Origin of the sequence: Latilactobacillus fragifolii, from assembly GCF_905332535.1 — a bacterium.
Taxonomy (GTDB): domain Bacteria; phylum Bacillota; class Bacilli; order Lactobacillales; family Lactobacillaceae; genus Latilactobacillus; species Latilactobacillus fragifolii.
In genome coordinates, this window is the sequence record NZ_CAJOCF010000001.1 from 346,028 (window position 1) to 403,698 (window position 57,671).

General features: G+C 42.8%; 55 protein-coding genes and 1 other RNA gene (2 of these 56 running past the window's edge). 35 read left to right on the top strand and 21 right to left on the bottom strand.

The window, feature by feature from the left end:
• Together J7Q78_RS01685 and J7Q78_RS01690 are read left to right on the top strand one after the other, a co-directional pair.
• Positions 1-268: the 3' portion of a shikimate kinase gene (locus J7Q78_RS01685; protein WP_208422765.1), read on the top strand. 254 nt of this gene lie to the left of the window's left edge; only the last 268 of its 522 coding nucleotides appear in the window; its start codon lies beyond the left edge, outside the window; its stop codon occupies positions 266-268.
• 94 nt (positions 269-362) lie between these two features.
• Positions 363-962, top strand: coding sequence for a superoxide dismutase (locus tag J7Q78_RS01690; RefSeq protein WP_208422764.1), 600 nt, complete (start codon positions 363-365; stop codon positions 960-962).
• A gap of 88 nt (positions 963-1,050) precedes the next feature.
• On the opposite strand, the gene J7Q78_RS01695 is transcribed toward J7Q78_RS01690, so the two are convergent.
• A complete protein-coding gene (locus J7Q78_RS01695; RefSeq protein WP_208422763.1) occupies positions 1,051-2,487 on the bottom strand; it encodes a C69 family dipeptidase in 1,437 nt (478 codons plus the stop codon).
• 109 nt (positions 2,488-2,596) lie between these two features.
• Between J7Q78_RS01695 and J7Q78_RS01700 the strand changes: the two genes are divergently transcribed.
• Complete coding sequence (locus J7Q78_RS01700) at positions 2,597-2,809, top strand: 2-hydroxymuconate tautomerase (RefSeq protein ID WP_319016963.1); 213 nt, start codon at positions 2,597-2,599, stop codon at positions 2,807-2,809.
• A gap of 85 nt (positions 2,810-2,894) precedes the next feature.
• Here J7Q78_RS01700 and J7Q78_RS01705 read toward each other — a convergent pair whose 3' ends face one another.
• A complete protein-coding gene (locus J7Q78_RS01705) occupies positions 2,895-3,701 on the bottom strand; it encodes a Cof-type HAD-IIB family hydrolase (protein ID WP_208422762.1) in 807 nt (268 codons plus the stop codon).
• 150 nt (positions 3,702-3,851) lie between these two features.
• Between J7Q78_RS01705 and J7Q78_RS01710 the strand changes: the two genes are divergently transcribed.
• The 3 genes from J7Q78_RS01710 to J7Q78_RS01720 all read left to right on the top strand — a co-directional run bounded on the left by J7Q78_RS01710 (position 3,852) and on the right by J7Q78_RS01720 (position 6,042).
• Entirely contained in the window at positions 3,852-4,187 is a 336-nt protein-coding gene (locus J7Q78_RS01710; protein ID WP_154241963.1) for a metal-sulfur cluster assembly factor, read from the top strand.
• Positions 4,188-4,264: 77 nt separating this feature from the next.
• Complete coding sequence (locus J7Q78_RS01715) at positions 4,265-5,047, top strand: SAM-dependent methyltransferase (protein ID WP_208422761.1); 783 nt, start codon at positions 4,265-4,267, stop codon at positions 5,045-5,047.
• Positions 5,048-5,070: 23 nt separating this feature from the next.
• Positions 5,071-6,042, top strand: a complete 972-nt coding sequence (locus tag J7Q78_RS01720; RefSeq protein WP_208422760.1) for an ABC transporter permease — start codon at positions 5,071-5,073, stop codon at positions 6,040-6,042.
• 92 nt (positions 6,043-6,134) lie between these two features.
• Here J7Q78_RS01720 and fni read toward each other — a convergent pair whose 3' ends face one another.
• The 4 genes from fni to mvk are packed head-to-tail and all read right to left on the bottom strand — an operon-like array spanning position 6,135 to position 10,245.
• Positions 6,135-7,184 carry a type 2 isopentenyl-diphosphate Delta-isomerase gene (fni, locus tag J7Q78_RS01725; protein WP_208422759.1) on the bottom strand — a complete coding sequence of 350 codons (1,050 nt, stop codon included), beginning with the start codon at positions 7,182-7,184 and terminating at the stop codon, positions 6,135-6,137.
• Between the two features lie 10 nt (positions 7,185-7,194).
• Positions 7,195-8,265: a phosphomevalonate kinase gene (locus J7Q78_RS01730; RefSeq protein WP_154242271.1), complete on the bottom strand. Its 1,071-nt coding sequence runs from the start codon at positions 8,263-8,265 to the stop codon at positions 7,195-7,197.
• Positions 8,266-8,301: 36 nt separating this feature from the next.
• Entirely contained in the window at positions 8,302-9,276 is a 975-nt protein-coding gene (mvaD, locus tag J7Q78_RS01735; protein ID WP_208422758.1) for a diphosphomevalonate decarboxylase, read from the bottom strand.
• Positions 9,277-9,306: 30 nt separating this feature from the next.
• Positions 9,307-10,245, bottom strand: coding sequence for a mevalonate kinase (gene mvk, locus J7Q78_RS01740; RefSeq protein WP_208422757.1), 939 nt, complete (start codon positions 10,243-10,245; stop codon positions 9,307-9,309).
• Positions 10,246-10,443: 198 nt separating this feature from the next.
• On the opposite strand from mvk, the gene J7Q78_RS01745 reads away from it, so the two are divergent.
• The 7 genes from J7Q78_RS01745 (at position 10,444) to nth (ending at position 24,008) form a co-directional block, all read left to right on the top strand.
• Positions 10,444-13,974, top strand: coding sequence for a PD-(D/E)XK nuclease family protein (locus J7Q78_RS01745; protein ID WP_208422756.1), 3,531 nt, complete (start codon positions 10,444-10,446; stop codon positions 13,972-13,974).
• Position 13,975: 1 nt separating this feature from the next.
• Positions 13,976-17,692 carry a helicase-exonuclease AddAB subunit AddA gene (gene addA, locus J7Q78_RS01750; protein WP_208422755.1) on the top strand — a complete coding sequence of 1,239 codons (3,717 nt, stop codon included), beginning with the start codon at positions 13,976-13,978 and terminating at the stop codon, positions 17,690-17,692.
• Positions 17,693-17,756: 64 nt separating this feature from the next.
• A complete protein-coding gene (locus J7Q78_RS01755; protein WP_208422754.1) occupies positions 17,757-20,594 on the top strand; it encodes a helicase C-terminal domain-containing protein in 2,838 nt (945 codons plus the stop codon).
• Between the two features lie 78 nt (positions 20,595-20,672).
• Positions 20,673-21,149, top strand: a complete 477-nt coding sequence (locus tag J7Q78_RS01760; protein ID WP_208422753.1) for a cell wall elongation regulator TseB-like domain-containing protein — start codon at positions 20,673-20,675, stop codon at positions 21,147-21,149.
• 106 nt (positions 21,150-21,255) lie between these two features.
• The gene (gene asnS, locus J7Q78_RS01765) at positions 21,256-22,554 is read left to right on the top strand and encodes an asparagine--tRNA ligase (protein WP_154241972.1); all 1,299 of its coding nucleotides are present in this window, start codon (positions 21,256-21,258) and stop codon (positions 22,552-22,554) included.
• 159 nt (positions 22,555-22,713) lie between these two features.
• Positions 22,714-23,337: a DnaD domain protein gene (locus J7Q78_RS01770; protein WP_154241973.1), complete on the top strand. Its 624-nt coding sequence runs from the start codon at positions 22,714-22,716 to the stop codon at positions 23,335-23,337.
• Positions 23,338-23,357: 20 nt separating this feature from the next.
• Entirely contained in the window at positions 23,358-24,008 is a 651-nt protein-coding gene (nth, locus tag J7Q78_RS01775) for an endonuclease III (protein WP_154241974.1), read from the top strand.
• A gap of 63 nt (positions 24,009-24,071) precedes the next feature.
• On the opposite strand, the gene J7Q78_RS01780 is transcribed toward nth, so the two are convergent.
• Positions 24,072-26,345, bottom strand: a complete 2,274-nt coding sequence (locus J7Q78_RS01780) for a PBP1A family penicillin-binding protein (RefSeq protein ID WP_208422752.1) — start codon at positions 26,343-26,345, stop codon at positions 24,072-24,074.
• A 6-nt stretch (positions 26,346-26,351) separates the two neighbouring features.
• Positions 26,352-26,984: a Holliday junction resolvase RecU gene (gene recU / locus J7Q78_RS01785; protein ID WP_208422751.1), complete on the bottom strand. Its 633-nt coding sequence runs from the start codon at positions 26,982-26,984 to the stop codon at positions 26,352-26,354.
• Between the two features lie 73 nt (positions 26,985-27,057).
• Between recU and J7Q78_RS01790 the strand changes: the two genes are divergently transcribed.
• From J7Q78_RS01790 to J7Q78_RS01820, 7 genes are all read left to right on the top strand, one after another.
• Entirely contained in the window at positions 27,058-27,618 is a 561-nt protein-coding gene (locus J7Q78_RS01790) for a DUF1273 domain-containing protein (RefSeq protein WP_154241977.1), read from the top strand.
• A 61-nt stretch (positions 27,619-27,679) separates the two neighbouring features.
• Positions 27,680-28,051 (top strand): cell division regulator GpsB, encoded by a 372-nt coding sequence (gpsB, locus tag J7Q78_RS01795; RefSeq protein WP_208422750.1) that lies wholly within the window; start codon positions 27,680-27,682, stop codon positions 28,049-28,051.
• 60 nt (positions 28,052-28,111) lie between these two features.
• An RNA gene (rnpB, locus tag J7Q78_RS01800) (RNase P RNA component class B) lies at positions 28,112-28,472 on the top strand.
• 79 nt (positions 28,473-28,551) lie between these two features.
• Entirely contained in the window at positions 28,552-29,694 is a 1,143-nt protein-coding gene (locus tag J7Q78_RS01805) for a THUMP domain-containing class I SAM-dependent RNA methyltransferase (RefSeq protein WP_208422749.1), read from the top strand.
• A 102-nt stretch (positions 29,695-29,796) separates the two neighbouring features.
• The gene (locus J7Q78_RS01810) at positions 29,797-30,750 is read left to right on the top strand and encodes a phosphoglycerate dehydrogenase (RefSeq protein ID WP_208422748.1); all 954 of its coding nucleotides are present in this window, start codon (positions 29,797-29,799) and stop codon (positions 30,748-30,750) included.
• Positions 30,751-31,082: 332 nt separating this feature from the next.
• Positions 31,083-31,667 carry a tyrosine-type recombinase/integrase gene (locus tag J7Q78_RS01815; protein WP_208422747.1) on the top strand — a complete coding sequence of 195 codons (585 nt, stop codon included), beginning with the start codon at positions 31,083-31,085 and terminating at the stop codon, positions 31,665-31,667.
• A gap of 132 nt (positions 31,668-31,799) precedes the next feature.
• Positions 31,800-32,840 (top strand): zinc-binding dehydrogenase, encoded by a 1,041-nt coding sequence (locus J7Q78_RS01820; protein ID WP_208422746.1) that lies wholly within the window; start codon positions 31,800-31,802, stop codon positions 32,838-32,840.
• A gap of 56 nt (positions 32,841-32,896) precedes the next feature.
• On the opposite strand, the gene J7Q78_RS01825 is transcribed toward J7Q78_RS01820, so the two are convergent.
• Together J7Q78_RS01825 and J7Q78_RS01830 are read right to left on the bottom strand one after the other, a co-directional pair.
• The gene (locus J7Q78_RS01825) at positions 32,897-33,652 is read right to left on the bottom strand and encodes a DUF3307 domain-containing protein (protein WP_208427747.1); all 756 of its coding nucleotides are present in this window, start codon (positions 33,650-33,652) and stop codon (positions 32,897-32,899) included.
• Complete coding sequence (locus J7Q78_RS01830; RefSeq protein WP_208422290.1) at positions 33,649-34,452, bottom strand: hypothetical protein; 804 nt, start codon at positions 34,450-34,452, stop codon at positions 33,649-33,651. The genes J7Q78_RS01825 and J7Q78_RS01830 overlap by 4 nt, the downstream gene beginning before the upstream one ends.
• A gap of 159 nt (positions 34,453-34,611) precedes the next feature.
• Between J7Q78_RS01830 and J7Q78_RS01835 the strand changes: the two genes are divergently transcribed.
• The 4 genes from J7Q78_RS01835 (at position 34,612) to J7Q78_RS01850 (ending at position 37,439) form a co-directional block, all read left to right on the top strand.
• On the top strand, positions 34,612-34,983 hold the full coding sequence (locus tag J7Q78_RS01835) for a GntR family transcriptional regulator (protein WP_154241985.1): 372 nt from the start codon (positions 34,612-34,614) through the stop codon (positions 34,981-34,983).
• Positions 34,976-35,848, top strand: coding sequence for an ATP-binding cassette domain-containing protein (locus J7Q78_RS01840; protein ID WP_208422291.1), 873 nt, complete (start codon positions 34,976-34,978; stop codon positions 35,846-35,848). The genes J7Q78_RS01835 and J7Q78_RS01840 overlap by 8 nt, the downstream gene beginning before the upstream one ends.
• Entirely contained in the window at positions 35,841-36,587 is a 747-nt protein-coding gene (locus J7Q78_RS01845) for a hypothetical protein (RefSeq protein ID WP_208422292.1), read from the top strand. Before J7Q78_RS01840 ends, J7Q78_RS01845 begins: the two co-directional genes overlap by 8 nt.
• A gap of 198 nt (positions 36,588-36,785) precedes the next feature.
• Positions 36,786-37,439, top strand: coding sequence for a B3/B4 domain-containing protein (locus J7Q78_RS01850; protein ID WP_208422293.1), 654 nt, complete (start codon positions 36,786-36,788; stop codon positions 37,437-37,439).
• Between the two features lie 49 nt (positions 37,440-37,488).
• Here the strand turns inward: J7Q78_RS01850 and J7Q78_RS01855 are convergent, their stop codons facing one another.
• The 5 genes from J7Q78_RS01855 to J7Q78_RS01870 form a co-directional block, all read right to left on the bottom strand.
• Positions 37,489-38,502, bottom strand: coding sequence for a lipoate--protein ligase (locus tag J7Q78_RS01855; protein ID WP_208422294.1), 1,014 nt, complete (start codon positions 38,500-38,502; stop codon positions 37,489-37,491).
• Positions 38,503-38,644: 142 nt separating this feature from the next.
• On the bottom strand, positions 38,645-38,938 hold the full coding sequence (locus J7Q78_RS09995) for a DUF2975 domain-containing protein (RefSeq protein ID WP_235688028.1): 294 nt from the start codon (positions 38,936-38,938) through the stop codon (positions 38,645-38,647).
• A complete protein-coding gene (locus J7Q78_RS10000; protein ID WP_235688029.1) occupies positions 38,904-39,122 on the bottom strand; it encodes a hypothetical protein in 219 nt (72 codons plus the stop codon). Before J7Q78_RS10000 ends, J7Q78_RS09995 begins: the two co-directional genes overlap by 35 nt.
• Positions 39,123-39,312: 190 nt before the next feature.
• Positions 39,313-40,089, bottom strand: coding sequence for an ABC transporter permease (locus J7Q78_RS01865; protein WP_208422295.1), 777 nt, complete (start codon positions 40,087-40,089; stop codon positions 39,313-39,315).
• A gap of 12 nt (positions 40,090-40,101) precedes the next feature.
• Positions 40,102-41,043 (bottom strand): ATP-binding cassette domain-containing protein, encoded by a 942-nt coding sequence (locus tag J7Q78_RS01870; protein ID WP_208422296.1) that lies wholly within the window; start codon positions 41,041-41,043, stop codon positions 40,102-40,104.
• A 139-nt stretch (positions 41,044-41,182) separates the two neighbouring features.
• On the opposite strand from J7Q78_RS01870, the gene J7Q78_RS01875 reads away from it, so the two are divergent.
• Positions 41,183-41,689 carry a MarR family winged helix-turn-helix transcriptional regulator gene (locus tag J7Q78_RS01875; protein WP_154241992.1) on the top strand — a complete coding sequence of 169 codons (507 nt, stop codon included), beginning with the start codon at positions 41,183-41,185 and terminating at the stop codon, positions 41,687-41,689.
• 57 nt (positions 41,690-41,746) lie between these two features.
• On the opposite strand, the gene nrdF is transcribed toward J7Q78_RS01875, so the two are convergent.
• The 5 genes from nrdF to J7Q78_RS01900 form a co-directional block, all read right to left on the bottom strand.
• Positions 41,747-42,703, bottom strand: coding sequence for a class 1b ribonucleoside-diphosphate reductase subunit beta (nrdF, locus tag J7Q78_RS01880; protein WP_154241993.1), 957 nt, complete (start codon positions 42,701-42,703; stop codon positions 41,747-41,749).
• Positions 42,704-42,840: 137 nt separating this feature from the next.
• A complete protein-coding gene (nrdE, locus tag J7Q78_RS01885) occupies positions 42,841-45,012 on the bottom strand; it encodes a class 1b ribonucleoside-diphosphate reductase subunit alpha (RefSeq protein WP_208422297.1) in 2,172 nt (723 codons plus the stop codon).
• Between the two features lie 113 nt (positions 45,013-45,125).
• On the bottom strand, positions 45,126-45,356 hold the full coding sequence (gene nrdH, locus J7Q78_RS01890; protein ID WP_154241995.1) for a glutaredoxin-like protein NrdH: 231 nt from the start codon (positions 45,354-45,356) through the stop codon (positions 45,126-45,128).
• A 324-nt stretch (positions 45,357-45,680) separates the two neighbouring features.
• A complete protein-coding gene (gene cls / locus J7Q78_RS01895; RefSeq protein WP_208422298.1) occupies positions 45,681-47,138 on the bottom strand; it encodes a cardiolipin synthase in 1,458 nt (485 codons plus the stop codon).
• 71 nt (positions 47,139-47,209) lie between these two features.
• Positions 47,210-47,605 carry a ribonuclease HI family protein gene (locus tag J7Q78_RS01900; protein ID WP_208422299.1) on the bottom strand — a complete coding sequence of 132 codons (396 nt, stop codon included), beginning with the start codon at positions 47,603-47,605 and terminating at the stop codon, positions 47,210-47,212.
• Between the two features lie 78 nt (positions 47,606-47,683).
• Between J7Q78_RS01900 and J7Q78_RS01905 the strand changes: the two genes are divergently transcribed.
• The gene (locus tag J7Q78_RS01905; protein ID WP_208422300.1) at positions 47,684-48,094 is read left to right on the top strand and encodes an EbsA family protein; all 411 of its coding nucleotides are present in this window, start codon (positions 47,684-47,686) and stop codon (positions 48,092-48,094) included.
• Between the two features lie 102 nt (positions 48,095-48,196).
• Here the strand turns inward: J7Q78_RS01905 and J7Q78_RS01910 are convergent, their stop codons facing one another.
• Positions 48,197-48,403, bottom strand: coding sequence for a cold-shock protein (locus J7Q78_RS01910; protein WP_208422301.1), 207 nt, complete (start codon positions 48,401-48,403; stop codon positions 48,197-48,199).
• 162 nt (positions 48,404-48,565) lie between these two features.
• Between J7Q78_RS01910 and J7Q78_RS01915 the strand changes: the two genes are divergently transcribed.
• The 9 genes from J7Q78_RS01915 to carB form a co-directional block, all read left to right on the top strand.
• Positions 48,566-50,239, top strand: a complete 1,674-nt coding sequence (locus tag J7Q78_RS01915; protein WP_208422302.1) for a formate--tetrahydrofolate ligase — start codon at positions 48,566-48,568, stop codon at positions 50,237-50,239.
• A 99-nt stretch (positions 50,240-50,338) separates the two neighbouring features.
• Positions 50,339-50,794 carry a signal peptidase II gene (gene lspA, locus J7Q78_RS01920; protein ID WP_208422303.1) on the top strand — a complete coding sequence of 152 codons (456 nt, stop codon included), beginning with the start codon at positions 50,339-50,341 and terminating at the stop codon, positions 50,792-50,794.
• A complete protein-coding gene (locus J7Q78_RS01925; RefSeq protein WP_208422304.1) occupies positions 50,787-51,692 on the top strand; it encodes an RluA family pseudouridine synthase in 906 nt (301 codons plus the stop codon). Before lspA ends, J7Q78_RS01925 begins: the two co-directional genes overlap by 8 nt.
• A gap of 169 nt (positions 51,693-51,861) precedes the next feature.
• On the top strand, positions 51,862-52,404 hold the full coding sequence (gene pyrR / locus J7Q78_RS01930) for a bifunctional pyr operon transcriptional regulator/uracil phosphoribosyltransferase PyrR (RefSeq protein ID WP_154242003.1): 543 nt from the start codon (positions 51,862-51,864) through the stop codon (positions 52,402-52,404).
• Positions 52,405-52,565: 161 nt separating this feature from the next.
• A complete protein-coding gene (locus J7Q78_RS01935) occupies positions 52,566-53,873 on the top strand; it encodes a uracil-xanthine permease family protein (protein ID WP_208422305.1) in 1,308 nt (435 codons plus the stop codon).
• Positions 53,860-54,777: an aspartate carbamoyltransferase catalytic subunit gene (locus J7Q78_RS01940; protein WP_208422306.1), complete on the top strand. Its 918-nt coding sequence runs from the start codon at positions 53,860-53,862 to the stop codon at positions 54,775-54,777. The genes J7Q78_RS01935 and J7Q78_RS01940 overlap by 14 nt, the downstream gene beginning before the upstream one ends.
• 15 nt (positions 54,778-54,792) lie before the next feature.
• Positions 54,793-56,079: a dihydroorotase gene (locus J7Q78_RS01945; protein WP_208422307.1), complete on the top strand. Its 1,287-nt coding sequence runs from the start codon at positions 54,793-54,795 to the stop codon at positions 56,077-56,079.
• Positions 56,080-56,087: 8 nt separating this feature from the next.
• Positions 56,088-57,164 (top strand): carbamoyl phosphate synthase small subunit, encoded by a 1,077-nt coding sequence (locus J7Q78_RS01950; RefSeq protein ID WP_208422308.1) that lies wholly within the window; start codon positions 56,088-56,090, stop codon positions 57,162-57,164.
• A 17-nt stretch (positions 57,165-57,181) separates the two neighbouring features.
• Positions 57,182-57,671: the beginning of a carbamoyl-phosphate synthase large subunit gene (carB, locus tag J7Q78_RS01955; RefSeq protein ID WP_208422309.1), read on the top strand. The gene runs 2,693 nt beyond the window's last position; the window shows 490 of its 3,183 coding nt (coding positions 1-490); its start codon is at positions 57,182-57,184; its stop codon lies off the right edge, out of view.

Consider the following 57,671-nt stretch of genomic DNA (forward strand, 5'->3'; position numbering starts at 1 on the left):
GCGTTATTTACTGGAACAGAGTCATATCCCCATTTTTTTCCTAAATGGGAGTTATGAAGCCCATTGGCGCCGTGTTTCTCGTAACGATCGGCGTCCACTTGTGAATCAATTGGGCCACGATGGGTTGCGTGAACTGTATCATCAACGGCGCCCTAAGTATTATCGGCTTGCGGACTACACCATTTTTTTCCAACATAAGACACCGAACATGATGTTGGCAGAAATTGATACGCAGCTACCCAAAATTCAAAAAAAACTGGCTAATTAACATTAGTCAGTTTTTTTAATGGTTGTCCAATCATATTATTCGCTTTTTAACGCCGGCGGCTTGTATGATGAGTTTATAACAAGGAGGGTGAACAATGACATTTAAATTACCAGAACTACCTTATGAATATGTAGCGCTAGAGCCCTATATCGATTCTGAAACAATGCATCTACATCATGACAAACACCATAAGACTTACGTGACCAAACTTAACGCGGCACTGGCTAAGCACCCTGATTTAGCAGGTAAATCATTACATGACTTATTAACGCACATCGATGATTTACCGAAGAAGCTGCAAACGCCTATCCGCAATAATGCCGGGGGCCATGCAAACCATAGTTTCTTCTGGCGAATTCTAACGCCCAATGCCCCTGAAGCACCGACTGGGGAGTTGCTTGAACGGATTGAAGCCCGTTTTGGGAAGTTTAAAACGTTCCAAGAAGAATTCAGCAAGGCTGCCGTTGATGTGTTTGGTTCCGGTTGGGCATGGCTTGTTATTGATGAAGCTGGTGAACTGCAACTGATGACAACCCAAAACCAAGATTCACCACTGATGAGTCGAAATCGCCCATTGCTTGGCCTTGATGTTTGGGAGCATGCTTATTACCTGAAATACCAGAATAACCGTATTGATTATATCGAAAATTTCTGGAAAATGATTAATTGGCCCTTGGTAGCAGAATTGCTTTAACAGGCGGGATTTATTATTTGGACACCAATGAGTTAAAAAAGAAGCCCTAGCATGCAATGCTGCATGCCAGGGCTTCTTTTGCTAATGATTATAGATTACTATCCGTGCTAAAGTTAAGTGGTGAAAGGTTTGCACTATCCGTAATGAGTTTTGCGGTGAGGCGTTCCATTTCGTGTTGAGCAAGTTGGGCGGCTTTAGCAGACCCCTTGGTCATCAACATTGTGCGTTGGGACGTATCAGTTTCAGCTGCAATTGCTTGATCAGTTGTAACAATATTTTGGACCATTAAGCTATTGATGTGTTTTTGAGTTTGCTCTAAGTCTTTGGCAAATTTGGCATAATGGGCATCCACCAAGATTCCAGCCAATTTGTACGTCCAATAGATGGAATCTTTTGAGTAATCCTTTGTCCCTTTTTGGTAATTAATTGGGACATCGTCGGCCCCCGCATAGAATGGGACGTAGATACTTTGCGCCGTGACCCCCATTGATAACCAATGAATGCCACTAACATCAACTGGTAAGTTAGTCCGCATTTGTAGAATATGCGATTCTTGCGTTTTCGCTAAACTAATTGGCCGGAAAGCATGTTTTTGTTCTGGTGTACCATGACCAATCGGATCGTAGATTGTTCCTTCATAGTGCGAGCCTAGAATCCGGGCCACATCTTCAACTTGAATGGGTGCGTCCGCTTGGCGTAAGAAGGGCAGGTTAAAATCCTGTGGTTGTTGTTTAACAGAAGGCGTCAATAATTTTTGACCGTACCAAACGCGCGGCGTGTTGTAGATGAGATCGCTTTGATCTTTTGTTCCAAAGATATCGCGGAAGTTAAACGGGGTGTCAGCTTGCCATAAGTGATTATCACGGGCAAAATCTTGAATCCCGTCGGAAGTCATGAACCAATCAGGTTGATCAAATTGAACTTCTTGAATTGCGAGTTGGTTGGCAACTACGGCATAACAATTATCAGGAATCCGCTGAGCAACCCAGTGATGGCCACTCCCGATTTCTAAATACCAGACTTCATCAATATCCGAAAAGAGAATCCCATTACTTTCAGTTGTTCCGTATTCGCTAACGATGGCACCAAGGCGTGCAATACCTTCACGGGCAGTTTTCACGTAAGGTAACACAACTGTCACCATCGCTTCTTCAGCAATCCCATTTTCGATATAAGGATCAAACCCTAGAACGCGACTATTGCTGTATGCACTTTCAGTGGCACTCATGGCGACACCGTATTCATTAATGCCATCTTCTTCGAATAAGCCATATTCATCGGTCCATTCAGGCGTGGCTGTGTATTTAGCGGCTTCAGGTGGTAAATCGATCGTAAAACCCGTGTCTTTTGAGACAAAGTGGGGCGCAGTCGATAATTTTTGATGAGGATGGATGGTTAAATGCTTAGGCCAAGCCGCTTGGCTATCTTCGTTGCGTGCAATTAAAGTTGAACCGTCGGCTGTGGCTTTTTTACCAACTAAAACGCTGGTACAGGCCGTCAATTGACGGTAAAGGGGATCGCTCATTATAATGCCTCCATGTATGAATTAATATTAGCTATTATTATACCTTTTTTTAGTTAAAAACACAGTAATTACCATTGCTCAATTGCGTTAAAACAGGCATAATATAAGTATTCAATTAAAGGAGGCCCACCATATGCCATTAGTACACATCGATTTAATTGCTGGTCGTAGCCAAGCACAATTAAAACAACTCTGTGCAGACGTTACAGAAGCAATCACCAAAAATACAGGCGCACCTGCAGAACACGTACACGTTGTCTTAAACGAAATGCAACCAGACCGTTACTCAGTCGGCGGCGTTCTAAAAAGCGACGAAAAATAGCGTGCGTTTGCCTACTACCATTAAAAAGGCACCTTTAATCCAACGAAAAAGCGATTCGACAACTGTTAGTCGAATCGCTTTTTGATTAATCCATTTTAAAATATTGCCGTAAATAATTGGCGACGCCATCTTGGGCATTGGTCAGTGGGGTGATGTCGTCTGCAATCGCCTTGATCGGGGCAATCGCATTTTGCATCGCAACCCCGATACCGGCATAGGCTAACATATCCAAATCATTACTTTCATCACCAAAGGCAATGATATCTGATTGATCAATGTCATAGTGGGCTGCTAGTTTAGCAAGGCCGGTCGCTTTGTGAATCCCATGTTGGACAATTTCCAAGACGCTAGCGGGCCCGCCCCAAGTGTTGACAGAAACATCGGGAAATTGGCGTAGAATTTCTGCACGCAATGCATTTCGATCAGCACGTTCAACGAAAACCGTCACAGCAGCTGGGTCTTGCCGAAGAGATTCGCGGGTTAAAATTTCATCAGATTTCAACGTTGTGGGGAAGAAAGAAAACGTGTTGGCATAAGCTTGATCAGCTAAAAACATCGTTTTACCTTCGGCAGCAATCATTTGAATCTTGAAGCGCGCTTTTAGTTGGAAGAGACTGAAGACAATGTCTTTATTAATCGTATATTGATATTCGCCGGCCCAGGCTTGTCCTGGGATGTGCATCAGCGCCCCATTAAAGTTGACCATTGGTGATGTTAAGCCTAATTGGTGGTAAAAAGGTTCACTTAAGCGATTGGGGCGCCCGGTGACAATACTGACAATATGGCCAGCGTTTTGTAACTCGGTTAATGTTTGTTGCGTTTTAAGCGTCATTTGCGCATTTGAATTGAGGGTCGTCCCATCTAAATCCAATGCAATCAATTTTTGATGCATAACAGCGCCTCCTTTTAAAAACGTGTTTTATTAACACGATATGTCTTTTTATTCTAGGGGTTATGCGGATTGTTGTCAATGATCGTCAGTTGTAACTAGGCGGTTCAACCAGTATAATAGAGCTATTAGAGTGACCAGGAGGCAGGACACATGGTAGACCAACCACAAGACGATGCAGCAATTGAAGACTTAAAAGAGCGGATTTTAGCCGCGCTTGAGACCGTTATTGACCCGGAACTCGGGATTGACATTGTGAATCTCGGCTTGGTTTACGGGTTAAACCTCGACGAGAATGGCTTATGTACAATTGATATGACCCTCACAACGATGGGCTGCCCATTAACTGATGTTTTAACGGATTCGATTCATCAAGCGATGGCTAAAATTCCAGAAGTCAACGCAGTCAAAGTCAACCTTGTCTGGTACCCAGCGTGGGATACCAGCAAGATGTCCCGTTATGCCCGGATTGCGCTTGGCATACGGTAAACTGTTAGTCCAGCTTTCCAATCGGGAAGGTTGAGCTAATCGCTTAAGAGAAACTTATATTAGAAATGGAATCCAATATGATACAGTTAAGTTATCCGGAAAAATTACGCCAGAGCCACCTTTTTTTCGCAACCGTTCCGGCTATTCACCATCAGATTCAGGCCGTTCTAGTTAGTTTGGACCTGATTGAACAGGGCGGCTTGCCCACGCATAATTTGCCCGTTTTAGGGATTGATGAATCTTTATATTTAGAAATATTACTGCAAGCTGAACAGGGGGCTTTTGCGCCTGTTAATGTGACTGAGGTGCAACGGCAATTACGGATAATCGACCATTTACTACGCAATTACCGTGAGTACTTACAAAATCGCTTTGGCATGTGGGCCTATATCACCACAGATTTAACGGCGGCAATTGCCCGTGAATTTCCCAATTGGCATTTTTTAGAAGTAATGGCTGGTAACGGCTATTTAAGCGCTGGTTTACGCCAGGCAGGCGCTGATGTGATTTGTACTGATAGTTTAGCCTGGACTGCTGAAAATGAAACCGGGCGCCAACTAATCACACCAGTAAAAACCCTTGATGCCAACCAGGCACTCAACCGCTACGGCGCGCATGTTGATGCCATCTTAATGTCCTGGTCACCAAATGGTGTACCAGTCGATTATGAGCTGTTGCAACAACTCCGTAAAATGCCTAAGCCGCCCGTTTTATTATGTTTAGGCGAGCGTTTTGGTGCCACGAATAGCCACGCTTTTTGGACGGCAGCCCATTATCACAACGATGCTCGTTTATCACGGATTAACCGCTACTTACGCCCGTTTGATTTAATGCGTGATCGGTTTTACTGGATTCAATAGTCTGCTTTAAAGGAGGGCCCACTGTGCGCCTGAAAAAAATAATATTAGATTGCTTACTGGTTGGTTTAACGGTTTTAGGCCTATTGACGATTAGCCAACGTGCGAAAACCAACTATAGTCAACGTCTAAATCATAATAGTTTATCAGAAAACGCTGTGATTTTTAACGCTAAGAATCAGCAATCAATTCAAAAAACGATTCAAAAAATTGATGCAGCCAAATTAACGCATTTTCAAATTCAATTCAACGTTAATTCGCGGTTTTCATATGTCTATGCGAAAGGGAAACTATCGAGTGTCCCGTTAAAAGACGGCCGGTTCTTCACAAGTTACGACTTTAAATCTCAGGTTCCAGTGGTGGTGGTGGGCCAGTCACGGCTTAGTGAGCTCTATAAACCGGCTAGTCAAGCCTACTACCAAGATCATGGCCGCTACTTATCTGTAATTGGCGTTGTCGGCACTAACCAGACAACCACGCTTGATCAGCATATTTTTGTATCAACTTCGCCAGAATTTGTCTTAAACGATCGCCCCCTCAATCAAGTCACGGTGTTGGTTGATGATCCACAGATGAGAGCGCACATGAAAACTTATCAGAAAATTTTCAAAACGACCAAGCACAGTTATCTAACACCGAAAAGCACCCCATTAGTTGGGGTTAACTGGCTCCGTCAAAATGCGGGGATGATGGCGGTGATTGCGGTACTCGTGATTATCGCAGCTGGTTTTGCTTATTTATTTAGCCAAGTCGTCAATGGCTATCAGGCACAAAAAGGGCTCAGCACTGGTTTATACCGTAAATTTCGCACTGCGCAAACACAGATTTTTGCACTACATCTGGTCGTTAGCTCAATAATCGGCTTTGCCATTGGTAGTTGGTTTTTCTATCTGACAGCGCGCATGGTCATTTTCGCTAGCCTAATGGTGATTGATTTTCTCTTAGTTGGCCTTTTCTACTATTTAGTTCCGAAACGATATTTTCAAAAAACGGTTTAGTCATTAGATTGACTAAACCGTTTTTTGATGATTTTTGGGTAAAAATAAAGCCCCGATCGGCGTAACACTTCGATCGAGGCTTGACGATTTAATTAAATTGTTATATGCCGTTCATTTAAGTAATGCCGTAGTTCAGGGGAAAGGATAATTGGCACGCTTTGGAGGGCTTGAATGTCACGCGCGCCAAGCATTGCCATAATCGCTTGAATCTGTGCTTGCCAAGTTAAAAGATTTTCGGCCATTTGTGTTGGTCCTTCTTTTAAAACCATGTGCAAGAATTGACCGGAAATTCCGACGGCACTTGCGCCAAGCCGAAGTGCTTTGATGATATCTAAGGGGTTGCGAATCCCACCGGAAGCAAGGATATTGACGTCATTTTGAAAAGCCCGTGATTCAAAGAGCGATTCGACCGTTGATTGGCCCCAATCAGCTAAGTAAGCGTAGGCTTTATCATGACGCCGTTCGTTTTCAATCGTGACAAAATTAGTGCCGCCCCGTCCAGAAACATCGATGTATTTAACCCCGATTTGCTTAAGTTGAGCGATGGTATCGACACTCATCCCAAAACCAACTTCCTTCACAATAACGGGCACCCCAACATTGGCCACAATGTTAGCAATCTCGTCTAGCCAGTAGAAATCTTGTTCACCTTCGGGCATGACAATTTCTTGAGGGGTATTGACGTGAATTTCCAAAGCATTGGCCTGCGTCATTGCAACAGCTTGCTTGGCAACCCGTAAATCATTACCAGCACCAATATTGGCGAGTACGAAACCGTGCGGATTAAACTCCCGAATCACGCTAAACGTATCCGCGAGTGACGGATCTTTAATCGCCACCGATTGGGACCCAGTTGCCATTGGTAGGTTGGTAATTTGGGCGACTTGCGCTAATTGCGCGTTAATCTTTTTCGTCTGCTGACTACCACCAGTCATGCCGTTGATATAAAAGGGACTAGCCCAATTAGTACCGGCAAAATCGGTACTGATATCCACATCAGCTACCGCAATTTCGGGTAAGCTTTGATGGATAAACCGAATGCCGTCAAAGTCATTGGTGGTATCATCATGCCGGAATTTCTCCGCTAAAAATACATGTTCATCTTTCCGATGAGATTGAATGGATTGTTTGGGTTTGACCATGGATAAGCTCCTAATCTACGAGGTGAACTGCTAGGTTCAATCGTTCAATTTGATTGGCCCGCCATTGTTCAAAGAGGGCCTCTGTTTTAATGGCGCGATCAATAATGACAATCCCACAATCACCGCCGCCAGCGCCCGATGTTTTGGCGGCACCGCCGATTGCTTCAGCTAATGCCCCCATTTTTTGTAAAATAGGCGTTTCAATAGCGACCTGACTGAAGTGAGCGAGATCTTTTAAAATCGCCCGATTATGTCTTAATTCTGTTTGAATTTGGGCTAAATCATTGCGGCGGAAACCTTCTATCATTGCTTCTAAGCACGCTTTGCTAGCAGCCAGGAAGTTTTGATAAGCAGCTTGCTGTTCTGTTTTGGCGAGCGCAATTTTATCCACCAGGTGTGAAGTCGAAGCGGGCGAACCCGTCCAACCAATCAAGAGCGATAACTCAGCCGGTGGTGTTAGCAATTCGATTGAAAGGCTAGGCCAAGGCATCTCGAGCAACTGTTTTAGACTAACAGTTGGCCGAATATCAGCAAGCCATTGTTTATCAAATGACCGATAGGCAATCCAGCCTCCAAAAACACTAGCCGCAATGTCCCCAAGAGACCCATTGCCTTGCACATCTAAATGCGCGATAGCAGCGAGTTTATACAATTGATCGTTTGATAATGATAATTCATAAAAGGCGCACAGGGCCTTAACGGTTGCGACAGTTACGGCGGCCGAACTGCCTAAGCCATATTTTTTACCGTCAGCAGAGTCTAAATCACTATTCACCCGTAAGTGGTAGACGCGCAGTGTCTTACCCGCTTGACGTGCATATTGTTCCGTTAAACGAATCGCGGACAAAATATAATGGAAGGGATTATCACGGTTATCAAAAACCATTTCATCACCTTGTCGTTGCCAATAAAGGGAATTTTCTTGGTATTGTTTTGATACAATACTCCCATATTCATGACTCTCTTCAATCGTAACTGTCACAAATTGATTCAAAGCCACGATAATAGCCGGAAAACCTGTTTCTACTACTGCGTATTCGCCAGCAATATATAGTTTTCCGGGCGCTTTAGCCGTTATCAAACCATCAGAACCTTTCACGTTTAACTTAAATTTGTATTATCGATAACTGACACCAGGTCCTGGTTTAGCAACAAGGAGTTGTTCAGGACTGAAATAGGGCGCAAGCGCCGCTAAAATCTGTGGTGTTTCTCGGCTGGTACAGATGACCTTCACGTTAGGACCAGCATCCATAGTATAATAGCAAGAAACACCCTGTTGGCGCAAGGTCTGGACGATTTTAATTGCTTGTAGCGTTTCTGGTTCAAAATAGGTGAAAGGTGGGACAGCACTAAGGGTTGTCGCATGCATTTGCATGGCACTTTGTTCTGCTAATTGACCGACTAAATTTATATCTTTCTTAACGATTGCGGCTTTCATTTCTGGAATTGCGGCTTGAGCAGTTTCCACCCATGCTGGGTAGTAAGGTGACGTCGCAACTGTCTTGGCCATCCCATCACGGCTGGCGATGGCTTTTTGACGGTCATTCAAAACAATTGCAATCATCTGAATGTCCCAATCCACAGTTTCTTGAACCGGAACGGCGTACGAATCCCAATCATGATGTCCACGTTGCCATTCAACGAAACCACCATAAATCGAGCGGGTAGCAGAGCCAGAACCACGGCGGGCTAATCTAGAAAGATCCCGATCGTTAAGTTCAAGCCCCGCAGCACGGCTCCCTGCAGCAGCTAAGGCAGCATAACCAGAAGCAGATGAGGCTAATCCCGCGGCATTAGGGACGTGATTGATGGTTGTCACAGCAGCAAATAAAGGCAGGTGCGCTTGTTTCCGAATTAAATCGAGAAACTGACTCATCTGCGTGCTTGTTTTATCATCCGCAGGGGCCCCATTAAAGGTAATTTGGTCGGCAGTCAAATCGGTTGAAAAACGAACCGTTGTATCCGTATAAAAATGATCTAAAGTCATTGACAAACTACTGTTATACGGAAGGATAAGGGCTGAATCGCGCTTACCCCAATATTTAATCAGCGCAATATTCGTATGTGCTCTGGCTGTAACTGATTGTCCCATAGTGATAGCTCCTAATCATTAGTGTTTTTGTTAAAGTGCATGTAGCGGTTGAATCCAAGTTTTAATTGCCCCTGCTGCTGATAGAGCTTGTGCCAAATGCTCCGCAGCACTTTGCGTAGCGGCTAAGGCGATGATGCAGCCACCGCGGCCACCACCAGTTAACTTTGTCCCCAAACTACCGTTTTGATTAGCCACATCAATCAAATGATCGACACGGGCATTGCTAACACCGAGTGCCCGTAAATCAAGTTGCGCAAGACTAAGGTTAGTGCCAAGGGCCGTTAATTCGTTTTGCGCGATGTTTGTTGCGACTTGTTGGGTTAATTGGCCCAAATGATCAATCAAGGGTTGAGTTTGTTCCGGGTTAGACATCATTTGATTCTGAACGCTTTTGACGGCGGCACCGGTTTGTCCCTTTTGCCCGCTATCAGCGATGACAAGATAGCCTTTTAAATTAATTGGAAGTGGTTGAAGGGGCTGCCCTTTTACAAACCATAATGGGGTAGTAGCCCCAGTCGTGGCCGCATCAATGCCACTTGGATTGCCATGGATTAAATTTTCGGAAAACGCAGCTAGCTTTAGCAGCCGTTTTTGACTGAGCTCTTGGTGGTAGGTCGCAAATAATGCCCGAATAATGGCGACTGCGGTTGCGGCTGAAGAGCCCATCCCGCGTTCGGGCGGTAAATCACTTTCAATCATTAATTCAAAGGGGGTTAAATTCGGATCTAACAAGTGCCATAACTGTTCAATCAACCGGCGAATGCCTTGCATCTGACCGACCGCTTGTTCTAGAGGACCATTATAATAGGTACTCTTAATCTGTGGTGTCTGGAGCGTTGGATCGAGTGTTACGGTTACTTGCGCTTGGACCGCAAAAATGGGGAGGGCAATCGCAGGTTGTCCATAAACGACCGCATGTTCCCCAATTAAAATAATTTTCGCATGACTTTGGCCAACACCAGTCTGCATACAATCACCCTTAATCTCTTTTTCTGACTTGAAGATACCCTTACTACTATACTGCAAAACAAAAATGACCGCCACATAAATCAAATTGGGTACAGGTTAATCGGTTTGGCATCATTCCCGCCATTTACCGACTCACCGGATTTTATCCCAACCACTTGCTGATCTATGGTAAAATGACGCCAAAGGAGTGTGGGCACCATGAGTTTAAAATTTATCATTGGGACGGCTAGTTATGACCATCATCAAACGCTAGTTAAGCAACTGCAAACAGACCTTAAGGGCACCAATACGGACCGCTTTTTTTATTTGGTCCCTAACCACATTAAATTCGAATCTGAAGTTGCACTTTTAAACGACTTAAAAACGCCTGAGAGTGAGTATGTCGCAACCTCGCGAGTACAAGTCTTCTCATTTAGTCGACTGGCTTGGTATTTCATGAAAAATACCCCGTACTACCAGATTCCCCGAATTTCAACGGCTGGCTTAAACATCCTCGTGTACCGGCTTTTGCAAGAACATGCCGAAGAACTCAGCTTGTTCGGTGGGGAAGTCAACCAAACCGGCTTCGTCGCCCAATTAACAAGTCAACTACTGGAACTTAAAGTAGGCTGTATTACACCAGACGATCTAACCCAGATTGCAGCACAACTGGCACCAGAAGAAGTCGAATTGGCCACTAAGTTACGCGAATTAACCATTATTGCCAAGGCGTTTGAAGCGGCCATGCAAAAGCAGTTCATTGAAAATACAACGTTAATCGATGCGCTAACCGCTTTTTTAAAGCAACAGGACTTACACGATTGTCACTTCTATATCGAGGGTTTTGCCCAATTTACTGCTCAAGAACAAGCGTTAGTCACGATCTTAATGCAACAGGCTAGTTTAACTGTGGCGTTAATTACCGATCGTGTCGACTATCAACGACCACCGGAAAAACTCAGTCTCTTTTATCAAGCGGGACGTACGTACTATCAATTGTATCAACAGGCTAAGCAAAATCACGTTCCCATTATGACTGATCAAATTGCAACCAGCCAGCGTGTCTCACCAACGCTGCTAGCACTTGATCAGTACTGGGTTGCTTCTGAAAACCACGGTAAGCTTCCAACCACACCGGCAATCGATGCGACCCAACTTCAAGTGATTGGTGCCGAAAACCGTTATACCGAACTACGCTATGTTGCCCGTGAGATTCGTCGTTTAGTCCAAACCGGCAATTATCGCTATCGGGATTTCTTGGTTATGACCCGGCATTTAGCCCCCTATGAAACGATGATTGCTCCCATTTTTACCGAATACGAAGTGCCGTACTTCTGTGATTTACCTAAAACAATGGCGGCCCATCCACTCGTTGCGATGTTAGCCGCGCTGTTTGATGTAAAAGAGCACTATTACCGCTATGAAGACGTCATGGCGCTTTTAAAGACTGAACTTTTAATACCAGATGACTATCAATCGGTCGCTGAATTCCGCACTGATCTGGACTTGTGTGAAAATCTGATTTTAAAAAGTGGATATGAAGGGCATGATTGGCTAAGTGCAACTGATTGGCAATATTATCGTTTTGGCTCCTTCCAAGAGGGGGTTCGAACAACAGAAGATGAGGCGCTTACCAGCCGGATTAATCGCATCCGACGTTATGTCCAGACCGTCTTACCCCCGTTTTATCAACGCCTAGACAGTGCTAAAACAGGACGCGATGCCGCTAAAGTTCTCTATCAATTCTTAATCGAACAAGGTGTTGACCGCCAATTGTTAAATTGGCGGGATCAAGCATTAGCAGCCAATCAAATTGCCTTAGCCGGCCAACCGGAACAGACATGGCAAACGTTTATGACGATGTTGGATGAATACGTGACATTATTGGGGGACCATCCCTTTGAACTAAAAGGCTTTTGGGATTTATTAGCAGCCGGGTTTGATACGGCCCAATACGCGCAAATTCCGTCAACCCTTGACCAAGTTGTTTTATCTGAATCGGGGATGGTTCAGACTAAACACCATAAAATCACCTTTATGATTGGCGCTACTGATCAAGTAATGCCTGATCAGATTGAAACCACTGCCTTATTATCAGACCATGATCGGCAACGACTGATGGATCGATTCCACTCAGAACAATTTTTAACAGATCCAAGTGCTAGTCAGGTCAGTTTTGAACCTTATTTGAACTACTTGGCCTTTTTAAGTAGTACTGAAGGCCTGTACTTCACTTACCCGTTGAATAATGGCGAAGGTGTTAGCTTCACCATATCACCCTACGTGGAACGGATTCAAAAGGCATTTCATCTAACCGAACAACGGATACTAGCAGAAGTCAATCCAACGAGCATTGCCCCAATTACGGGTTCATGGCGCAGCCTATTAAGTGATTTGATTCAAGTGGCACGGCAAGCTCAGGCGACGCAAACGATGATTCCTGACCGATGGCTAACGGTTTATCGTTTATTGCAACAATTTCCTGCTAGTCGTTATTTAACCAATCAACTGCTTCAAAGTCTGGCATATCATAACCAGCCTGTTGCATTAACAAGTGAGATTGTTACAGGGTTATATGGAAATGAAATTCACACATCAATTTCGAAATTAGAAGAATTTTATCAAAACCAGTACGCTTATTTCTTAAAATACGGTTTAAAACTGAATGAGCGCCCCGTTTTTGAACTAACACCTGCTAATACTGGTGATTTCTATCACCAGGTCTTAGATCAATTTATCAAGATGCTGCAGATTCAACGTTTAATCTTACCCGAGTTGGACAATCAACAAATTGATGCATTGACTGATGAAATCTTGCAAAAGGCATATGAACAACCAGAGTTTAAGATTCTCAATAAGTCTGCGCGGATGGGCTACATTCGTTACCAATTAAGTCAAACGATTAAACGTGTGAGCCGAACATTACGCGATCAAAGTCAACGAACGAACTTAAAACCTATAGCAACTGAAGTCTTATTCGGTCAAGTTGGTGCCCAACAAGGATTAGCGGGGCTCGAGTTCACGCTTCCTAATCAACGTCGGATCAAGGTGCGGGGGAAAATTGATCGCATTGACCAATTGACATTGAACGACCAAGCTTATCTCGGAATTGTTGATTACAAATCAAGTCAACACAGCTTTAATTTTCGTGATGCATACTACGGCTTAGCACTGCAAATGCTGACCTATCTGGAAACCGTTCTGCAAGATCAAGCGGCAATTTTACCGGATCAAAACAAGGTGAAACCAGCAGGGGCTTTTTATCTCCATCTGCAAAATCCGACAATGTCCTTAAAGCAACTTAATAAACAAAAACTCGCTCAACTGCAAAAAGGCGAACTTGATCAACTATTACTTGATCAATTTAAATATGATGGCTTGATTCTAAATGATGAGACCTTACTTGAAAATTTGGATACCGCTTTAGAAAGTGGTTATTCACCGTTGTTTAACTTTAATCGCTCAAAAAGTGGGGCTTTCAAGTCGAAACAACTGGTCACTTTCGATGAGTTACAGCAATTAATTGCCCATAATGATCAACTAATTAAAGCGGCAGGAGAAGCGATTTTTGCAGGGGAAAATGCGCTAAATCCGATTATGCGTCCCGATCGCACTAACGCACTAACGATGTCGCCATATAAAGCGATTTTTCAATTCGATGCCATGTTACCAGAAAATAATTACCGTCAGTTAAGCGCCCTTGATAATCAGTCCGTCTTAGCTAAAATCATGAACGAGGAGGGAAATTGACATGAGTGAACGTCAATTTACACCATCGCAACAAGCAGCCGTTGAACACGCGGGACACGATATTCTTGTTTCCGCTTCAGCTGGCTCTGGGAAGACGACCGTCTTAGTGGAACGGGTCATTCAAAAAATCTTATCCGGCACTGATGTTGATTCACTACTAGTCGTGACCTTCACCGAAGCAGCCGCATCGGAAATGCGGCAACGTATTCAAACAGCCCTCCGTAAAAAAGCAAGTGAAGCAACCGACAAAACAGTGCAACGGCGTTTACGACAGCAACTTAGTTTAGTCCCTACCGCACAAATTAGTACCTTGCACGCATTTTGCTTACAAGTCATTAAGCATTTCTACTACGTCATTAAGCTTGATCCTGCATTTCGGTTACTAAGCGATTCGGCGGAACGGCTTTTGTTAGAAGATCAAGTTTGGCAACGGGTTCGCGAAGAACATTACCAGTCAAACGACGCTTTATTTTATGACTTAGCCCAAAATTTTTCGAATGATCGCAACGATGATGGTCTAACCAACATTGTTTTTGAACTATTTAACTTTTCCGGCGCTAATCCCAACCCTGATGCTTGGTTGGCCTCCTTAACCGCGCCTTATGAGGTCCCTGAGACCGGCTTAACAACCAGTACTTATTTCAAAGCAACCATCTTACCAAAGTTAAAAGCGACCTTGGCAACTTGCTTGAAAGACTTGGCACTGGCTAACGAACTCAGTCAAACGAATGAAAAATTTGCGGTGTACTTACCAACCATCGCAACGGCGCAAGCAACACTAAGCGCCATTCAAGCCAATGCGGATACTTTAAGCTGGGCACAATGGCGTACGCAATTGACCGATGCGCAATTAGGACCTGCTAAACGGACTAAAAAATTAGAACCCAGTGAACAATATGATAAGGATCGGATTAAAAACGCCCTCGATAACGTTAAAGGGGCCCTAAACGAGCTTTTGACAACCTATTTTGTCTTTGACGAAGTTCAAACGAGCCAGATTCAACGACAAGCAGGTGAGTTGGTTGGTAAATTAGTGACGGTTACCCGTGATTTCAAACAAGCCTTCCAAGCTGAGAAGAAGCGCCGCCATTTATTAGATTTTGGCGATTTAGAACACTTTTGTCTAAATATTTTGGCTGGCGAGTCACCAGAATCAAAAGCAGCACGGACGTTCTATCAGAATAAATTTAGTGAAATCTTGGTTGATGAATATCAAGATACGAACCAATTACAAGAAACCATCATTCAAACCATTGCTAGTCAAGAACCACGCAATGTCTTTATGGTGGGGGATGTTAAACAATCCATCTATGCCTTTCGGTTAGCCGATCCGAGTTTATTCCTTGGGAAGTATGATCAGTTTGCTAAATCAGATAATGATAGTGAACGGATTATTCTTGCAGAAAACTTCCGATCACGACGCAATATCGATGATTTCGTCAACTTAATTTTCAAACAAATTATGGACCGCCAATTAGGGCAGCTCGATTATGATCATAATGCTGAGTTGCAATATGGCGCGACTTATTATCCAGATGACAAACCAACGCAGCCAACTGAATTACTCATCTATGAGGCCAAACCCGCCGATGAAGAATCAGCTGGTAACCTTGACAAAGTAGAAGGCCAGGTTGCGTCAGTTGCCCAACGGATTAAACGGATGATTGATAATCAAGAAACGATTTGGGACCGTGATACTAAAGAAATCCGACCCATTCGCTATCAAGATATTGTTTTATTGACACCAACCCGCAATAATAATTTAATCATCCTTGATTATTTTCAACGGTTTGGGTTACCGATTGTCATCAGCGACGCGCAGAATTATTTCCAAACAACGGAAATTCAAATTATGTTATCTTTCTTGAAAATTATCGATAATCCTAACCAGGATATTCCACTTGTCAGCGTGCTCCGGTCGCCAATTGTCGGCATGAACGAAAATGAGCTCGCATTAATCCGAATTAACGATAAGACGGATGACTATTACCAAGCCGTTTTCAATTACCTTGACCAGTTCGAAGCACAAAAATCTGGACATTTAGGCCAGCAAGTCTTCGAAAAATTAACGCACTTCCAAACGCTATTAAGTGAATTGCGGGCCATTGCGCGTCAACGCCCACTCGTTGATTTAATTTGGACAATTTATCAAAAGACCGGCTTTTTAGATTATGCGGGAGGGATGCCGGCTGGTCGCCAACGCCAAGCAAACCTGCATGCCCTTTATGAACGAGCTGCGACTTATGAAGCAAATGGGTTTAAGGGGCTCTTTCAATTCATCCAATTTATTGAACGTTTACAAAAGCAAGATAAAGATTTAGCACAACCAACAAGTCTCAGTAATCAAGATGCCATTTCTGTAATGACGATCCATGGGAGTAAAGGATTGGAATTTCCCGTGGTCTTTTTGATGGATGCCAATCATCAATTTAATGAACAAGATTTGCGTCAAAATTACGTTCTTGATGATCAATCGGGACTCGGGATTGTTTATTTAGATGCGAAAAACCGGTTAAAGATTCCAACCCTGCCAGAATTAGCGATTACAACCCAAAAACGCCAAAAATTACGGGCGGAAGAAATGCGGAAACTCTATGTTGCTTTAACGCGCGCCGAGCAGCGATTAATTATTGCCGGCAGTTGTGATAGCCAAGCGAAGCTACTAGCAACTTGGCAAAAAGGACAGCAAAATCCTAATCTGCTGTTAGACACGGCTGTTCGTCAAGCTAGTATGAACTTACTGGATTGGCTTGGCTTGAGTTTAATTCGTCATCCGCAAGCCCGTAATTGGACCGATGAAGCGACTTTCTTCTTACCACTTAGCGACGATCCAACTGAATTTAATTTAACATTCACAAGTGAAGCACGTCTCGGAGAACTACCGGCTGCTTTACATCATGATCAAGATTGGGGGCATCAACAACAAGTAGCACTTAAAGCAGTCGATCTGACAACTGATTTAGCCAACGGGCTTCAAGACCAATTAACGTTCAGTTATCCGGCAAAAGGATCCACTGAAACGACAGCTTATCAGTCAGTTTCGGAAGTGAAACGACTCTTTGAAGATCCGGATAATGATCAGTTAGGGCAATTGCGTTTTAACGCGGATACCCCGCAACAAACCCATCGCTACGTGACTGATGAATTACCACAACCCCAATTCATGCAAACTGTCCAAAAAGCTCGTCCAGCCGAAATTGGAACGGCGACGCATTTGGTCTTGCAAGAAATCGATTTAACTCAACCAGTAACGACTGATCGGATTCAAAGAGTCATCGACCGGCTTGTCTTACAAAAGAGTCTTGCGGCTAACGTTGCCCAACAGATTAAAGTTACTGCAATCATGACTTTCTTTGAAAGTGAATTGGGGCAACAACTCTTAGCTGAGCCAACCCAAGTTAAACGGGAAGTACCATTTTCACTTTTGTTACCGGCTGCATCCTTATTCACCGGCTTACGCCCAGAAGATCAAGATAACGTCTTAATCCATGGGATTATGGATGGCTATTTAATCACGGATAGCGACTGCATTTTGTTCGACTACAAGACTGATTTTGTGAACCCCACCGACCCAGAAGCGGCTATTGCGGCCATTAAAGCCCGCTATATAGGTCAGATTAACCTGTATAGTGCCGCGCTAAGTCAAATCGCTAACCGGCCGGTAACCGCTAAATATCTCTATTTATTGTCGATTGGACAACTAGTCGCGATTAACTAGACTGGTTTCTGCGCGTCATTCATAGTATGATTGATATAATAATGAGTAAAGTATTGGTGACAGCATGAACCAAGAGACAATTTACGCCGTCGTTGATTTAGAAACGACCGGCACAAACATTAAAGAAGGGGACCGGATTATTCAATTCGGCTGCGCCCTCATTCAAAATGGCAAAATTATCCAGACAATTTCCCAAGATATCAATCCGCTACGCGACGTACCGACTAAAATTCAACACTTGACGCATATTACTGCTGATCAACTCGAATTGGCACCTATTTTCGAAGATTTAGCCCCTACGTTAGTTGAACTTTTATCCGGAACGGTTTTCGTGGCCCATAATATTAATTTTGATTTACCATTTTTAAATGGTGAATTAGAACGCGTCGGTCAAAAGCCGCTTGATTTACCCGGTATCGATACCGTTGAACTAGCACAGATTGTGTTACCAGAAGCGCCAAGCTATCGATTACAAGATTTGACGCAGTTACTCGCTATCGAACATGACAACCCCCATCAAGCTGACAGCGACGCCTTGGTAACCGCTAAATTATTCTTAAAATTAATTGCGCGGCTGAAGTCGTTGCCGTTAGTCACCCTTGAACGTCTTAGTGCCTTAGGGGCGGGCTTGTTGCGCCAAACAGGTGATTTTTTCACAGCAATCGCCGATCAGATGCGCGCCCAATCTAGACCGCTTTCCAATAATCTCTTGATTCGCGAAAATATTGCCCTTCGAAAACCAGCAGAGGAAACCTTTGAAATCTATCTGGGGGCTAATTTTGCGGCTGATTATCCGGTAACAGAAGCTGATAAGAAACGGTTATTAAACCCTCACTTAAAATGGCGTAAAGCACAAGCCACAATGATGGATATGATTCACGATAACTTCGAATCCGATACACCTGAACCGTTATTAATTGAAGCGGCCACCGGATTAGGAAAAACCATTGGGTATTTACTACCTTATAGTTATCGGATGACACCTAAGCACAAACTAGTGGTTGCGACGTCGACGACATTACTGCAAGATCAAATTTTAACGCAAGCCAGACCGCTTCTCGAGAAATTAGTCGGTCGCCAAATTAAGGCTGAAGTCGTGAAGAGTCCGCGTCACTATTTAGATTTGCATCGCTTTGAATTATCACTTCGCTTACCACATAAAAATCGGATGGTACGGTTACTCCAAATGAAAATCTTGGTTTGGTTAACCCAAACGACGACGGGGGATTTGGATGAACTTAATTTAACCAGTTATCAAACACCATTTTTCAATAATGTGCAACACCGCGGGTTAGCGAGTCTACAACCACAAGCACCGTTTTATCACGATGACTTTTTGCGCCGGCTCCATAAACGCCAGCAACAAGCTGAATTACTCGTGACCAACCACGCTTATTTAGCCGAACATGCTACTGATTACCAAACCTGGGGGCAACGGCCATACTTAGTCTTAGATGAAGCGCAAAACATGATTTTCAATGTTCAAAAAATTGCGCAACAAGCGTGGTCGCTTTCACGGTGGCAACTCTGGTCACAAAAAGGCTTACAATATACAAATCCGGAACAGACCAATAATAATTTAGCCCGGCTTTTCCCGCAAAAATCACCGCAAGCCCGTTCATTACGGTTAGTGCATAAAAACTTAACCAAGTTGGGCCAAACCATGGGTGATTTAGAAACGTACTTAACAACAGCGTTTGAATTACCACAACCAGAAGCTCAGCAAGTATTTAGCGAACGTTATTTGAACCCTGATGAAGTAGTTCAATTTGTCACTGCTTGCCATAATCAGTTTGACCGGTTGAACCGCCAACTACTAACCATTCAAGAGCACTTCCTCGCGTTGCGTTACTGGCTTGAACAACGACTTGAACAATATACAGAGGGCGATCTGGGAATTTGGCAATCATTTGAAAATGAAATTAACCTGTTATTAGCCGATGTTGAAACGTACCAACGTTTTGAGCAATTATTTATTGCCACTAAACCACAGGAACAACATGCGTTAATGATTCAGATGACCCAGCCTAAACAAGCCAGCCAATTATCCCAGTTCAAGCTTCAATGGCAATTACTTTCAGCTGGTCCGCAAATGCAACAGATTCTCGCGCACTTTGAACCGGTCACCTTGACTGGCGCAACACTTGCGGTTAATGGGCACTTCGATTATTTAAAACGGGAACTCGGTTTTACAGAGACGCAACCATTAATCACTAAAAAATTACGCAGTCCGTTCCGCTTTAAGCAACAGGCGCGCTTTTTTATCGCTGAAGATGGTCCTAGTCAAAAGACTTTATTACCCAATGAGTACCCCCAAGCAGTTGCTGAACAGCTTTTAACATTATTAGTTGATAATCCGCATCAAGCTTTAGTGCTCTTTAATGCTAATCAAGCGTTGGAGCAAGTTTATTATGCGCTCAGCCGAGCTGGTTTATCTCTCGATCGAGAAATTCTCGCCCAAGGGATTACCGGTAGTGCCGAAAAAATCACCAAACGCTTTATGCTTGGTCACGATTCAATCTTATTGGCAACCAACAGTTTCATATCGGGAGTTGATTTTCCGGAATCGGCGTTGGAATTAGTAATCCTTGTTCAACTACCATTTGATGCGCCCAATGCCTTGCAGACACGGATTCGTTACGCCCAACTTTCTGCCCAAGGGATTAATCCATTTAAGTCAGAGGCTTTGCCCAAGGCAACAATTAAACTGCGGCAAGCATTTGGGCGCTTAATCAGAACTCAAAACGATCGCGGTATCTTCATTTGTTTAGATCCGCGGTTATTATCGACCCAATATGGGCAACAAATGCGCCGCGCATTGCCGGCAAGTTTGCCCCAAAGAGCAGCGGCGGTCAAAACAATCCGCGAATTAACCGACTTGTTTTGGTTAAATTCCCACTAAGATTCGGTTTTAACCGCCGATAATCGTTATTTTTTGCTATAATAAGGCTTATTCAAGCGAACAAGGAGAGAATGTAGCGTGCGTAAATATAAGAGATGGCTCTGGATATTCTTATTATTAGTAATCATTGGCAGCATGCTGATGATTTATCACCAAGCTCGAAAACCCGAAGCAACTGCCCAAACTAAGGCCATCAATATTGCAAAAAAATACGCGCAATTAAAAGCGCCTGACGGGTTCTATACGTATCATCGAAACGCAACGTATTATACCGTTAGTGGTAAAGACCGTGATAATCACGGAATCTTCGTGTTAATCAACGAAAAAGGCAATCATGCCATTGTCTATCGGCAAAGTGGCGGTATTTCTAAAAACGATGCGCTAGAAAAGACCTGGTCAACTAAAAATCCGCAAAAAGTGCTCAACATTAATTTCGGTATGTACCGTAACAAGCCCGTTTGGGAAGTTGTCTATAAGAGTCCCAATGGCCGTCTTTGTTATTTAACACTCGATTTTAAAACCGGGAAGACCGTTCAATTGATTGAAAATATTTAGGGTTTTCAATTAGGGGCTGTGGTTGTCAGGGTTTTGTTATATAATAATTATTATCAGTTATTTTGAACTGTTGTAAATTAAATGTTGCACATAAGGAGACAAGTTTATGGTTAAAAAAATCAGTATTATCGATGCAAAAAACCATGTCGATGAAGAAGTTAAAATTGGCGTTTGGTTAACTGACAAACGTTCAAGTGGGAAGATTTCATTCCTTCAATTACGAGACGGCACGGCCTTTTTCCAAGGGGTTGTTGTTAAAAGCCAAGTGAGCGAAGCCGTTTTCCAATTGGCCAAAGATGTCAAACAAGAGTCAAGTATGTGGGTAACAGGGGTCATCCATGAAGATACCCGCTCCCACTTTGGTTATGAGATTGAAATTTCGGACATCGAATTAGTTGGTGACAGCAGCGAATACCCAATCACCCCTAAAGAACATGGGATTGAATTCTTATTAGATCACCGTCACTTGTGGTTACGTTCAAAACGCCCATTTGCGATCATGAAAATCAGAAATGAAATCATTCGTGCTTCTTATGAATTCTTTAACCAAGAAGGCTTCATCAAGATGGATCCCCCCATCTTAACTGGTAGTGCACCAGAAGGGACGACCGAATTATTCCACATCGAATATTTCGACAATGACGCCTATTTAACACAAAGTGGTCAGTTATATGCTGAAGCTGGCGCCATGGCCTTTGGTAAAGTCTTCACCTTCGGCCCTGTTTTCCGTGCTGAAAAATCTAAAACTCGGCGTCATTTAACTGAATTTTGGATGATTGAACCAGAAATGGCCTTCACAACCCAAGATGAAAGTCTTGAAGTACAAGAAAAATATGTTGCTTACCTGGTTCAAAATGTCATTGATCACTGTGCCTATGAATTAAAATTATTGGACCGTGACATTGATCAATTAAAGAAATATACCAAAACACCATACCCCCGCATTTCATATGATAAGGCAATTGAAATGTTACAAGCAGCGGACTTCGATATTAAATGGGGCGATGACTTTGGGGCACCAGATGAAACTTATTTATCTGATCAATTTGAACAACCAGTCTTCATTTTGAACTATCCAAAAGCGATTAAACCTTTCTATATGAAACCACATCCAACGCGTGACGATGTCTACTTATGTGCTGATTTATTGGCACCAGAAGGTTACGGTGAAATTATCGGTGGTAGTGAACGTGAAACTGATTTCGACAAACTAGAAGCCGAAATTAAAGCAAAAGGCTTAGACCTTGAAGAATATCAATGGTACTTAGACTTACGGCGTTATGGATCAGTACCACATTCTGGTTTCGGTTTAGGTCTAGAACGCGCCATCACATGGATCTGTGGTATCGATCACTTACGTGAAACGATCCCATTCCCACGAATGATTAACAGAATCAAACCATAAAACGTGTATTGAAAGGCATGCGTTCTTAAGCATTAATCGCGCAGAAACCTAGTTATCCACTAAAGCGGCGTGAACCAAAATCCGGTTCACGCCGCTTTTTTATTTGGCCCAAATTAGTTACAATAGAACTAATGAATTTTTAGAAAAGAAGGCTAAAATATGAATGAACTCACCGCATTTTTACGAGGCGGCCAACTGAGTATCTCACGACTGTTACTACATCACTATCAAGCGCTCAAGATGTCTTCTGAAGAATTAGTTGTTTATTTACAACTCAGTGATTTTGCTAGTCAAAATAATGACTTTCCTGATTTAGCTGTGATTGGTGAACGAATGGGGGTTGAACCCAGCCAAATTTACGCATTGATTCATCAACTTTTACAAAAAAAACTAATTACCCTTAAGTCATCGGTCAATGAAAAAGGGCAGGCTGAAGATCATTACGATCTCACACCCGCTTTAACTAAATTAAGCGTTCTAGCCGTCCAAGATGCACAAAGCACTCAACAAGCTTTAGATGGTAATCAACGGAGTGTGGTTTTTAATCAAGTTGAACAAGCCTTAGGCCGACCATTATCGCCGTTGGAATCCGAGATTGTCGCTAACTGGTTGGATTTAGACCATTATCATCCAGAACTGATTCAATTAGCCGTTCGCGAAGCCGTCTTAAATCAAGTTTATTCCTTAAAGTATGTTGATAAGATTTTGCTCAACTGGCAGAAACAAAATATCACTGATAAAGAGTCGTTACAAGCTTACCAAAAAGCACACCCAAGACGTTAATCAAATAGGAGATGAACCGGATGTTATCAAAAGTCAAGACACAGTGGGCAATGCACCAACTATATGAATTAATTCCGGACGCAAAAGGCGCACTAGTTGCTGATTCACCATTTCAACTATTGATTGCGGTAATGCTCAGTGCACAAGCCACCGACGTTTCCGTTAATAAGGTCACGCCACAACTGTTCGCTGATTTTCCGACACCTGCTAGTTTTGCGGCGGCAAAGATTACCGCCATTGAAGCTGACATTCGTTCAATCGGGTTATATCATAATAAAGCCAAACACATTAAAACTTGTTGCCAGCAACTAATAGCTGATTTTAATGGCGAAGTACCAAACACGCATGCTGAATTGGAGCAACTAGCTGGAGTTGGCCGCAAAACCGCTAATGTGGTCTTAGGCGACGCATTTAATGTCCCGTCGTTTGCCGTTGATACACACGTCACTCGGATTGCCAAGCGACTCGAAATCAGTGCACAAGATGCTTCGGTAACGCAGATAGAAAAAGATTTTCAAGCTAAACTCCCTAAGAAAACCTGGGTGCAAGCCCACCATACTTTAATTTTATTCGGCCGCCAAGTTTGTACCGCGCGCAAACCACATTGCACTGAATGTCCCTTATTAAGTATCTGTCATGCCGGACAACAAATGATTCAAGACCGTGGCTAAATCATTGGTAAAAAAAGAACCGTTCAGCTCAACGATAAACGTTGGTTAAACGGTTCTTTTTTATTATTTAAGAGGTTGTTGGACTTGCGAAGTCGAGCTCGATTCCGGATTAGATGCAGCAGACGAGGTCGCTGATGATTGTGAACTTTCACTTGAAGCGCTTGAAGATGAGCTTTCAGACACACTGGAAGATTCACTTGATGTTTCAACGACGCTACTTGAGCTAGAAACCTCACTGCTTGAGCGAATCGGTGTTTCGGAGCTAGAGTAAAGCACACTGCCTGAAGAAGACCGACTGCTTGAAGCACTTGGAATTGTTGTTGTTCCTTTAATGTAGAGTTCCCGTACCCCGGCAACGTTTTTAGCAACCACGTTACTTGGCATTGTCCAGTCTGAGTTGGTTGCGTTCTGGGCAAGATAAGCCATCATCGTTTTATAAATATAAGCAGCGATATTGCGCTCACTCATTGTTAAGCCGTTTTTAAGGGGTTCATCATAGCCAGTCCAAACCGTCACAGAATAGTTCTTCGTATAACCAGCAAACCAGCTATCTTTCGCTAAATTTGAATTTAATCCCGATTTAGCAATTTCTTCGCTAGAATAATCAGTTGTCCCAGTCTTACCAGCTTGATGGAGGCCTGGGATTTGTGCTAATGTTCCAGAACCGTTTCTAATGACGTCTTTTAACATGTCGGTAATCATGTAGGCCGTTGAACTCTTCATCGCCTGTGTGCCATCAGAATCATAATTATGGGTAATCCCATCGGCTGTTTCAACTTTATGAATATAAGTTGGTGCGTAATAAGTACCACCATTTGCAAATGCGCCATATGCAGCGGCTTCATCAACGGTTGAAACATTCCCACCAATCCCGTAAGAAAGACCGGTATCAGCGGGAACATTAATTCCTAAGCCTTTCACAAATTCACGGGCCTTAGTCATCCCAACTGCCTCTAACAGTTCAATAGCAGGAACGTTTCGTGAGTTAGCGAGTGCATTGCGTGCAGTAATGGTACCAAGATAACGGCCATCAAAGTTATGCAATTGAATATTGGTTCCAGGATATGTGTAAGGAACATCTTGTAATTTGTGAGCGGTGGAGTAATCAAGATATTCGATGGCTGGACCGTAATCCATCAGTGGTTTCATCGAAGACCCGTTACTGCGACCAGATTGTACCGCCCGGTTGTAACCGAGTTGCACATCGCCAGTTTTACGCCCACCAATCATTGCCACAATCCGGCCGTTATTCGGATCAGTGATTGAAACTGCTGTTTGCAGTTGATCATCAGGGAATGGAATACTAGAATCGTTATTGACCACATCGTATAACTTACGTTGGGCATCCATATTAATGTTGGTATACACTTTCAAACCAGCTGTATAAGGGTCGTAGCCTTTTTTCTTCAAGTCGGCAATCACTTCTTTGACGTAAGCATCGGTTGCTTTAGCATCAGTTGACCCATTCGCCTTTGCTTGTTGATCCACTAAGCCCGTATTGATTGGGGCTTGTTTAGCTTGGTCAGCTTCAGTGGCCGTAATCTTATTGTTCCGCAAGAGCGCATCAAGGACTAAGTCACGTCGTTTCTTGGCTAAATCAGGATGTAAGTAAGGATCATAATTACTTGGTGATTGTGGCATGCCGGCAATCAAAGCAAGTTGGGGTAAACTCAACGCCTTCAATGATTTGCCGTAGTAATACTTAGCCGCCGTGCCCATACCATAGACACCATTGTTCAGGTAGACTTTGTTCATATAATACTCTAGAATTTGGTCTTTTGAATATTGCCGTTCGACTTGCACGGCAAGCCACGCTTCTTGCGCTTTTCGTCTGAAGGTTTGGTCACTATTTTTCGTTGAGAATTTCGACAGTTTAATCAACTGCTGGGTCAAGGTACTCCCACCCTGTAATCCTAGTGGTGATTTACCGGTGATATTAGCAACAGCAGCAGACGCGATTCGAATCGGATCAATTCCGAATTTTTCTTTATAGAAACGGCGATCTTCAATCGAAACCACCGCATCTTTTAACGTTTGTGGGATTTGATTACTATTGGCATAGCTACGATTTTCGCCACCGATGGTTTTAAAAGGTTTGCCTTGATCATCGTATAAAATCGTCGCGTTGGGACTTTGTAAATCACCTTGTGATAGATTTGGTGTGTCTTTGACGTAATAGGCAAACAACCCAATCCCCGCCACAATGGCAACTACAATTAAGAGTAACAACCATTTTAAGATTTTGAAAAATAAGGGGCGTTGTTTCTTGGTAACGGGTTTTGCTTCGGCCTTGTGCCGGGCAACCCGTGAATTATTAGTATTTCGATTATCGGACATTTTTCTTTAAACTCCTTTATTTGGCCGTTTTAACAACTGATCTACGGCATCTAAGTAGGGAATAATGGGGTTAAGTTGATACTTAATCTCAATCCCATTGTCAATTACATCACTAAGTGGAATTGATTTTCGGGCACCAGCGACTTGCGCGTCCCAGCGGTTAATGAGCACTGTTGCAGGATACAAGAACAGACGTTGCAAAGGGACAAACTTCATAATAACAAAGCAAATGCCACCTTGATCCAAGCAAGCTCTGAAATGTTCAATTTGGTGTTGATGAAAGTTTCGAAACGGAAACGCGGTTTTATTTTTCGTTTCCTTGGCTTCAAAATCGACGTAGCGTCCCTGATAGATCCCATTATAGTCAGTCGTTGACGCTTGTTTAAAATAAGCTTCCTTAATAACTGCCTGACTACGGGCGGGGTAGTCGACCTTGACAATCTGAATTGGCGTTGGTTTCTTGTATACGACAGCCGTTGCATGTAATCGATAATACTGATTACTATCATTGAGTTCTTCTTCCAACGTCATGCCACGTTTACCAAATAACGTTGTTGCTTTTGGCTGCTTAACTTGCTTTTTACTTGGTTTTGGCTCATTATTTGTATAAGGCTGTCCGTTAGGATAATGAAAGGCCATTGAAAATCACACTCCTGTTTCACTATTATAGCAATCTTTAGTTTAATTGAAAATCATTTGGGAGGAACCTGACTTGAAACGACTATGGGTGAGCGGCTATCGCAGTTATGAGCTCGGTGTTTTTGGCGAAACTGATGAAAAACTTAAAGTAATTAAATATTCATTAAAAAAGCAATTAATACAATATTTAGATGATGGCCTCGAGTGGGTTATCACTGGCGGCCAAATGGGGATTGAACAGTGGAGTCTGCAAGTTGCTTTCGAATTAAAAGCGGACTATCCAGATCTAAAATTAGCGATGATGCTACCCTTTAACGATTTTGGTCACCAGTGGAACGAAAATAACCAAGCGCAATTAAGTCAACTTAAAGCGCGAGTCGATTTTTGCGAACCGGTAATTAACGCGCCTTATTCTGGGCCACAACAGTTGCGCCAGTACCAACAATTCATGCTGACACATACGGATGGGCAACTGTTATACTATGATCGTGAATCACCCGGTAAACCAGAGTATGACTATCACGCAGCCTTACAATATCAAGAAAACCAAGCTTATCCGATTAACTTGGTTGATTTTTTCGAACTACAGGATATCGCGACGGAGTTAGCGGAATTAAATCAGCAAGAGTTTTAATTCTTTAACAACTTTGCTATAATGGGAATCACAGTACATTTATTCTAAATGAGGTGTCAAAATGGACAATCAAATTGAAATCGAATTGAACCCAACTGATATATTGAAAAAAGAATTTAAAACAAAAATGCGCGGCTATGATCCTGAAGAAGTCGATGGGTACCTTGATTTAGTGATTAAAGACTATCAAACTTATCAAGAAGCAATCGATCGACTAACAGCTGAAAATACCCGTTTGTTCAAGAAGGTTGACGAATTAAACCGCCAACTAAGTGTTTCTGATAATGTGAAGGAAAGCACACCACAACAAGCTTCAGCAGCAACAAACTATGATATTTTGAAACGCTTATCCAACCTCGAACGTCATGTGTTCGGTGCTAAGTTAAGTGAACAAAATCAAGCAACACAGACAAGAGTTCAAAATCATTCATAATTTGACGAGACAAACCTTTAATCTTATGATATACTTATAAACATTGATTCAATATTTGTAAATCTTGAGTAATCGCGGTCTACATCGGTAGGCTGAGGAAGGTCCATGCCCGCACAAGCTGAGATGCTTGTAGTGTTCGTGCCTGGCCCAATAAGCCAGGGTGCCTTAATGGTAACGGCGGAAAAAGCGCTAAAGCTTCGGCCATGCGTGAATATCCTTAAATAGTGCCACAGTGACGAAGCGTCCTTGGAAACTTGGACGGTGGAACGAGGTAAACCCCGCGAGCGAGCAACCCAAACTTTGGTAGGGGCGTCTCATTTATGGAAATGAACTAAAAATGAGAGTTCGTAAGAACAGATAGATGATTACTGAAGGAACTTTCTTCCTGGGGAAGTTCTGGAACAAAACATGGCCTATAGAGGTTTACAATCAGGTGGCTTGGGCTTTTGCCCAAGCTCTTTTTATTTAAAAAATAATTTCCTAAGGGGATCTTTAAAAACATGACTTACCAACTATACGCAACAATGGCAAGTGGGATTGAATCCATTACGGCCAAAGAATTACAACATCTCGGTTATGAAACCCGTTCAGACAATGGCCGGGTGTATTTTGAAGGTGATGGGGCAGATATTGCCAAAGCCAATCTTTGGTTACGCAGTGCTGATCGAGTAAAAATTGTGATTGGCCAATTTGAAGCCAAAACCTTCGACGACCTTTTTGAACAGGTTAAGGCTTTACCGTGGGACGAATTCTTACCATTAGATGCTGCTTTTCCAGTTGCTGGACGTTCGGTCCGCTCAACGTTGCATAGTGAACCAGACGTTCAAGCCATCACTAAAAAAGCAATTGTTGATAAGTTAAGTACTGTCTATCACCGCCGTACACGTTTAGCTGAAACGGGGGCAACCTATCCGCTTGAAGTTAGTATCTTAAAAGATGTCGTGACAATTAGCTTAGATACAACTGGGCCTAGTTTATTTAAACGAGGCTATCGGCTTGAAAAAGGGGACGCACCTTTGAAAGAAAACTTTGCGGCAGCCTTAGTTCTCTTGAGCCGTTGGCAAGCAGATATGCCATTTGTTGATCCAACGACTGGTTCTGGGACCATCGCGATTGAAGCCGCCTTAATCGGTCACAATATCGCACCTGGTATGCATCGCCAATTTGCCTTTGAAGCCTTTGACTGGATTGCTGCATCAGTTTTAGAAACTGCCAAAGCAGAAGCCAAAGCAGCCGTCAAAGTCACCCCACTTGAAATTTTTGGCTACGATATTGATCAAAACATGATTGATATTGCTAAGTTAAATGCTAACGAAGCTGGTGTCTTACATGATATCCAATTCAAACAACTAGCTGTTAAAGATTTCAAGACGGACTTAACCAACGGGGTCATCATCGCCAATCCACCTTACGGGAAACGATTGAGTGATCAAACACAAGCGCGTGCTTTGTATAAAGAAATGGGGAATACTTATCGCCCATTGAAGACTTGGAGTAAGTATATTTTAACGAGTGACTTGCAATTCCAAGAATCCTTCGGCCAACGCGCAACCAAACGGCGGAAATTATACAATGGTCGGATTCAAACGGATTTATTCCAATACTGGGGGCGTCCAGTATGGCCACGGGCTGAAAAAAAATAAAAGTTTTTGTAAAGCATTGCCGTTTTCAGACGGTAATGCTTTTTTATTTACTGAAAATCCCTTATAATAAAGATTACTTAAATAATAAGGTGAGGGATCGACTTGACAGTCATTTTAGCAGCAGAAAAAATTCCCGAACAACACGTCAAAGCACTAACCGCACAAGGTTTAACTATTATCGCTTTAGCCGATTTAAAACCAAGTCAACTGGCTAGTATTGAGATTATGTTCGGTTGGAACAAAGAAGTGGGCCCCCAAATTTTAGCAACGCCCGCTAATCAATTAAAATGGATTCAAACCGCAAGCTCTGGGGTTGATTATTTACCATTATCAACGTTAGCTAAGCAGGGCGTGCTTGTATCAAACGCCCGCGGGATGCATGCAAAACCAATCGCGCAGACCGCATTAAGTTACATATTACACTTTACCCGTGGGATTTATCAGAGCCTCCCTGCACAAACAACCCATCAATGGGATCATCATGCTATTGGCGCGCAAATGATCAATTTAGAACACCGCACTCTCTTAGTTTTCGGTACAGGACAAATTGGTGAAGAGATTGCAAAATATGCGCACGTCATGGATATGCACACAATTGGCGTCAATCGTCATGGAAAACCCGTTGCCAATTTTGATCAGATTCTAACGGACACGGATTATCAGCAAGTCTTACCACAAGCAGATTTCGTGGTTAATGTGATGCCGTTAACACCGGTCACTAACCGGTTCTTTGACACCACCTTTTTCTCGCAACTCCATCGTGGCGCTTACTTCTTCAATTTGGGGCGGGGGGCTTCAGTTGACGAAGCAGCTTTGATGCACTACTTACAAACTAAACATTTAGCAGGCGCGGCAATCGATGTTGCCCAAAATGAACCACTAGCCAGTGATTCACCATTATGGACTACACCGAACTTGATTATCACGCCACACGTTTCCGGATACATTACTGATATCCATGAACGTCTGTTTAAAATTTTTGAACAAAATTTACCTAGCTATTTGGATAAGGGCGAATTGATCGTCAATCCAGTAGACTTATCAGCAGGGTATTAAAAAAACAGAGTTAAGCCGTTGGACTTAACTCTGTTTTTTTGGCTTTTAAAGGTTACTTTTCAAATTCGCATTTTAAGCAACTTTCGTGACCACTTGTCCGCTTTGCAATCTGAAACGCGCTTAAAATGCGCCTGTGATGATTGACGTTGAATAAACGTGATTAGACCGCAATTTAGGTGTAGCTGCTGTTTAATGCATTTGAGCGCATTCTTTTGGTACAAAGAATGCGCTCAAAATCCCTTTAAATCAACGATAATTAAGGGTGCAAAATACGACCGCATGGTTTATAATGATATAGATAAAAAGAATGCGCTCAAAAAGGCGGAAAAAATATGCGAAAATCACGAACTAAAAAAGGTAAAAAACTAAACGTTCAACCCTTACGGACAAAAGACGAGATTGAAGATATGAAAGTCATCTTACGCCATTCACAAATGGGGAGCCGCAACTATTTATTATTTTTACTTGGGATTAATACTGGCTTACGATGTTCTGATATCGTGCAATTAAAAGTCAAAGATGTGATTGAAGATAATCCCGTTATTGTTGAACAAAAAACGGGAAAGTGGCGCCAAATTAGTTTAACCAGTTTACGGCCGTACATCAGTTCCTATATTCAAAATAATGAATTGGTAGGTAATGATTGGTTATTTCCGAGTCGTGTCGGCGATAACCACATCACCGTCAACGGCGTTTATCGCTTGTTAACTGAAGCAGGGAAGAAGCTCGGCCGCAATGATATCGGCACCCATACGATGCGTAAAACTTACGGCTACTGGTTCTATAAACAATTCGGTGATGTTCGATCATTAATGATTGATTTTGGTCATTCGACGCAAGAAACAACGCTGCATTATATCGGCATTACTCAAGATGAAGTGTTGAGTAAGAAACAACAATTGGCGATTGGCCTTTAAAAAAGCGCGTCTTAAAGTATGATTTAAGATAGATAGTAATAATCGCCATCCTATAAATGATGATTACTTTAAGAAATATGCTTATATTAATAGGAAGAAACACGTCAAAAAAACTTTTAGGAGATGTTTTTTATGAAAGCAGCAACTTTTATTGAACCTGGAAAAATGATAATTACAGAGGTGCCGAAGCCACTAATCGAAAAAGACACAGATGCCGTTATCCGGATCATTCGCGCTTGCGTTTGTGGTTCAGATTTATGGTGGTATCGCGGTCTTTCACAACGTAAAGCGGGTTCCTTAGTCGGTCACGAAGCAATCGGCGTTGTTGAGACAGTTGGTGCCGCTGTGACTGATATTAAAGCCGGCGATTTTGTGATTGTACCATTTACCCATGGTTGCGGACACTGTGCAGCTTGTCTCGCTGGATTCGATGGGGATTGTATCAACCAAGAACATGGTGGAAATGGCGGTTATCAAGGAGAATTCTTACGTTATACCAACGCTAACTGGGGACTCGTTAAAGTCCCCGGTCAACCAAGTGATTACTCTGATGAAATGCTCAATAATTTATTGACGCTTTCAGATGTTATGGCAACCGGCTACCACGCTGCCGTTAGTGCTGAAGTTAAACCTGGTGACACAGTGGTTGTCATGGGCGATGGTGCTGTTGGTTTATGTGGGGTGATTGGGGCTAAATTACTTGGCGCTAACCGGATTATTGCAATGAGTCGTCATGCAGATCGTCAAAAAATGGCACTTGAATTCGGTGCAACGGATATTGTTGCTGAACGTGGTGATGAAGCCGTCGCGAAAGTGATGACGCTCACTAATAATGCAGGGGCCAATGCCGTCTTAGAATGTGTCGGGACTGAACAATCTGTTGAAACAGCTGTGGCCGTCGCTGGCGCTGGCGCCATTATTGGGCGTGTTGGAATTCCACAAAAAGCTGAAATGAATACAAACGCCTTATTCCGTAAAAATATTGGTCTCCGTGGGGGCGTTGCGGCAGTTACTACCCATGATAAAGCGCGATTACTTGATGCTGTTTTAAAGGGTGAAATTAATCCTGGTCAGGTTTTCACACAACGCTTTACATTAGATCAAATTCAAGCAGCATACGCTGCAATGGATAAACGACAAGCCATTAAGTCGTTATTAGTGATTAGTAATTAATATTTTTAAGGAAATTAAAAAGCCGTTCGGAGAAATTATCCGAACGGCTTTTTTTGTCAAATTAATTTAAGTAAGCAACCACCTAAGCAACCAAAGATAAGACTTAATAAACTACCGATTAAATAGTATTCTGCGAAATGCTGTTGATTAGCTTCAATGGCGCGAAAGCGTGTCAGGGCTTTAATTGCGACTACAACCGCAATACTCGCGACATTATTCGTATAAAATAATAATAAAATCGCCAAACGCTCAAGCCGACCAATGTGTCGCCCCAATTGTGCCCGGTCTGGCAAACGTTCCGCGTTTAGATCTAAACTTTTTAAAAATAAACTAATAAAATAATCAGCAAAATATAACGTACTAAGCGTAACGCTTGCGGCTAATAACCACCGACTCATAGTCGTTGATTGCCAATTAGTCATCAATAAGCGACTAACCATCTCAATGACCAGCAGGTGCAAAAGCTGATCGAAGATGTAACTAATTAGGGGAACTTGATTGGTTTTTAACCGTAAGGCCCGTTTTAAAATAGGCTGACAATTCTGCTTAGTGACGTCGATTAGCCAGTGGGTTATCACAGTAATTATTAAGCTAATCACGAATATTTCAATCGATGGCCACCTTGGAACACGCAGCAGTTTTCCGACTAACCAGATGCCGATAGCCACTGGAACTTGAGTCAATGCATGGCCCAATAACGGGTACCATTTAACGGCCAGTTTCGTCGAGCGCTTGCACCGGGCCATCTGATCGGATTGGATTAAAAAATCTGTGCAAAGATGGGCTAACAGCAAAATCGCTAATAACGTCATGCGGTCACCGCCACTAGGTTCCTTAGTTGCGCACGAATGGTTGTTAGCGTCTGTTCAATCAGTGGATAATCCATCTGATTAAGAAGGCGGCTAATTTTACTGGAGGCCACAGCGCGCGCTTTTTGTTGCGTATAATCCACTTGATACGTTGTCACCCCATATGCTTCCCATAAAATTTGAGCCAACTCATAGCGTTTTAAAGTCGGCTGCGCATAAAGTAGTGCAAACGCCTCTTTCCGCAGTTTGGTATTTAATAACCGTTCATAAATTAAATATAGCAAAGCACTGATGCCGTTAGCGACTTCTGCGGACTGATCAGTGACTAATTGCCATTTAAAAAGTGAGGTTGGAAATGGATAGCCAAGGGGTAAAGTTGCCCCTTGCATTAACTGTTTTGCCTGGTTAACAGCCGTCAAGGCATTAACAATTACCGAACCATTTACGCGATTGACGTCTTGATAATCTGTTTTTTTAACAGTTGCTAGCGTTCCTAATCCAACACCAAAATAAAATTCGGGTAAGTCTGCTGACCCAAAAAGTGGCTGCCAAAATTGTCTAAAGGCCACACTTCGTAAATAGGCGTTACAAAAGATAAATAAATCTGCCAACTGGGCTTGATCCGCCGCTTGAAAACCACCTAATAAACCATCACCATCTTTTACCATAAAAGGTGTGAGTAAGTCTGGAAAACGGGTATTTAGTTTTTTCTGTAAGTGCTGTAATAAGGTTAAAACCTGGGCTTGATCAGTAAAATTCGTCCGACTACCAACTAAATCGATAAAGCAATAAGCAGCCCGCATAATGAACCCCCTCTAAAAAACATTTGATTATAAGTACATAATAGCTAAATATAGCTTTAAAATCAAATGTTTATGAATGAGACTTGCCTTTCTCATCAACAGTGTTATAGTTAACTACATAAGTAACTAACCAATCGACTAACGAAATTAGGTGATCCTTTGTTTTTTGAATTTAATAACGACATTCCAATTTATCGACAAATTGCTGATCAAATTGAAGAAGGCATTTTTACCGGCGTTTTCCCACCGGAAAGTCAAGTGCCTTCAACAACTGAGATTTCACGGCAATTTAATATCAATCCAGCAACTGTTTTGAAAGGGATGAACCAACTGGTCGAAAAGGGTTTAATTGAAAAGAAAAGAGGGCGCGGGATGTTTGTCACCACAACAGCACCACAACAAATTAATCAACAACGGCAAGCGGAATTTTTCGACCATTATGTCGCAGCGTTCATCACAAAAGCACAACAATTGCATTTGTCGAAGGACGACTTAATTGCACTGATTGAAAGGGGCTATCAAAATGACTGATTTAACGACTAACCACCTGATTAAACAATTCGGGAATCGCGTTGTACTAGACGATATCAATTTAACCTTAAAGCCAAATACGATTTATGGCTTGCTAGGTCGAAATGGGGCTGGTAAGAGTACCCTATTAAGCATTCTAGCGAACCAAATCACTGCTACTAGCGGCACAATCAGTTGGCATAAAACGCCGTTAACCGGTCGAGATCATCCTTTACAAGCTATCTATCTCATGTCGGAACAAAACCTGTTTAATAAAGAAAACCGGCTTAAAAAGATTATGAAAGATACCGCCTTATTACAAGGGACCTTCAATCAAAGCCTTGCCAATCAAATGTTAGCGGACTTTGAGCTCAATCCTAAACAAAAACTCAATCAATTGTCAACTGGGTATCGGACGATTTTCAAAACAATTATTGCCTTGTGTGTGCCAGCCGATTACGTTTTTCTAGATGAACCGATTCTCGGATTAGATGCTAATCACCGTGTTTTATTGTACCGCTATCTTTTAAAAGCTTATGAAAATCGGCCCCGGACATTTGTTTTATCAACTCATATTATCGAAGAGATTGCTAACTTAATTGAACATGTTTTGATTCTCGATCAATCTCGAATCATCATCGACGACGATTTAGAAACAGTCCTTGCTCAGAGCTATCAAATTAGTGGTCCTAAAGAAGCTGTCTTGGCATATTGCCAGGACTTACCAATCTTAGCCAGTGAACAAATCGGAACCCTCTACACTAACTATCTCTATACTGAGTTACCCCCAGACCGGGTGATTCCTGATCGGGTAACCATTAAACATATTGATTTACAAACCATCTTCATTAAATTAACCGAAAAGGGGCATGAACAGCATGTTTAAAGCAATGTTACGCTATCGATTAACAGCCATCTGGAAAACATTGCTAATTGCATTAGCGATTGGCGCTGTTGTAACAACTGGCAGTGAACTAACTTTAAGTACGCAAACCTTTAGTATGGAACTGCTAGGCGCTAGTTTAGTCACGACCGGTTTAATTGTCACACAACTATGTCTTATCATCCTGTCATTTACAATGACTCGGCCCTATTTTGAATTTGGTATTTTAAATGGTGTTTCCCGAAAGATTAATTATGCAACGCATCTGGTTAGTTTATTTGGGAGTCAGCTTGTTACCTTTATAATTTTTTATCCCACAACAGCTGCTGTTTTCCAATCATATCTCAAAGAGAATGTGAACCTATTTGATCCTTATCTCATATTCATCATGCTTATTGGGACCTGGATTTTGATTGCCAGTGGAATTGAAATTAGCAGTTTTATTACTTTATTCGAACGTAAAATCTGGTGGATTGTGATTACCATATGGGTAGTCCTAGATATTCTTTTTGAACATTATATTCACCCAATTATTAATTCAATCTTACCAACTTGGACTAAGCTCACAGCACTAAACTTTAATAACACGAGCCTTATGACAGCTGCTAAAGTAGTTGTCATGAGTCCGTATTTCTGGCTAACATTCTTCACCAGTTTAATTTTCCCATTATTAGTCGCTTGGATCTGTCAATATTACATGCAAACTAAAAAAATCGCGCTCAAGTGGCGTCGCTCAGCCTAATCAAATCCAGTCGGCCAATGATGATGAACATTGACCGACTTTTTGGTTTCCAGATTGTTTTTTAGCATTATTTAGATTATAATAAATATTCATCAGTATCGAGGAGGCTATCAATATGTTATATTTACCACTTTTTGAATGTGATGTACCAACAACCCGCTAATTCCGTGCATTTAACACAAATTGGAGGATTGACACATGATCATCACAAAACAAGGCAACTTAGAGCAAGCACAATTGGTAACTGCATCATTTAGATTCGCTAATTCTAAAAAAGATACTGCATTTTGGAATACGACTTTAACACCATTACTCAATAAAATTGAAAGTGACTTAACACTCGAACAAATTCGTAAATTACCTAACATCATTGCAACAAAAAAAGCGTATAAAGCGATTGGCCTCGATGCAACACGCCATCGACCATCTTCAGATAGCTTACTACGCCGCGTTGTTAAAGGGCAGGGGCTCTATCAAATTAATGCGCTAGTTGATATAAATAACTATCTATCCTTGAAGTTACAATTGCCGGTTGGCAGTTATGATTTAGCTAAAATCAATGGCCCAATCAGCTATCAAATTGCTGAAGAAGGTGCTCAATACGCTGGGATTGGTAAAGGTGCGATTAACATCAGCCACTTTCCAACGTTGGTCGATCAACAGGGCGCTTTTGGTAGTCCGATTTCGGATTCTACTCGCGCGATGATTGCCCCTGAAACGACAGAAGCCATGCTTGTTGTCTATGTTTTTGGCCAATCAACAGCGCAATTAGCAGCGATTGAACAAACCGTTAAAACTGTACTTCAAGCAGCCTTTAACCCACAAAATATGACAACTGAGATTATCGCATAATAATATGTATAAAAAAGAGCAGTAACCACCGATTGGTTACTGCTCTTTTTTATTGGGCTAATAATTCAATTAATTCAGTCTTTGAAATTCCAGTAAAGTAGGGTGCCGTATCAATTGGTTCAAGGGTACTTGCTAAGTGTTTGCGATCATAAACCGTACCGGCTAATTTTTCGGCCAATTCGTTGGCATCGCCGGCACCAAAGAAGTCACCGTAGAACTTCACGTTGACAATCTTACCATTTTCAATCAATAAGCGGGCATCAATCGTTCCAAAATCGAAGTGTTTGCGTTTTTGAATCGTTGATTTGGGGGACTTACCATAGACCCAGTCCCAATTGCTATAGCGATCCTTAAAAATCTGATCAATGGCTTGTTCATCTTCTGCCGTTAATCGGTATTCACAATCGGCGATTTCCGCTATGCTTGTGGCATTAAAAAGGTTTAAGAGTAAGACATCTCTAAATTCTTCAGTCGACATCTTTTGATACTCGGGATTTACGTGGTCTTTTAAGTTTGTCACCCGTTGACGAATCGATTTGATCCCCTTGGAAGCAATCTTATCAGCAGGGACGTTCAATGCTTGTGTCAAAACATCTAAGTCAACGGCCCATGAAAGGGTACCATGAGAAAACGTTTTGCCATTTTTAGTGTACATCGCGTTGCCCGAAAACTTTTTACCAGCCACTAACATATCATTACGACCCGAAACTTCAGCAGTTGTCGCGCCCATTTGATGGAGGGCATCGACGATTGGCTGTGTAAAAGATTTGAAATCCCCGAACTGTTCAGAATCAGCGTCAACCACGAAGCTAAAACAAAGGTTCCCGAGATCTTGATAAATGCCACCCCCACCAGACAACCGGCGGGTCACCATAATATTATGATCTTCAACGTATTTTTGATTGATTTCTTCATACGTATTTTGATTGCGACCGACAATAATACATGGTCGCTCAATGTAAAACAGTAGGAGTGGTTCATCGAAATCTTTTTGATTCATTAAATATTGTTCAGTTGCTAAGTTTCGGCGAATATCATTAGACTTCATCACAACGTAATACATCAGCATAAAACCCCTTTCATAATCACTACGTTTTATTATACTACATATCCCGTCAGCTTATGCACTGCAGCCCTAAAAAAGCGGCCCCCAATAAAAGGGCGCCGCAAGATTATTCATTAGCCTAGCCTAAAATAGGTCCGGCTTAGTCCTTCAAATTGACTTCAGCTTGAAGGGCGATTGCCTTTTTAAAAAGCATTTCGAGAATCTGTAGCAAGATGAAATTCGCAAGGGGCATCAAAACGAGTCCTAAGCCAAGCAACATCAACCCCGGCGCGTCTTCGCGTTGCGTAATCCGGTAGAAAAAGGGCAGCGCAAAGGGCGCCGTCAAACTCGCAACCAAGACCGCATGCCTGATTGCAAGTACATAGCGCAACGTCGGTGGTAAAAAAAATTGGTCGTGTTCAATTAAACGGCGAATTTGAGCGAATTTGAGCAAGTTTAATCAACGTAAACCAAATACTAGCCGTCACACCATAGACAGCAACCGCCAATAGCCAGGCTGTTACCGGGGATGCTAAGTGTTTAGTAGTCATAATTTGGAGCGTTACCAACAGACTTAACAAGCCAAATACGGTTGCAATGCCAAGGGACGCCATATTAAATAGCCATTTTTTTAACATTAGTCTTGTACCTCATTTTTAAAGAATCATTTGATTATAACCGATTCTTATCGAGAAACAATTATTTTCTATCACTTTTCGATAAAGCTTAAGATTTAGGGCTCATCAACATTAATGGTTGTCTTTATAGGCATAGACGCATGCATGTATAGATAAAAATTAAAGATGCCGGTTGATTTTTAGCTTAAGCTTAGTCACGCTGTTGGTACACGACGACTGTCAGTGGCATAAATAGCATGATGATTAGGCCACCACTGATAAGGACCATTGTTGCAGTCCCGTTCCAATGGCCGGTATTCAAAATAGCTCTTATCGCTGTAATGGTGGTTGTCACCGGATTAATATGCACAATTGTTTGCAGAAAAGGGGGCAATGTTTTGACTGGAATGAAGGCATTCGACAAAAATGTCAATATCAAAATAATAATCATTGATAAACTACTGATCAGTTCTGCATTTTTAACCAGCAATCCCACTAAGGCGAAAATCCAAGAAGTCGACCACCCAATAAAGACGGCCAGTAACAGTGCTAGCATAACTGCACCGCAATTAACGGTTGGCCGCCAGCCCATTAGCGCAGCTGTAAGTAGCGCCATCGCTCCAGAAAGCAACAATCGTAAGCTATCACCAAATAGTTGTCCGGCCAGCGGGGCAATTGGCGCAATCGGGAGCGTTTTAAACCGGTCAAAAATCCCATGATTAATGTCTTCTCGTAATTGTTGTCCTGAACCAGATGCGGCATTCAAAATACTCTGAACTAAAATCCCAGAAACTAACATCGGCAGGTAAGCATGGACGCTCCCAGCAATCACCCCACCAAACAAGTAACCAAATAATAAGGTGAAGATAATCGGCTGGACAACGACATCACTCACATTATCCGGATTATGCAGTGTTTTAAGTAAATTACGGTGCGTTAACGTCAAGCTATTCCGTACTGTCTGATTCGCTATTATCCTGTTGATCATTTCATCATCTCCTTAGTTTTTTCCAACCGTCATTTTTAAGAAAACGTCATCCAACGAAGGCGGCGCCAGTTGCAACTTGCTAATTGAAATGCCTGCCAGTTGCAACCGAGTTAATAGCTCAGTGACCGGGGGCCCATCAATGCCCTTAAGCGGTCCAACAATTGTTTGGCCGTTAAGCTGCACAGTTTGCTCTAAAACGGCTGCGCAAATTTTCTGAGCCTGTACGACTTGCTGAGGATTGGCAATTGTTATCTGCAACTGCTGACCACCCACTTGTTTTTTCAAGTCATTGGGCGTCCCACTGGCGATTAACGCACCGTGATCAATTAGTGCAATCCGATTTGCATATTGGTCAGCTTCTTCTAAATACTGGGTTGTTAAAAAGACTGTCGAGCCACTGTTCACCAATTTTTGAGTCGCGTGCCACATTTGGGTCCGGGTTCGTGGGTCAAGTCCAGTGGTTGGCTCATCTAGAAATAAAATCTGTGGCCGACCAACTAAACTGACAGCTAAATCTAAACGGCGCCGCATCCCACCAGAAAACGTCGCCAATGTTTGGTCTGCCGATTGGCTTAAATCAAAGTCTGTCAATAACTCATCGGCCCGAAACCGACTCGCTTTTGCACTAAGTCCGTTTAAACGCCCAAATAACCGGAGATTCTCACGAGCACTTAAGTCTTGATCGATAGCCGCTGCTTGATTGGTGACACTAAATTGATGTCGCGCTTGGCGGCTTTGGGTCACAGTATTAAAGCCATTAAGGGTAATACTACCCGCATCTGGGCGTAATAGGGTCGTCATCATTTTTAAGAGCGTTGTTTTTCCAGCGCCATTGGGGCCCAATAACGCGAATATTTCCCCTTTGTGAACAGTCAAAGACACTGCACGCACGACTTTCTTAGTACCAAATTCTTTTTGAATTGCTTGAACCACAATCACATTATCACTGCCCATCTGATTGCCTCCTTCTTTAATAATCAGGTCACCTGATTAATTTATATGATAAGGGGACCTGATTAAAATGTCAAGGGCTTGCTACTTTTAAATTTTGGAATGGTGTATACTAATAAAAAAAGCGAAGGGAAGATAATGCATGACAAACAGTGTCAAGGCCGAGTTAGTTGCTGGTAAATTAGCCGAATATGAACAACTCAGTAAGATCTACGATGATATCGTTAAACAAGCCCGCCCCCGTTTAATCGTTGAAGGCCAGGGAAAGATTCTGTTGGCCCTAGCTGATGAAGATCACTTATCACAACGTGAACTAGCAAATCGCTTGGGGATGTCGCCCCAGTCAACAAGTGAATTTGTGACTAAACTTGCTAAACGTCAACTCGTTACGTTAAGTAAGCTACCAAGTGATCGGCGGGTTAATTTGGTTAACTTAACTGAAGCCGGCCGCCATGAAATTGAGGCTGCTAATCAAGAAGTGCCGCCCTTTGTGAACGCACTAACGGAAGCAGAACTCGATCAATTAGTGCCACTGCTTAATAAGATTACGACGGCGATGTACGCTGATATTGATGCCTCTAATCCAACGTTAGGCGTTAAGTTTCATAAATTACTGGCCAAACGGTACTTAAAACAGTTTAAAAAATAGCCACAAAAAGAGCGCGTCTCACGAGTGTCAGTGAGTCGCGCTCTTTTAAATTACCATTTAATCAAAATCATAATCGCTATCTTCCATCGCTTCAACATTCCCTAAACGATAACCATTCCCAACTTGAGAGAAGAAATCGTGGTTCGCTGTTGAAGTCGACATCCCGTTTAGGATGACTGGGTTCACATCTTCAGCACTATCTGGGAAGAGGGCCCCTTGACCAAGATTCATTAAGGCCTTATTAGCGTTATATCGAAGATAAGTTAAAACTTCTTCCGTCCAGCCAGTCCCGTCATAAACTTCATAGGTATATTTTTCTTCGTTAGCATATAAGTCATATAGTAAATCATACATCCAGTTTTGCAGTTCTTCTTGTTCTGTTTTATCAAGTTCATTAAAACCAAGTTGGAACTTATAACCGATGTACGTCCCATGGACTGATTCATCACGAATAATCAACTTAATGATTTCAGCAACATTTGCCAATTTGTTATTACCCAAGTAGTAAAGTGGGGTATAGAAACCAGAATAAAAGAGGAAAGTTTCTAAGAAAACACTGGCAATTTTTTGTTGCAAGGGGGTGCCATTTTGATAGATGTCGTTAATCTTATTAGCTTTATACTGTAGGAATTCGTTAGTGTTGGTCCAGTCGAAGATTTCATCAATTTCAGCTGGGGTGTTTAACGTTGAAAAAATTGATGAATAACTCTTCGCATGCACGGATTCCATAAATTGAATATTATTCAAAACGGCTTCTTCATGTTGGGTACGAATATTAGCTTTTAAGCTGGCCATGCCATCTTGTGACTGCAAGGTATCTAAGAGGGTTAAGCCACCAAAAACGTGGCCCACAATCCATTTTTCATTGGCTGGCAAACTACGCCAGTCATCTAAGTCATTGGAAAGGGGGATGCGGGTATCTAACCAAAATTGTTCGGTTAATTTTTCCCAAGTCGCTTTATCAATTTGATCTTCAACTTGGTTCCAGTTAATTGCAATATAATTTTCTGCCATGTTTATGAACTCCTTTAGGTATGTAGACCAGCTGATGAACAGCTGGAAGAAACTGCTATTTACTTTGAAACTAACTCCTGCAAAGCATTTGCTTGTGTTTAGCATAGCTAGCGAAACACCTGCTTAGGTACGCTACTTTAGATTACACAGCTTTCACATGCGTTTGCGCCGACTTCACTTTCGTCGTCTGTGTAGGTGCGGATGTAGTAAATTGATTTAATCCCTTTATGGTGGGCGTAGTTTCTCAAGATGTTTAAATCCCGAGTGGTCATTTTATCAGTCCGGCCATTTTTCCATTCATAAAGCCCGGCTGGAATTGTTGAACGCATAAAGAGCGTCATACTCATCCCTTGGTCGACATGTTTTTGTGCTGCAGCGTAAATGTCAATCACTTTACGCATGTCAATGTCATAAGCTGATTCATAATAAGGCATTGTGTCGTTTGAAAGGCCGGGGGCAGGGTAGTAGATTGTCCCGATTTTCTTTTCTTGCCGATCTTCAATGCGATTGACAATTGGCTGTAAGCTGGCAGAAGTATCGTTGATATACGAAATTGAACCATTTGGGGCAACCGCTAAACGGTTTTGATGGTATAAACCGTCTTGCATGACGGCGGCTTTCAAGGCTTGCCAATCAGCTTTCGTGGGAATCATAATGTCTTGGAAGAGGGCTTTTACTTTGGCGGTCTTAGGGGCCCAATCTTCAGTTAAATATTGATCAAAATAACTGCCGTCAGCATACTTACTCTTTTCAAAGTTTGCAAACGTAATATTACGTTCTCTAGCAATCTTATTCGAAGCCACCAGTGTCCAGTAATTCAAGAGCATGAAGTAGTTGCTTGTAAAGTCGATGGATTCTTCTGAGCCATACATCATGTGGTTCTTAGCAAAAAAAGTATGCAGCCCCATCCCGCCTAAACCAATTGTGTGGGCCAATTCATTACCGTGCGCAACAGAAGGGACCACATCGATATCAGAATGATCTGTGACATAGGTTAAGGCACGCACCATGGCTTCAATTGAACCGCCAAAATCAGGTGAGGCCATCATATTCGGAATATTAGTTGAACCGAGGTTACAACTAATATCCGTTCCTAACACATCGTATTCCTGGCGATTGTTGATTTGGGATGGGGTTTGCACTTGCAATACCTCAGAGCAGAGATTACTCATGATAATTTTGCCATCAATTGGGTTAGCAGCATTAGCCGTGTCGACATTAATGATGTAAGGATAACCCGATTCTTGTTGCAATTTACTGATTTCATTTTCTAAATCACGGGCTTTAATTTTGGTTTTCTTAATGTTGTCGTTGGCAATTAAGTGCTCATATTCTTTGGTGATATCAACATATGAAAAAGGTACGCCATATTCTTTTTCAACACCATATGGGCTGAATAAATACATATCAGCATCGGCTTTTGCCAATTCATAGAACTTGTCAGGTACAACTAATCCTAATGAGAGGGTCTTTAAACGATATTTTTCGTCGGCATTTTCTTTTTTAGCCCCTAAAAAAGAAATTACATCTGGATGGAAAGCATTTAAGTAAACCACCCCGGCACCTTGACGTTGTCCTAATTGGTTGGAATATGAGAAAGAATCCTCCAATAACTTCATAACAGGGAGGACGCCACTAGCTGCGCCGTCGATGCCTTTGATTGGATCGCCAGCCCCCCGTAAGTTAGACAGACTAATCCCAACACCGCCGCCAATCCGTGATAATTCAAGGGCCGAGTTAATTGTGCGGCCAATTGAATTCATATCATCGGTTGTTTGGAGCAAGAAACATGAGACTAATTCCCCCCGGCGTGAGCGACCAGCATTCAAAAAAGAAGGGGTGGCCGGTTGGTAACGTTGGTGGATCATTTCGTCAGCCAGTTGCATCGCAAGGGTTTCATCACCATCAGCAAAGTAGAGGGCATTCACGAAAACACGATCTTTAAAATCTTCAAGATAAAAGCCATTGTCGTTTGTTTTTAATGCGTATTGAGCATAGAACTTGTAGGCCGCCATGAACGACTTGAAGTGGAAGTCTTGCGCTTTTAAATATTGGTCCAATTGTTCCATGAATGAAAGCGAATAGGCCTTCAAAAAGTCAGCTTCATAATAATTTTCCGCGACTAAATAATCCAACCGGTCTTGAAGGGATTTAAACGTCACCATGTTGGGTTGCACGTTTTGTTCCAAAAAGGCGGCGAGCGCTTCTTGATCCTTTTGTAATGGAATTTGACCATTCACTGGAATGTTAATTTGGTTATTCAATTCATAGTATGTTACATCTTCGGTTTTAATCTCTTTTAAAGACATTTTTGCACCACTTTCTAGTCATTTTAGCTGTTTTAGGGTTTAAAAAAAGTGAAGACCAACTCTTTAGTAATCAAGAGTCGGCCTCACCCGTTAAAACTGGGAATGCATCGCGCTTAAATCGCCAATTTTTGCAATTCCGCTGGTCTAAAACCTGAGAAGCTTTCTAAGCCATCCGCTTCTAAAACGGGAACAGCTTGGAAACCTTGTTCCTTCAAGTAATCAATATATTGTGGTTCATCATTGATATTGTGTTCAACAAAAGTAATGTTGTGCGTTTCTAAAAAGTGTTTCGTCATCCGGCATTGTGGACAGCCGTTTTTAGTATATAATGTGACATTTGCCATAATTGTTAACTCCCTTTTGTTTCGCTTATCGATAAAAATAGTATACCGTTTAGCAATCGAAGATGCAATTAATAAATACCACATATTGTAGATAAACTAAAAAATGACCACTAATTATAGTAGCCATTTACGAATATTGCTGTGACCGTCTTGGGCATCGTCCTGTTCTTAAGTTAATCACATTTGGCAGTAAAGTCAATCCCTAGTATTGAACAAATTTTTTTTAAACGTCCGTCCGACAAAGCTTAACAGAATTTAAAAAATTTTTTTAACTTGGGCTTCATTTAATATTGCCCCATCATAAGAAATAAGTTAACGAACATTCTATAAAATTGGTGAAAGTAACCGCGAAAATTTTTGTTTGAATTTCAACCAAGGCGACTGTTGGGCGATTATTTCATCCGTCAATAGGGTCGCTTTTTCCATATCCGCGCGGTAAATGGCTTCAAGTTGCGCTGCGACTTTCGGATCATAAATGAACGCATTGGCTTCAAAGTTTAACTTGAAACTGCGAATATCCATATTGGCCGAACCCACGGTACTGATGTGACCATCCATTACTACCGTCTTAGCATGTAAAAACCCATCTTCATACCGATAAATCTTAACCCCAGCTGCATGCAAGAGTTGACTATAATATTCCGTTGCCCGGTAGATGAAGGGGTGATCTGGCATGCTCGGGGTCATAATGCGAACATCCACCCCGGACATCGCAGCAGTTGTCAATGCATCAATGATACTATCGTCGGGCACGAGATAGGGCGTTTGAATCCATAAACGTTTCTTTGCGGTACTAATCATCTTCAGATAACCGAGTTTGATTTGTTCATCCAATTTATCAGGACCACTTGAGACAATTTGCATGGCTGCTGAGCCATGATTTTGGGATTGATCCACTGGGAACAGTTCTTCTGAATATGTGAGCTTAATGGCTGGTTCGACACTGGCATTCCAGTCCATCATAAAGCGCACTTGTAAGGCTAACACCGCATTGCCGGTAATCCGCATGTGTGTATCGCGCCAATGGCCAAATTTTTTACTACGACCTAGGTATTGATCACCGACATTAAAACCACCAATATACCCAATCTTACCATCAATGACGACAATCTTGCGGTGATCACGGAAGTTTAAGCGAAAATCGGTAATCGTGTGTTTTGAACTAAAGAACGTTCGCGCATGACCGCCGACCGCTTCAAGCGCATGCCACCATTTTTGCGTTGCCCCCTGTGAGCCCCAAGCATCATAGACAACGTTAACCGAAACACCTTCTTTGGCTTTTTGAATCAACAATTGTTGTAGTTCATTGCCCAATCGATCATCATAAATTGTATAATATTCAATATGAATACTTTTTTGCGCTTGTTTGATATCGGCAAAGAGGGCGTCGAACTTTGCTTGCCCGTCCGTATAAATTTTGACATGGTTATTCTTTAAAACGGGGGCATTATTAATGTTTAAAAAGAGATTCACCATTTCAGCGGCTTCACTAGAAAGCATCTTTTTAGGGAGGAGGTCGTTTTTACGATTTTCCTTGCGTTGAATATCGACTAACGCTGAAAGGCCATCATCGATTTGTGATTGACTCTGAAAAATCTTTTTCCGCGATAAGCCCCGGCCGGTAAACATATATAAAATAAAACCACCTATGGGTAGCAAAATGAGCACTAATAGCCACGCCCATGTAGCCGCAATATCGCGGGGTTGTCTTAAAATCGTAATAATTGCCAATAAGGCATTAATGAAAATAATGAATGAAATTATTTCTGTAACTAAAATCATACGTACTCCTCCAAAATTATAGCATTACTGCTATTTTACTAGACTCGAGCCCAAAGCGCTAGTTAAGCCCATCAACAGTCATTTAAATGGGTTAGCGCCTGTTGGGCCAAATGGTGGGCGCCTTGATTTTGACGATCTGGAAGCCATTGATGAATAACCATTGAATAGGGCGCTTCAAGTGCTAGAATCTGGTCAACGATTGCTTGGTAATGTTTAGCGTACCGTTTTTCTAGACTCTGGACAACGAGCTTGCTGTCAACGTTAATTTGTAATATTCCCGTGGTGAGCCCACGATTGGCTAATTGTTTTAAGCCAAGAATGACTGCCGCAAATTCTGCATCATGATTCGACTGATTCGGCAGCGGCGCTTGGAGCTGATATTGTCGCTCTGGCGTCACAATCAAAATTCCAGCCGCACTTGGGCCAGGATTGCCGCGAGTTGCTGCGTCTGTATAAAGTTTAATCATTCTTAAAATTTACCGCCTTTCACTGACAGATGCGTCAGGTTAATGGTATGATACAAAGCGTAAAAAAGGAGGGGCCCCATGCAAAAGACAACCACCGCATTCTACCAACCAAATTATGCTTACTTCGTGACAATCTGGTCTTGGATTGGCTTCATTTATATATTAGCTTTAATTGTACAACTTGAACTTATCAATTTAAACTGGCAATCGTGGGTCATAGGCGTCATCGCTGTTTGTTTAACGCTGTGGGTCATTTTCGGGTATCGCTTATCACTGTCGGCAACCACGATGACGCTCAAACGACCGGTATTTAAAGCCAAGCGAATCATCAACCGTGAAATGACGACGACCATTATTGTACAAAAACACGGTCTATTAATTAGAACGAATGAATTAGATTACCAACCTGAACAACTGCTACTTAGTCGTAAAGCCAAACAGGTATTGATCGAACACCTAAAACAAAACGATTGGCCAATTGAAGCTTAATTAAAGTAAAAAAAGGGGCCAGGACAAAAATCACTTTTGTCCTGGCCTTTTTTAGGTGTGGTCCCTTAGGCATATCGTACCCTATACCACCTTGTTATTTTTTTATTCTGTTATTTTTTGCACGTTAGCGGCCTGTAGCCCGCGGGCGCCTTCTTTAATCTCAAATAATACCGGCTCATCTTTAACCAATGATTTGTAGCCGTCGGTTTGGATTGCGGTAAAATGGACGAAAATCTCCTCATCATCTCCATAACTGATGAAGCCATACCCTTTAGCATTGCTAAACCATTTAACACTTCCTCGTTCCATCACAATCCCTCCTTAAAATGTTAATCAGTCGTTCGCGTTTATTTTACCACGCACAACACAGGGTGTCGAAGAATATCGTTCTTTTTTAAGCATCCCATCTGCCAATTCCAGACGTAATCAGCTATACTAAGTAGTAGCATAAATAAAAAGGAGCTGGGCGGTATGTCAGATATTCAAATAGCACAGGAAAATGAAGCGAAGGAGATGCAGCCAATCACCGCAGTTGCCGAACGAATTGGTTTAACAGCTGCCGATTTGGAGCAATATGGGCCATATAAAGCGAAAATTAATTTTGCAGCCCTTAACCGTTTGCAGGACCAAGACGATGGGAAACTGGTTTTAGTTACGTCAATCAACCCCACGCCAGCTGGCGAAGGCAAGTCAACCGTTACCGTTGGCCTTGGCGATGCCCTCCGGCAACTAGATCAATCAGCAGTGATTGCTTTGCGTGAACCTTCATTAGGACCCGTTATGGGGATGAAAGGGGGCGCGACTGGTGGTGGCTACGCACAAGTAGTGCCAATGGCTGACATTAACTTACATTTTACAGGGGACATGCATGCATTGACCGCTGCTGTGAATACCTTAGCAGCCTTAATCGATAACCATTTACAACAGGGCAATGCCCTCAACATTGATCCTCGCCGGATTATTTGGAAACGTGCGCTTGATATTAACGACCGCGCGTTACGCCAAGTTGTGATCGGACTCGGTGGCCCAGTACAAGGCATGCCCCGCCAAGATGGCTTTGATATTACCGTTGCCAGTGAATTAATGGCGATTCTTTGCTTAGCAACTGATATTACTGACCTAAAGCGTCGTATTAGCCAAATTGTCATTGGCTATACTTATGATCGACAACCGGTCACCGTTGGCCAACTCGAAATCACTGGTGCCATTGCAATGCTTTTGAAAGACGCACTCAAACCAAACCTCGTTCAAACCCTTGAACACACACCAGCTTTGATTCATGGGGGACCATTTGCCAACATCGCCCATGGCTGTAACAGTATTTTAGCCACGCAAACCGCTTTGAAGCTTGGAGATATCGCGATTACTGAAGCCGGTTTTGGTGCAGATTTAGGGGCTGAAAAATTCTTAGACATTAAAGTGCCACAACTCGGCAAGACTCCCGACACTATCGTGATTGTCGCCACTGTTCGAGCGTTAAAATATAACGGGGGGGTTGCCTTAGCCGATTTAACTACTGAAAATCTCGGCGCGTTGAACAAAGGGTTTAGTAACCTGGCCAAACATATTGCTAATATGCAACGTTACGGCATTCCAGTTGTCGTGGCCATCAATGAATTTACAAGCGATACCGAAGCCGAAATAACAATGCTCCAAGAAAAATGTGCTGAAATGGGGGTTAAAGCCGTTTTAACTAGTGTTTGGGCACACGGGGGTAATGGCGGGCTGGATTTAGCCCAAGCTGTCTTAGCGGCCCTCAAGCAACCCCAAAATTTCCAACCTTTATATGATCCACAAGCCACCATTGAATCGAAACTCACCACCATTGTCACTGATATCTATGGTGGTAAGGCAGTTGTCTTCGAGGGCAAAGCAATCAACCAACTCAAAGAAATCGAAAAAAATGGTTGGGACCACTTACCTGTCTGCATCGCCAAAACGCAATACTCACTTTCAGATGATCCAAAGGCCTTAGGGGCACCAACTGACTTCACCGTCCATGTGCGTGAACTGATTCCCAAACTCGGTGCAGGTTTCATCGTCGCAATGACGGGTACCGTGCTGACCATGCCCGGCCTTCCCAAAAAACCAGCCGCCCTCAATATGGACGTCACAGAAGAAGGGGTCATCAGTGGCCTATTTTAGGCGTTCTCCCAAACGTGTTTGAAACAGCTATTTTGAAAACTGATTGACAAGTCAGCCGATTTTAAGGACAATGATAGATTGTATGAATAGGAGGGACCTATGTTCATCTATATCGTTTTAGCCGCAGTCATTGTACTCGGCGACCAACTTTTAAAAAGCTGGATTGTTGCCAATCTTGCCTTTGCAGCAACCCAACCCGTTATCCCGAATGTACTGAGTTTAACGTACGTCCAAAATGATGGCGCTGCGTGGAGTATCTTGGCTGGCCAACAGTGGTTTTTCTACCTTGTCACAATTGTGGCCCTCGGGGTAATCGGCTACTTATTTTATACCTCTGATCACACTGAAAAATTTTACCGCATCGGTTTAACATTGTTGTTAGCCGGGACACTTGGTAATTTCATCGATCGGCTCCACCTCAAATACGTCGTGGATATGTTCCAAATCGAATTTATTAATTTTCCCATCTTTAACGTTGCAGATGTTGCCTTAACAGTAGGGGTCGTCTGCGTCTTTATTGCTATTTTGTTGAAAGAGAAAGTGACTCATGACTGAAACTAAACAATTAACGATTACAACTGAAACAGGCCGGATTGACAAGGCACTCACCCAATTACTACCCAATTACTCGCGCTCACAAATCCAACAATGGTTGAAAAAAGACTTGATTCAAATCAACAATCAACCTTGTAAGAGTAACCACAAAGTTGTCACTGGGGATGTCGTCACCGTGCATATCCCCGACCCAGTAACGCTCGACTTAACACCAGAAGATATTCCGCTTGATATTGTCTATGAAGATGATCAAGTCCTCGTAGTGAATAAACCGCAAGGGATGGTCGTCCATCCATCAGCGGGTCACCCTAATGGGACATTGGTCAACGCATTATTAGCCCACACACCATTGTCCGAAATTAACGGCGTCTTTCGTCCCGGCATTGTTCACCGAATTGATAAAGATACATCTGGGCTTTTAATGGTCGCAAAAACCAACGAAGCCCATGACGCTCTATCTGCTCAACTCAAAGCTAAAGAAAACTTACGTGAGTATATCGCATTGGTTCACGGTAACATTGAAGAAGATGAAGGCACCATTGATGCGCCAATCGGTCGCTCAAAAGTCGATCGTATGAAACAAGCGATTATCGAAGACGGCCGCCCAGCTGTAACGCATTTTACCGTGATGGAACGATTCGAGGATTTCACCTTAATCAAATGTCGACTAGAAACCGGTCGCACCCATCAAATCCGTGTCCATTTGGCATACATTAACCGGCCGGTCGCTGGCGATCCCGTTTATGGCCCACGGAAAACATTGTCGGGTCATGGCCAGTTCCTACATGCTGCCGTATTAGGTTTCAAGCATCCAACGACAGGTGAAATGATGCGTTTTGAAGCGCCATTACCAGCAATCTTCGCAAAAACTTTGTGTGAATTACGCAAAAATCATTGACAAGTCAACAATTCTCCGTTAAACTAGGTCTAACTTAATAGAAGCCTTTAAAAGCGGTCCCGTGAGGCCGAGAAGGTACGGTGAAAGCACCACTAGACGCGGAGTCTTTAACTGTAACCTCTCGACCTTATCGGTTTGAGAGGTTTTTTGTTTGAAAGGAGTTTTTACGATGGTCAAAGAAGTGGTCGACAGTAACACAATGAAACGCGTCTTTACCCGGATTACGTATGAAATTATCGAACAGAATAAGGGGATTTCGGATCTTGTCCTTGTCGGAATCAAAACGCGTGGTGTTTTTATTGCCCAACGGATTGCCCAACGGCTCGAACAATTAGAGGGCATCACATTGCCCGCCGGGACTTTAGATATTACGTTGTACCGCGATGATCAACATGATCTAAATACGCAAAATGAACCACAGATTAACGGTAGCGCCATTCCCGTCGATATTACGAACAAACATGTCATTCTGATTGATGATGTTCTCTACACAGGCCGGACGATTCGTGCTGCGCTTGACGCGTTAATGGATTTGGGGCGGCCAAAGAAGATTTCACTGGCGGTCTTAGTTGACCGGGGTCATCGCGAATTACCAATTCGCCCCGATTTTGTCGGTAAAAATATTCCGACCGCTCTTAACGAACAAATTCGCGTTGCAATGGAAGAAATTGATCAACACGACGGCATTACCATCGAAAAATTAACTAAATAACGACTGAACCGTTTAATTGACTCCAGAGAGAGCAAAAGGGTTTGTCTTGAACTTAGTGCGCTGAAAAAAGGGGCCTAAGTCCGTCAAGGGACACACCTACCAATCTGTTGGAGCGTGTGTCTTTTTTTTGGTTCAAAATCGTCAATATGGAGGAGCTAGTTATGACTACCCAATTTAGAAATCCCGATGCGGTCTTAGACGTTAACGAACGTCCAAGTACTGGTAAATGGATTGGTTTATCAATTCAACATATGTTTGCAATGTTCGGTTCAACCGTCTTAGTCCCAATTCTAGTCGGGTTAAATCCAGGAATTGCCTTATTCAGTTCAGGGGTCGGCACCTTAATGTATCTTTTAATCACCAAAGGGAAGATTCCCGCTTACATGGGATCGAGTTTTTCATTCATCGTCCCAATGCTCGCCTTAATGAAAACGACCGGCTATCCTGGGATTGCACAAGGCACAATGGCGGTTGGGGCAGTGTACTTAATTGTCTCAATCTTGGTCAGTTTAATTGGTTCTAACTGGATTGATAAAGCTTTACCGCCAATTGTGGTTGGGCCGATCGTGATGGTCATTGGCTTATCACTGGCCGGAACAGCTGCGAAACAAGCAACCATTAATGCGCATGGTAATTACGATTTAAAATTTTTCGCAGTCGCCTTATTAACATTATTAATCACAATTGGCTTCAATATGTATCTAAAAGGTTTCATGAGTTTAGTCCCGATTTTACTTGGGATTATTGCCGGTTACATCATCGCGGTTTTATTCGGGATTGTTGACTTTCAACCCGTCATGGCTGCGCCTTGGTTCAAGGTTCCTGACTTCCAAGTTCCATTTGTGACATACCACCCCAGCTTGTACTGGGGAGCCATCTTGAGCATGGCGCCCATTGCATTTGTCACAATGACCGAACATATGGGCCACATCATGGTTTTAAATAAACTCACAAAACGAAACTTCTTTAAAAATCCTGGTCTTCACCGCACTTTAGCAGGCGACGGGACAGCATCAATCATTGCTGCTTTTGTCGGCGGGCCGCCCGTCACAAGCTATGGTGAAAACATCGGGGTATTAGCCATCACCAAGGTCCACAGTGTCTGGGTCTTAGGGGGCGCCGCATTTTTTGCCATGTTGTTTGGTTTCATCGGCAAACTAAGTGCTTTAATCCAAAGCATCCCTGCACCCGTTATCGGCGGCATTAGCTTCTTACTCTTTGGCGTCATCGCATCAAGCGGTTTGCGTGTTTTGATCGACAAACAAGTTGACTTCGATAAAAAACGCAACTTAATGATTGGTTCATCAATCCTTGTCATCGGTATTGGCAATGCCTACTTACAATTAGGGCAATACCAATTTTCAGGTCTTGCGATTGCAACTGTTCTCGGGATTGTTTTAAACCTTGTTTTACCAGACAAAGCAAAGAGTGAACTTGAATTGGAGGCCCAACACAATGCACACTCATAAGACGCTGGTTTCCGTTGATCAACTAACCAATGATTTAGTCGCAAAGCTCATCGAGCGCGCTAGTGCTTTTAAAAAAGGCACAACCATCAAGTTAACGCGGCCAGTTTACGCGATGAACCTTTTCTTTGAAAATAGCACCCGCACCCACACAAGTTTCGAAATGGCTGAACATAAACTTGGCATGACCGTTTTAAATTTTAACGCCGAAACTAGTTCGACTTCTAAAGGCGAAACACTTAGCGATACACTCAAAACAGTCCAGGCAATTGGCGTTGATTTTGTTGCCGTCCGGCATTCACAAAATAACTACTACGATGTATTACTCGCCGATGACCAGTTGCATATGGCACTAGCGAATGCGGGTGATGGTAGCGGACAACACCCATCCCAATGTTTACTCGATTTAATGACGATTCACGAAGAGTTTGGACACTTTGCAGGATTAAAAGTCGTCATCTGTGGTGACTTGCGTCATTCACGCGTTGCGCGGTCCAATATGCAACTACTTAAACAACTCGGTGCTACACTATATTTTGCGGGACCTGAAGCCTGGTTTGCACCAGAATTCGCCCAATACGGCCAGACTGTCAAACTGGATGCTGTCTTACCAGAAGTCGATGTGGTAATGTTACTTCGAATTCAACACGAACGTTTTGCTGCCGACGAAACGCTATCGGACAGGGCATTTTATTCTAAATATGGCTTGACGCCTGACCGTGCGGCACAACTTAAGCCTAGTGCCGTCTGGTTACACCCAGCGCCCGTCAATCGCGGCGTTGAAATTGCAGATGAACTAGTCGAAGCACCCAAATCACGGATTTTTAAACAAATGACCAACGGCGTTTTCATGCGGATGGCCATCATCGAACACTTATTAGACCAACAACACCTGATTCAACACTAAGAGGGGAGCGCTGTTATGTATCGATTAATCAAAAATGGCCAAATCTTAATCGACGGGCAACTGCAAAAACGGGACATCGCCATCGATACAACTGGGCAAATCACGGCAATTGCATCAACGATTACCACAGTCCCAACCGATCCACAAGTCGTATATGACGCACAAGGTCATTTTGTTAGTGCTGGCCTAATCGACGGTCACGTCCATTTTAGAGAGCCAGGTTTTACAGCAAAAGAAACGCTCAAAACAGGAAGTGCGGCAGCTGCTCACGGTGGTTTTACCAGCGTGATTGCGATGCCTAATTTAAAGCCGGTACCTGATAACTTACCAGCTTTCAAGTCACTAGTTACACGAAACCAGTTAGAAACTAGGGTACACACGTATCAATTGGCACCGATTACCAACGACTTAACTGAGCCAACAATTATTGACATGCCCGCGTTTAAGACGGCCGGGGCCGTCGGCTTTACTAATGATGGACACGGGGTACAAACCGCACAAACAATGTACGTAGCTATGCAAGCAGCAGCCCAGATCAACCTGCCAATTGTTGCGCATGTTGAAGATGAATCACTTGTCAACGGCGGTGTCATTCATGATGGCCAAGCCGCTAAAAAACTAGGTGTTCCGGGGATTGCGAGTGTTAGTGAATCGGCGCAAGTCGCCCGTGATATTGAACTAGCCCGGGCGACCGGTGTTCATTATCATATCTGCCATATCTCAACTAAAGAAACCGTCGCCCTCGTTCGACGGGCTAAACAAGATGGGCTTAATATTACTTGTGAAGTTACACCGCATCACTTGTTACTCGATGATTCAGCGATTACCAGCGACAAGCCAATGTATAAAATGAATCCACCATTACGATCACTTGCCGATCGTCAAGCACTCTGGGCTGGCTTAATGGATGGAACAATTGATATTATCGCAACCGACCATGCACCACACACTATAAAAGAGAAACAACAGTCGTTATTGAAAGCCCCATTTGGTATAGTAGGGAGTGAAACAGCCTTTAGTTTGCTATACACCCATTTAGTGGCGCATGGTCCGTTTAGCCTCGCACAACTGACAAGCTGGCTAACCACCAAGCCCGCCAAGGTCTATAACTTCCCGCATGCAGGACGCTTAGCAGTTGGTCAACCAGCCGATCTTGCTGTTTTTGACTTAACCGACACTACCACGCTTAACACCGCCACGTTCTTATCGAAAGGCCACAATACACCATTTATTGGCGAAGCAGTTCAAGGTGGGACCTTATTAACCTTGGTCGCTGGTCAGATTGCTTATCAAAAGGAGTGAACTAAGATATGAAGCGTTACCTTATTTTAGAAGATGGCACCATCTATCCTGGGACCGGTTTTGGAGCCCCAATTATCTCGACCGGTGAAATCGTCTTTAACACCGGGATGAGTGGGTACCAAGAAACCATCACCGATCAATCATATAACGGCCAAATCATCGCATTTACATACCCTTCAATTGGTAATTACGGGGTCAATCGTGACGATTTTGAATCCATTAAACCGACTTGTAAAGGGGTTATCGTCCATGAAACGCCACGGCTAGCAAATAACTGGCGGATGAACATGAGCCTCGACGACTTTTTGAAGCAAAAGAAAATCCCCGGGATTGCCGGCATCGATACGCGGGCCCTTACACGGCGTTTACGCGATAAAGGCACCATGAAAGCCAGTATTGTCGATGCAGCCGACGATCACGCCTTTGATCAACTTAAGGCATTGGTCTTACCAAAGAACCAAGTCCAACAAGTCTCAACTGCCAAACCTTATCCGAGTCCCGCTAATGGGCGGAACATTATTGTCATTGACTTTGGCTTAAAACATAGTATCTTACGCGAACTTTCAAAACGTAACTGTAACATTACCGTCTTACCTTATAACACAACGGCAGATGAAATTCTCAGCCTTGATCCAGATGGCGTCATGTTAACCAATGGCCCTGGCGATCCAGAAGATGTCCCAGAAGCAATTAATATGATTCAAGGGATTCAAGGGAAAGTCCCGATTTTCGGAATTTGTCTCGGCCACCAACTTTTTGCACTGGCCAATGGGGCTAAGACCTATAAGATGAAGTTCGGTCACCGCGGTTTCAATCATCCGGTTCGAGAAGTCGCCACCAAACGGATTGACTTTACTTCGCAAAATCACGGATACGCTGTGGCTGCTGACTCCATCGACCCACAAAATCTACTCATTACCCACGTTGAAATTAACGATCAAACCGTCGAAGGGCTTCGTCACAGACAATATCCGGCCTTTTCTGTTCAATTCCATCCAGATGCAGCCCCTGGTCCACACGATGCCGTACATCTATTCGATGAATTTATCGATATGATCGATGACTTCAATCGTCGTCAAAAATAGTAAAAGGGGATTTAGCGATGCCAAAACGTACCGATATTCATAAAATTTTAGTGATTGGCTCTGGCCCGATTGTGATTGGGCAAGCCGCTGAGTTTGATTACTCTGGGACGCAAGCCTGCTTAGCACTTAAAGAAGAAGGCTATCAAGTTGTTTTAATCAACTCCAATCCGGCGACGATTATGACCGATAAAACCGTCGCTGATACAGTTTATATCGAGCCGATTACCATCGATTTTGTCACGCAGATTCTGCGCAAAGAACTCCCCGATGCCATTTTACCAACTCTCGGGGGCCAAACTGGCTTGAACATGGCCTTAGAACTTGCTAATAACGGGATTCTCGCCGAACTGCACATTGAATTACTTGGGACCAAGTTAAGCGCGATTGACCAAGCCGAAGACCGTGAATTGTTTAAAAACTTGATGAATCAATTAAATGAACCGATTCCAGAATCCGCGATTGCGCATTCGCTTGTCGAAGCCCAAGAATTCGTGAGCCAAAACGGCT

Excerpts from the sequence above, each read along its gene's own strand:
- J7Q78_RS01690 (WP_208422764.1), top strand. The coding sequence starts at position 363 with ATGACATTTAAATTACCAGAACTACCTTATGAATATGTAGCGCTAGAG.
- J7Q78_RS01695 (WP_208422763.1), bottom strand. The coding sequence starts at position 2,487 with ATGAGCGATCCCCTTTACCGTCAATTGACGGCCTGTACCAGCGTTTTA.
- J7Q78_RS01705 (WP_208422762.1), bottom strand. The coding sequence starts at position 3,701 with ATGCATCAAAAATTGATTGCATTGGATTTAGATGGGACGACCCTCAAT.
- J7Q78_RS01710 (WP_154241963.1), top strand. The coding sequence starts at position 3,852 with ATGGTAGACCAACCACAAGACGATGCAGCAATTGAAGACTTAAAAGAG.
- J7Q78_RS01715 (WP_208422761.1), top strand. The coding sequence starts at position 4,265 with ATGATACAGTTAAGTTATCCGGAAAAATTACGCCAGAGCCACCTTTTT.
- fni (WP_208422759.1), bottom strand. The coding sequence starts at position 7,184 with ATGGTCAAACCCAAACAATCCATTCAATCTCATCGGAAAGATGAACAT.
- mvaD (WP_208422758.1), bottom strand. The coding sequence starts at position 9,276 with ATGGGACAATCAGTTACAGCCAGAGCACATACGAATATTGCGCTGATT.
- mvk (WP_208422757.1), bottom strand. The coding sequence starts at position 10,245 with ATGCAGACTGGTGTTGGCCAAAGTCATGCGAAAATTATTTTAATTGGG.
- J7Q78_RS01745 (WP_208422756.1), top strand. The coding sequence starts at position 10,444 with ATGAGTTTAAAATTTATCATTGGGACGGCTAGTTATGACCATCATCAA.
- addA (WP_208422755.1), top strand. The coding sequence starts at position 13,976 with ATGAGTGAACGTCAATTTACACCATCGCAACAAGCAGCCGTTGAACAC.
- J7Q78_RS01755 (WP_208422754.1), top strand. The coding sequence starts at position 17,757 with ATGAACCAAGAGACAATTTACGCCGTCGTTGATTTAGAAACGACCGGC.
- asnS (WP_154241972.1), top strand. The coding sequence starts at position 21,256 with ATGGTTAAAAAAATCAGTATTATCGATGCAAAAAACCATGTCGATGAA.
- J7Q78_RS01770 (WP_154241973.1), top strand. The coding sequence starts at position 22,714 with ATGAATGAACTCACCGCATTTTTACGAGGCGGCCAACTGAGTATCTCA.
- nth (WP_154241974.1), top strand. The coding sequence starts at position 23,358 with ATGTTATCAAAAGTCAAGACACAGTGGGCAATGCACCAACTATATGAA.
- J7Q78_RS01780 (WP_208422752.1), bottom strand. The coding sequence starts at position 26,345 with ATGTCCGATAATCGAAATACTAATAATTCACGGGTTGCCCGGCACAAG.
- recU (WP_208422751.1), bottom strand. The coding sequence starts at position 26,984 with ATGGCCTTTCATTATCCTAACGGACAGCCTTATACAAATAATGAGCCA.
- gpsB (WP_208422750.1), top strand. The coding sequence starts at position 27,680 with ATGGACAATCAAATTGAAATCGAATTGAACCCAACTGATATATTGAAA.
- J7Q78_RS01805 (WP_208422749.1), top strand. The coding sequence starts at position 28,552 with ATGACTTACCAACTATACGCAACAATGGCAAGTGGGATTGAATCCATT.
- J7Q78_RS01815 (WP_208422747.1), top strand. The coding sequence starts at position 31,083 with ATGCGAAAATCACGAACTAAAAAAGGTAAAAAACTAAACGTTCAACCC.
- J7Q78_RS01820 (WP_208422746.1), top strand. The coding sequence starts at position 31,800 with ATGAAAGCAGCAACTTTTATTGAACCTGGAAAAATGATAATTACAGAG.
- J7Q78_RS01825 (WP_208427747.1), bottom strand. The coding sequence starts at position 33,652 with ATGACGTTATTAGCGATTTTGCTGTTAGCCCATCTTTGCACAGATTTT.
- J7Q78_RS01830 (WP_208422290.1), bottom strand. The coding sequence starts at position 34,452 with ATGCGGGCTGCTTATTGCTTTATCGATTTAGTTGGTAGTCGGACGAAT.
- J7Q78_RS01840 (WP_208422291.1), top strand. The coding sequence starts at position 34,976 with ATGACTGATTTAACGACTAACCACCTGATTAAACAATTCGGGAATCGC.
- J7Q78_RS01845 (WP_208422292.1), top strand. The coding sequence starts at position 35,841 with ATGTTTAAAGCAATGTTACGCTATCGATTAACAGCCATCTGGAAAACA.
- J7Q78_RS01850 (WP_208422293.1), top strand. The coding sequence starts at position 36,786 with ATGATCATCACAAAACAAGGCAACTTAGAGCAAGCACAATTGGTAACT.
- J7Q78_RS01855 (WP_208422294.1), bottom strand. The coding sequence starts at position 38,502 with ATGTATTACGTTGTGATGAAGTCTAATGATATTCGCCGAAACTTAGCA.
- J7Q78_RS10000 (WP_235688029.1), bottom strand. The coding sequence starts at position 39,122 with ATGTTAAAAAAATGGCTATTTAATATGGCGTCCCTTGGCATTGCAACC.
- J7Q78_RS01865 (WP_208422295.1), bottom strand. The coding sequence starts at position 40,089 with ATGATCAACAGGATAATAGCGAATCAGACAGTACGGAATAGCTTGACG.
- J7Q78_RS01870 (WP_208422296.1), bottom strand. The coding sequence starts at position 41,043 with ATGGGCAGTGATAATGTGATTGTGGTTCAAGCAATTCAAAAAGAATTT.
- J7Q78_RS01875 (WP_154241992.1), top strand. The coding sequence starts at position 41,183 with ATGACAAACAGTGTCAAGGCCGAGTTAGTTGCTGGTAAATTAGCCGAA.
- nrdF (WP_154241993.1), bottom strand. The coding sequence starts at position 42,703 with ATGGCAGAAAATTATATTGCAATTAACTGGAACCAAGTTGAAGATCAA.
- nrdE (WP_208422297.1), bottom strand. The coding sequence starts at position 45,012 with ATGTCTTTAAAAGAGATTAAAACCGAAGATGTAACATACTATGAATTG.
- nrdH (WP_154241995.1), bottom strand. The coding sequence starts at position 45,356 with ATGGCAAATGTCACATTATATACTAAAAACGGCTGTCCACAATGCCGG.
- cls (WP_208422298.1), bottom strand. The coding sequence starts at position 47,138 with ATGATTTTAGTTACAGAAATAATTTCATTCATTATTTTCATTAATGCC.
- J7Q78_RS01900 (WP_208422299.1), bottom strand. The coding sequence starts at position 47,605 with ATGATTAAACTTTATACAGACGCAGCAACTCGCGGCAATCCTGGCCCA.
- J7Q78_RS01905 (WP_208422300.1), top strand. The coding sequence starts at position 47,684 with ATGCAAAAGACAACCACCGCATTCTACCAACCAAATTATGCTTACTTC.
- J7Q78_RS01910 (WP_208422301.1), bottom strand. The coding sequence starts at position 48,403 with ATGGAACGAGGAAGTGTTAAATGGTTTAGCAATGCTAAAGGGTATGGC.
- J7Q78_RS01915 (WP_208422302.1), top strand. The coding sequence starts at position 48,566 with ATGTCAGATATTCAAATAGCACAGGAAAATGAAGCGAAGGAGATGCAG.
- lspA (WP_208422303.1), top strand. The coding sequence starts at position 50,339 with ATGTTCATCTATATCGTTTTAGCCGCAGTCATTGTACTCGGCGACCAA.
- J7Q78_RS01925 (WP_208422304.1), top strand. The coding sequence starts at position 50,787 with ATGACTGAAACTAAACAATTAACGATTACAACTGAAACAGGCCGGATT.
- pyrR (WP_154242003.1), top strand. The coding sequence starts at position 51,862 with ATGGTCAAAGAAGTGGTCGACAGTAACACAATGAAACGCGTCTTTACC.
- J7Q78_RS01935 (WP_208422305.1), top strand. The coding sequence starts at position 52,566 with ATGACTACCCAATTTAGAAATCCCGATGCGGTCTTAGACGTTAACGAA.
- J7Q78_RS01940 (WP_208422306.1), top strand. The coding sequence starts at position 53,860 with ATGCACACTCATAAGACGCTGGTTTCCGTTGATCAACTAACCAATGAT.
- J7Q78_RS01945 (WP_208422307.1), top strand. The coding sequence starts at position 54,793 with ATGTATCGATTAATCAAAAATGGCCAAATCTTAATCGACGGGCAACTG.
- J7Q78_RS01950 (WP_208422308.1), top strand. The coding sequence starts at position 56,088 with ATGAAGCGTTACCTTATTTTAGAAGATGGCACCATCTATCCTGGGACC.